A 57,671-nucleotide genomic window follows, 5' to 3' on the forward strand; every position below is an offset into this window, starting at 1 on the left:
AGCAGAGCTTTTGCACTTTGGTTGGTTTGCGGCGCGTTTTGATGATGTATTGAATTATGTGCCAGCTCGATTAGTGATTTACAGTTACGCAGCTTGTGGCTACTGGCATAAAGCGATTCGTAGCTCACGCCGTGAGTCTGCGCGTTGGAAAAGCCCAAACGCTGGCCCTGTTATGGCGGCAGGCGCGGGTGCTTTGGGGATTTTGCTTGGTGGCGAAGCTCAGTATTTTGGTAAAACAGAAACCAGGCCCGTTCTTGGTGATGAAGAGGGCGATGACAATATGAAGCCCGAGCCAAGGCATTTAAACGAGGCGATTTTGCTGGTGGATAAAAGCGTGTATTTATGGGGATTGATAATATGTCTTCTGGTCTAACTCCTACTGAAAAAGAGTCCTCTGGACAAGCGGTTTCGAAACTCAATTCCGCGCCACCAAAGCACGGTGGTGATTTGGCTTATTGGCAGCGTAAAGTCGGCAATCAAGCCTTAAATTGGCTGGATTTATCTTCTGCTTGTAACCGTGAACCTTGGCCCATTCCGACCATAGAGCCGGAACATTGGATGTCTTTACCAGATCAAACCGCTTTGTTGGACGTCGCAGAAAACTATTATGGTCGCCGACCGACGGCGTTAGGTGCGGGTTCGCAGCATATTATTGAATCTTTACCACTTTTGGTGAAAGAGAGTCGCTCTCTGAAAAGTAACATCGTTTTTGTGCCGAGAATCGGTTACCAAGAGCATGCTTTTGCTTGGCAGAAATGGGGCTTTGAATTGGCTTATTATGATTCGATTGCCGCCTTGCTTGATGAAGCATTTGCTGTGGCTGTGATTATTCAACCAAATAATCCAACAGGCGAATGGGCAGAGGCCGACACCTTGTCTGCGGTGATTCAACATGCAGAACAGCAGGGCGCCAGTTTGGTCGTCGATGAGGCTTTTATTGATCCTTGTCCAGAGCGCAGTTTATTGGCGCAGAATGCGTTTGAGTCCTGGCCTGAATCCTTGTTTGTGTTGCGTTCTGTTGGCAAGTTTTTTGGTTTGGCTGGCGCTCGTGTCGGCTTTGTTTTTTGTGCGGATAAGTGGCAAACAATACTGAAAAACTTAATGGGCCCTTGGCCTGTTGCGACACCGAGTTTGCATTTAGTTAGCTTGGCTTTTGCGGATGTGGAATGGCAAGCGCAAGCCATCGATTCCTTGAAACGCCGCCAGACGGCTTTTATTGAGCGAGTGATGCCTAAGTTCAATACGATCTTTGATTCTCAAGACAGCGTGCTGAATCCTCTCTTCATCACTTGGACGTTAGACAGCCATGAATACGCGGAGCAGGTATTCGACATGCTGCATCAAGTCGGCATTCATACTCGACTTGGCGAAGGTTGGATTCGTGTTGCCTTGCCGGCTATGGAGGAAATTCCTGTGCTCGATAAAGCGCTTATTCAATTGTTAAGAGGCGCGGGTGGGCAGAATCAAGGCCCAAATGCTGGAATGACGAGAGGAGAATTGGCATGAAGCATTTAGTGCTTGGTGGTGTTCGCAGCGGCAAAAGTGCTTTTGCTCAAGAGCAAGTGGCCGCATCTGGTAAGCCAGTTTGTTATGTGGCGACTTCCCAAGTATGGGATGACGCCATGGAAAAGCGGGTGCAATTGCATAAAGAAAATCGCCCTGCAGAATGGCGTTTAATTGAAGAACCGCTGGCGCTTGCGGATGTATTAAACTCGCTGAACTTTCCTGATCAAGCCGTCATTGTGGAATGCTTTACCTTGTGGCTGACGAATCTTCTTTGTTTGGAAGACGAAGATCGATTGGCGCGAGAGAAGCAGGCTTTATTGAAAGCAGTAGAAGCATTCCAAGGTGACTTGGTTTTGGTGTCCAGTGAAGTCGGGTTGGGCATTATGCCAATGAACGCTTTGGCAAGGCGATTTGCCGATGAAGCAGGCAGTATGAATCAATCTTTGGCTAAATTGACCAATCGGGTAACTTTTGTTGCGGCAGGCCTACCTATGCCGTTAAAATCGGATTTTTAGAAATGATTTCTTTAAAAATGGCCTCATAAAAACTGATAGTGCGAAAGCGTAGGAACTTCGATGACCCCTTATTCAAAAGATTTCCCTGTATCGTGGGAAGAGTTACACAGAAATGCACGTGCTTTGTCTTGGCGTTTGCTTGAACAAGGTCCATGGAAAGGCATCATTGCAATTACCCGTGGTGGCTTGGTTCCTGCCGCTATTTTATGCCGTGAAATGGACATTCGTCTGATCGATACGATTTGTGTCGTGAGCTACAAAGAAGGTGAAGCAGGCGAAGGTGCCATGAAACAAGGTGACCTGAATGTACTGAAAGGCGTTGAAGGAGATGGCGAAGGTTTTATCTTGATCGATGATCTTGTTGATACTGGACGCACAGCGGAAAAAGTTCGTGAAATGCTGCCAAAAGCACACTTTGCAACGATTTATGCAAAACCTGCAGGTAAGCCTTTAGTGGATACTTTTATCACGGAAGTAAGCCAAGATACTTGGATTCGTTTCCCTTGGGATATGGAATACACTTTTTCTACGCCACTTGCTGATCGCCAAGGTAAGTAGTCTCTTTTCTTGATAGGCTTTTAATGGCTTATATCAAATAAAGTGGAAGAATTTGCAAATTAACACAAATCTCTCATTTTATTTACGTTCTTTTCAGCTAACTTGTCACAAATACTTTTGTAAAATAAACGATTCAAAATGCTTTTTTGAGTCGTTTATTTTTTATTGCTCCTATTTCAAGACACTAAGGATTAAATTATGGTCAAAGTGCTAACCCGAGTTCTCCTTACTGGCATGTTATCGTTTGCGATTGCTGCGCCTGTCTTGGCTGAAGGCTTCGTTGCTCGTGCTCAATTCTCGACAGCGGTTATCGATCGTGAACCCATTGATGATATCGGTAATGTTGTAAAAGTGGAGTACGGTGAAATTCAACGTGTGTACTTCTTTACGGATTTACGAGAAATGTCTGGGCATCAAGTTGTTCATCGCTGGAAGTTAGACGGTGAAGATCAAGCGGATGTGGCGTTTGAGATTGGTGGTGATCGCTGGCGTGTATGGTCAAGCAAACGTCTTATGCCAGGATTTGATGGCACATGGAGTGTCGATGTGGTGTTGGACGGTCAAGTAATTGATAGCCGTTCATTCGATTATGTAGATGAATATTAAAAAATGGTGCATCCTTAAACAATAAGCTTTTTGGTCATTGGTGAAATAGGAATGACCTCGATGTAACGCTATTGATTAAGGATTACTATGCCTCATTTACGTGTTCGTGGACTGTCTTTTGATGAGTTAGAATCAGTTGCTGATATTCTCATTGAAAGCATGGCCGAAATAACTGATACGCCTAATTCTCACTTTACGCTTGAATACCAACCGACGACCTATCTTGTCATGGGCGGTGCTTCACCTGCTTATCCATTTTTCGATATTTTATGGTTTGATCGTGGTGATGAAATAAAGCAAAAAGTGGCTTCTTTGATTGAGGAACTATTTCGACCTTTAGTGGACAGCGGTCAAGATATTACCGTTTTGTTCCATGATATTAAGGGTAAGGATTACTACGAAAACGGTGAACATTTCTAAAAAAACGCCTTCTTAAAAGAAGGCGTTTTTGTTTGTAGAGCAATGAAATATAGGCTTAGCAGTCGAATTATTCGCCGTGATCTTCTCTCACCATCTCAGCCCCTTTTTCCGCCACCATCATAGTGGGAGCATTAATATTGCCTGAGGTGATGTTTGGGAAAATCGATGCGTCGATGACTCTAAGCCCGTCCACCCCGTGTACTTTTAAACGATTATTCACGACCGCACTGTCTGGGTTTGGCCCCATGGCGCATGAGCCACATAAGTGATAAATCGACCCTGCATTCTCACGATAATATTTCATCATGGATTCATCATCATGCACGGCTGTTTTACCCGGAATCACTTCTTCTTCGGTGATTTCTTGCAGCGCTTCAGTGTCCATCAATTTTCGAATTAAACGACTGCCTTGCAACACTTCCTCGAAATCTTCCTCGGTCGATAAGTAATTTGGCTTTATGAGAGCGGCATCTTCAGGGTTATCCGATGCGACTTCAATGCTGCCTCGACTGGTTGGTCGACAAGAGTTAAATGCCACTAAAAAACCAGAGTAGGGATCTGGGTTCATGCTGGCATTTGGATCGTTCGGAATACGATAAGAGATCGGATTGAAATAGAGCTGAATGTTCGCCAAAGGGCTGTCTTCAGAACCTTTCAGAAAGCCACCCGCCTGATTCACACTCAAAGAAAGAGGGCCAGTGCGATTCAATAAATATTGTCCAAGCGCTTTTGCTTGAGACCAATAAGAAGAGAACACATCATTAAGCGTCTTCACATTGGCGCGATAGTAATAGCTGACACACAAGTGGTCTTGGAGGTTTTGGCCGACCGCAGGAAGGTGTTGCTTCACAGCAATGTTGTTTTTCTGCAATAACGCCTGATCACCAATGCCTGAAAGCTGTAACAGCTTAGGTGAATCCACCGCGCCCGCACAGAGAATTATTTCCCGTTTGGCATGGTAGCTTTCTGTCGCGCCTTGATTGCGCGACTTGTGTTTGGCTAATACACCGACAGCCTTATTGTTCTCATCGAGTAAGACTTTTTCGACCATGTGAACGTGCTTCATGGTCAAGTTGGGGCGTTGTAATGCAGGCTTTAAGTAAGCTGTGTTACTGGAATCTCGTTGGCCATTTTTAATATTGGCTTCATAGACGCCTGCACCTTCAAAATGCTCACCATTAAAGTCATCATTCAACGGATAGCCTAATTCTTCTGCCGCTTTTAAGTAGTTCTGGCAAATCGGGTGGGCGTCGTCCTTCATCGGAAAAATGCCCATCATGCCTTTGCTAGAGTGGTACTCTGTATCGCCAGCAGGGTGTTGCTCCAACTTTTTGAAGTAAGGCAACACATCTTGATAAGACCAACCTTCATTGCCAGCCGCTGCCCAATCATTAAAGTCAGCGGCTTGACCACGTACATAAATCATCGCGTTAATCGAACCTGAACCGCCCTGAACTTTACCTCGTGGAGCATAAAGTTTGCGATTGTTCAGTTCCGCTTCTTCTTCGCTGTAATACATGTAGTTATAAGTCGGGTTGTAGTAAGTCTTTGCAAACCCGACAGGAAGCTTAATCCAAGGGGAAACGTCTTTGCCGCCAGCTTCAATCAGCAGCACAGAAAATTTCCCTGATTCGCTGAGTCTATTGGCGATAATGCACCCTGCAGACCCAGCACCGACAACAATAAAATCGTATTCCACTTTTATCTTCCTTACTTCGGTGCTGGTACTTTTTTCCAGTCGTCTGAAGATTGTTCTTTTACATCATAAGGTCTTGGATCCATCGATAGATGAAGTGTCTTACCTTTATATGGAGAACATGCTTTGACGACATCCATGTTTAATTCAACGCCCAATCCAGGCTTTTTAGATGGAATGATGTAACCATCACGCCATTCGATTTTCTCTTTCAGAACTTCAGCATGGAAGCCATCCCAAGTCCCGATACTTTCTTGGATTAGGAAGTTTGGTGTTGCCGTTGCAAGTTGAATACTTGCGGCAGCACCCACTGGGCCATTGTATAAATGGGGAGCGATTTGCGCGTAGTACGCTTCAGCAATACCGGCAATTTTCTTGCCTTCTAAGATACCGCCGACACGTCCTAAGTTCATTTGCAAAATAGACGCTGCGCCATTTTTCAGCACATCATGGAATTCATATTTTGTGGTTAAGCGCTCGCCGGTAGCAACTGGGATGGTTGTTTTAGCGGCAACGCGTCCCATGGCTTCATTTTGTCCCGGTGGCACTGGCTCTTCGAACCACATAGGATCGAATGGCTCAAGGTATTTCGCCAAGCGAATCGCAGAAGCTGGCGCCATTTGACCGTGTGTGCCAAAGAGTAGATCACAGCTATTTCCTACCGCTTCACGAACGCGTTTGCAGAAAGTCGCGGACTTTTCCATTGCTTCCAATGACAGCATGTAACCAGAGTAAACAGAGTAAGGGCCAGCTGGGTCGAATTTGACAGCTGTGAAGCCTTGCTCTTTGGCGATAATCGCCGCTTCAACAGCCAACTCAACATTGTCGTAGTTGTAGCTGCCATCTCTGTCTAGCGGGTAAAGATAAGTGTAGCAACGCAGCTTATCGTGGATTTTTCCGCCAATTAATTCATAAACAGGCTTGTCTGCCGCTTTACCTATGATATCCCAGCAAGCCATTTCTAATCCGCTGACAATGCCCATCATGGTTAGGTCTGGGCGTTGAGTGAAGCCACTTGAGTAAGCTTCACGGAAAAAACGCTCCACATGATGAGGATCATGCCCTTTTAGATAGCGATCGAATACATCGTCTATGGCTTTACTCACCACTTCAGGATGAAAGGTTGCAGCGTAAACTTCACCGATACCTTCTATGCCACAGTCGGTGTGTAAGCGGACAAAGATCCAATACATTCCGCCAACGTGAGGAGGTGGTGTTGCTACAATGTGTGTTTCGCAGGAAGTAACTTTCATGCTAGTATCTTTTTCCTTTTCGTCATGTTTCTGAGTTTAAGAACGGTGAATACGCCAATAAAACCAGTAATTGAGATATAACCAAAGTAAAGGTTATAAACGGTTATGCCTTCATAATGAGCAGCGATGAAGCTGTAAATTTGAGGCAAGAAAATGTCTGGTGTATAGGCGATAAGTGAAATAATACCAATTGCTAATCCTGTTACATGCAATGGGATATGACAGTTATCAAGTATTGACCAGTATAGACCTCGAACAGCGTAGGTCATGACGCCTATGAGAAGCACAATGGCTAATAACCCATAAACGGTATTTAGTTGTGGAAAGAAAATCATCATTATCAGTCCCAGAGCAGATACGCTCATGGCTAGTGCTAATATATTTTCTTTACCAAATTTGTCTCCTAAAAAGCCTGCTCCAATGCCACCGATTGGGCGCATCCAGAGTTTTGCAACCGTAATAAAGCCTGCTGTAACAGCGGTGACTTCATAGCCTTCTTGCATAAAAGCAGAGAAGGAATAAGTGGCCCAAAACAATTGATAACCACATAAAATCACAACCGCCACTAGCCATACTTCTGGTATTGATAACAGCGTTTTAAAGTCACGGATCAAGTTGCCTTTTGTTGTAACTTTTTGCTCATCATCTTGCTTCGCGTCGCTTGCCTTTAGGAATAAAAAGATTAATACACCAACAGCAATACAGAAGTATGAATACATATAAATCACTTTCTTAAGCGCTAATGTATTACTGCTAGCATCCACTTCAATTGTATAAGCAAAGATAGAAATAGCGATGGTAGCCAAAACAGCCTCTACAAGACCTCTACCACCGTCTAACATGCCAAAAAATCGTCCTTGTTCATTTGGCTTAGCTAGAATTTTGACACCTTTAATCATCGATGCCCAAAATGTCAGACCTGCGAATATGCCCCATGACATGAATATGTAAACTAAATACTCTTTCGATGGGATAGAAGCGAACCAAAGCCCTAAAGCGCCTGTTCCCACCATCGAGATAGTAACTAACATACGAGGCGTTAACCTGTCTGCTAACCAGCCACTTGGGAGGTAACAAACAAAATACATCACACCTAGCATGGAATAATAGTTTCCTAAATCTCCTGACGTTATTTGAAAGGCCTCCAAAATAGAAGTTTCAAAGTTCTGTCGCAGATAGAGCAATGGGTAAATTGCGCCAGCTGCTAAAAGAAGTAAAAGAAACTGAAAGTATCGTTTTAATTGATCATTTTTTTCTTCGCGGTTCAAAACCTTAGCTTGAGTGTCTAACATTTTTTTTATCTCTATCAATTGTTGTTTTTATTAAGAGCATTTTTTGGTCTTTAGGTGTGTCTGCTTTGCTCTATCTTGGCAAATGTCAGGCACAGACCGATTAGCAGCACGATCTTTTGTGATTACATCAAAATGAAATCACAAAAGCCGCGCCGCTAAATTTTTTATAACAGTAAATAAATTCGAAAAATTAGTAGTTCAATACAACAAGTCGAGTTTGAGTAAACTCCAACATGCCGTGTTTGCCATCATCTCCACCTAGACCAGAGCGTTTCCAACCAGCGTGGTAACCTTGATAAGGATCAGAAGGTGTGCGGTTGATGTAAACCTCACCTGCTTCGATGTTGTTGGCGACTTTCATAGCAGTACGGTAGTTTTCTGTGTAAACCACAGACGCCAAACCAAATTGGTGGTCGTTTGCTAGTTCCAATGCTTCATCAATGTTGCTGTATTTCAATACAGGTAAAACAGGTCCAAAGATTTCTTCTTGAACGATTTCCATATCTTGGCGGCAATGAGTCAACAATGTAGGTGGGTAGAAGTGGCCTTCGCCTTCTGGGATATATCCACCAAGTTCTAGCTTCGCGCCATCATCAATGGCACGCTCAACCATTTGATGGATATTCAAACGTGCATTTTCATTGATAAGTGGTCCCATGAAAGTTGGGTTGATCGCACGATCACCAAATTGTCTTTCTGTCATTTGAACGCGAAGTAAATCAATGAATTCGTCGTAGATGGACTCATGAACATACACTCGTTCAATCGCAGTACAAAGCTGTCCACAGTTTGTTGTTTTAGATGCAACAATATCTTTTGCTGCTTTTTCTAGATCTGCATCGGCTTCAATAATCGCAGGTGATTTACCGCCCAGTTCTAGAGACGATTTTGCGATGTTTACTTGAGAGTATTCCAAGACTTTTCGACCCGCGCCAACGCTACCCGTTAAGGTAATCATGCCAACTTTAGGGTGAGTACAAACACTTTCCGCTGTGGCGTGATCCATGGTTAGGATATTCACAACACCAGCCGGAATACCTGAATCTTGAATTGCTTTGGCAATTTCAAAAGCAGAACAAGGTGTGTTGTTACTTGGGCGAACCACTACAGCATTGCCTGTAATCAAAGCCGGAGCGATTTTGCGCAATAGCGTATACACAGGGTAGTTAAAAGGAATAAGGCATGCGACAACGCCAATAGGCTCACGTTGTAGCAATAGGTTTTCATTCGGTGTGTCACTCGGGATGATTTCACCTTCAATACGACGCGCCCATTCTGCATGGTAGCGAGTAATATCGGCCGCGTAGATAGCTTCGTTTGTTGCGTCTTCTAAGCTTTTTCCAGATTCGTTTGCCAGTGCTTGTCCGATGGCGTCTTTACGAGCTACTAAGGCGTCGGCCAATTTATGCATGTAACCAGCACGTTCAACACTGGTAAGTTGACGCCAGCCTTTTTGAGCGGCTGCAGCGATATCAACGGCTGCCAATGCATCAGTTGTAGATGCAGCAGAGACTTGTGCAATGGCTTGGCCAGTAACTGGGCTGTATACAGGAATGGTGACGCTGTTGCTGTCAGAATCATTGTAAAAAGCGTTATTTACAAAGTTTTGATCGGTTCGCATTTTAGAATACCTTCACTATGAATGGGTGGATGGTAAGTAATAGGTGGATAGTAAGGTGGCATCTTATGTGAGTCAAAAATAATTCTATATAGAGAATTATTATTTCAAATATGAAAATAGTGATGTATATTTTTGTTTTTAAAGGCTAATTTCTTATTGTTTAGTGAGATTTTGGCTCTTAGTCTTTTCTATTTTAAAGGTCGAAAACTCTGTAATGCCTTATTTTAAAAGGGTTGGCTCTAATGAGTAAAAAATGAAGTTTTGGCTACTTTATAGAATATTTTTTAACAGCCTGTCTGAAGGCGAGAAAAAAGCCGATTTTAATAAGTATTTTTTCGTATATGGAATAATAGCGGAGTGAATATGGCTCAGAATGAAAAATCCAAAGCTCCAGCGGTAGATGGTGCTGTCTTAATTATTGATCTTTTGGCAAGCGCTGGCTTTCCATTAACCTTATCGGAGATCTGCGAGCAAACAGGGCTGCCTTCCGCCAGTTGTCATCGTATTCTTAATGCCTTGTTAGACCATCAAATGGTAGCGTTAAATATGAGCCGTAAAAAGTCGTATTCGATCGGCTCGAAAATCTTTCAAGTGGCTTCCACTATTTACAGTAAGCAGAGCTTGATTCCTTTCTTTTACCCCATCGCAGAAATACTAAAAAATGAGATTCATAAGCCTATTTTTTTGAGTATTCCTGTGGGTGATACCGTAGTTGTTGTCTCTAAGTTAGAGTCCTCTTTGAACAGCGCGTTTAATTTGCATATTGGCCAAACTCTGCCTTTGTATTCGTCGGCATCTGGTAAAGCGATTTTGTCTATGTACAGCGAAACTCAGCAGCAGAATTACTTAAATGGGCAAAAGCGAGTGAACCCTAAGATCGTAGAGGAGTTGCCTAAAATTAAGGAAGACTTAGGCCGAGCAAAGCGATTAGGTTATGCAGTTAGTCAGGGCGAAATAGAGCATCATGTGAGCAGTATTGCTGCGCCTATTTTGAATCTCAGAAATGAGCCTATCGCCGCCATTAGTACAGGAATCAGTGATGAATTTCTGTCGGATCAGAATGCGCGAGATTATTCAAAAAGGCTGATACAAGCCGCTCGTCAATTGTCGTCACGTATCGTTTAAGCTGAGGTGCAAAAACAGAAAAGCCTTAAAAAGCTTCGGACTTTTTAAGGCTTTGTTCAGTTAAATCGTGAAAAGCTTATTGCTGAAATTCGTAGACACTGCCAAGTTTTAGAATTTGAGTTAACTCATCTAAAGCGTTTCGGCTTTCAATAAGCAGCATTGGATCGGCAAGATCTGCTTCTCTCAATTCATCACGGTAATGTTTATCCACCCAAAGATTTAGGCGATCAAACAAAGCATCGTTCATCAATGTGGCAGGGTTGATTGCGTTACGTTCTGCTTCAGTTAAAGCCACTCGCAAACGTAGACATGCAGGCCCACCGCCGTTGCTCATGCTTTGTTTAAGATCAAACACCTTCACTTCATTGATTGGCGATTTACTTGCAACTAAATCGTTTAGATAAGCCCAAACAGCAGGATTGTTCTCACACTCGCCAGGCACAACCAACACCATGTCATTATCGCCACGGCTTAGCAGCTGGCTGTTGAACAGGTAAGAACCTATACAATCTTCCACGGAAACTGCGCTGCTTGGAACTTCGATTAAATGAAACTCAGAAGCTCTTTCACCCCAAGCAGCAAGCAAGTCTTGCTTCATTTTTGCCGTATCAAGAAAGGCTTCTTGGTGATAAAAATGTGCGTTGCGATTACCGACCGCAATCACGTCGTTGTGGAAAACTCCGGCATCGATCACCGCTGGACTTTGCTGTGCATAAACCACTTGGCTTTCAAATAAACCATGCGTTCGAGCCACAGCTTGAGATGCTTCTAGTGTGTGTCTCGCTGGGAATTTTGTCGGGCGAGGTGCCTTTTGATTAAAGGCTTCCATACCGTAAACAAAAAACTCTATGCCTTGTTCGCCGTATTGGTCACAAAAACGCGTGTGGTTTGCCGCACCTTCATCACCAAAGCTCTCAATACTCGGTAAAGCAGGGTGGTGAGCAAAGTGCGCTTCGTCATTGAAAGTCGCTTGTAAAATAGCACCAGTGGTTTCATGTTCAATTGAGCGATGGAACTTACTCGCTAAGTTCGCTGGTGTGAAATGCACTCGACCGTCTTTTGTGTCACCACTTGGCGAAACAGTGGCCGCGTTGGCTGTCCACATGCATGACGCAGAGCTGACCGCCGCTAACAGCTTAGGGGATTGTTTTGCGACTTTCTGTAAAACATCGGCATCGCTGCCTGTGAAGCCAAGTTTGCGCAGCGTTGGCATGTGTGGGCGCTCATGCGGTGCTAGAACACCTTGCACAAAACCCATATCCGCCAAAGCTTTCATTTTAGTTAGGCCTTGCTTCGCTGCAGCTTTCGGGTTGGAAGCGCGAGCCGAGTTATTCAATGAAGCGACATTACCAAAAGAAAGGCCGCTGTAGTTGTGGGTTGGGCCCACCAAGCCGTCAAAATTGGCTTCTGTTGCTTTATTCATAATCGATTCTCTGTTCATTTTTAGTGGCGACTAAAGTTAAAGTGTTAAGCCGTGCCCAAGTTTTTCAGGCATGCTCAAACTGTCGGCTTCGATGCTCGAGACAGGGTACGCACAATAATCGGCAGCGTAATAAGCACTTGCTCTGTGGTTGCCGCTGGCGCCTGTTCCACCAAATGGTGCGCTACTTGCTGCGCCTGTTGTTTGGCGGTTCCAGTTGATAATGCCAGCACGGCTGTGTTGTAAGAACCACTCATATTCCGCTTGATCGTCTGATAGCAAACCTGCAGACAAGCCAAATTGTGTATTGTTGGCAATCGTCATGGCTTGATCTAAAGAGTCGTAACGGATCACAGTGAGTAGAGGACCGAAATATTCCTGATCTGGTAACTCACTCAGCATGTTTGTAGCATCCACAATGCCGGGTGTCACAAAGCCAGTGTTACTGTCGCCGCGAGTCATTTCGAGCAATGGCTCAGCTCCCAACGCAACCAGTTTTTGGTACGCTTGCATTAATCCGTCAGCTGCTTGTGCCGATACGACAGGCCCCATAAAAGGCTGTTCTTCTGCATCGAAACGGTCAATGCGCAATGCTTTCGTTGCTGTAATGAGTGATTCTAAAACAGCGTCTCCAAGTGCTCCTTTTGGTAGAAGTAAGCGACGAGCACAAGTACAACGCTGACCTGCTGAAATGAAGGCCGATTGGATGATTTCATGCACCGCGGCTTTTTGGTCGGCTACTTTTTCAGAAACCAATAGTGGGTTATTTCCGCCCATTTCTAGAGCCAAAACCTTACCTGGGTGTCCGGCAAAATCTTTATGCAGAATATGACCAACTTGTGGGCTACCTGTGAAGAACAAACCATCGATGCCTTGATGATTCGCCAACGCAACGCCAGTTTCTCGCTCACCTTGAACCAAGTTAAGCACACCTGCTGGTAAGCCAGCTTGCTCCCATAATTGGATGATAAGGTCAGAAGTGGCAGGTGCCTGTTCACTTGGTTTGAATACCACTGTGTTACCCGCAATCAATGCAGGCACTATGTGACCATTCGGCAAATGACCTGGGAAGTTATAAGGGCCAAATACGGCAACAACGCCATGAGGACGATGACGTAATCGAGCGGTTGCACCTGGCATAGGCGTGGTTTTCTCGCCTGTACGCTCATGATAAGCCTGCTTGGAAATGGCGACTTTACCCACCATAGCCGCAGCTTCGGTACGTGTTTCCCAGATTGGCTTGCCGGTTTCTCGGCTAATCACTGTGGCAATGGCTTCGCTGTTTTCTTTTACCAATGCGGCAAAGGCATCAATGATGGCAAGACGTTCCTCAAGTGGGCGGTTTGCCCATGTTGGAAACGCATCTCGTGCAGCACAAATCGCTAAATCAACTTGTTGAGCTGTGGCGCTGTTTGCTTGCCATACTTGGCTTGCATCTGCTGGATCAATAGAGCGAAAAGCATTACCTTCGCCTGCGAGCCATTGACCATTAATATAATGTAACTGTTTCATGATAACCCCTTTATGGAAGCCTTGTTCTTTGAGGTTCGACAAAGGCTTTTTTCCGTAGTAGTTGAATGTTAGCGACTTGTGTTTGGAGATAGCTCCACCACACGAACAGCTTCTTCCGCCTTGATTTGAAGTGCGTCAGCTTCTTCTTGAGTTAACTTTATCTCTTCTACAGGCGATGTATTGCGCTTAACCAATATGCATCGAAAGTCTGTTACCTTGGTATTGGAAACCAGATAATGGCTGCCTTCTTCGGATTCAGTGTGTTCACCTATTTCAACGGAACATAAACGACTGTTTCGTACGGCGCGAATGTCTTCCACTCTGGCTTCTAGGCTTGGGCCGCCGTCAAAAATGTCCACGTAGTTTTCATAGCGGAAGCCTTCTTGTTCTAAAAGGCGACGTGCTGGCGCGGTATTGGTGTGAACTTCGCCCAACACATCACGAGCTTCTTTCGGCAATAGATTGACGTATACAGGGTTGTTCGGCATTAATTCAGCGATGAACTGCTTGTTGCCTTGTGTTGTTAATTCGTCTGCTTTGACAAAGTCGATAGAGAAGAAGTGGCGTCCTAAACTTTCCCATAAAGGCGATACGCCGTTTTCATCGCTCACGCCACGCATTTCTGCGAATACTTTTTCCGTGAAGCGCTCAGGAAATTGCGCCATAAACATGAAACGGGCTTTAGACAATAGTTGTCCGTTTTTAGAGTGGCGATAGCCTTCTTCCAAAAACAAGGTGCAAATTTCACTGCAACCAGTGAAGTCATTGTTTAGGATCAGAGTTGGAACCGCGTTATGCACGCCAAGCTCGCGAGAGGCGTGGGTGATTGTGCCTAAGTGGTAACTGTAGAAAGGTTCTTCTAAGCCGACGGTCGCCAATATGCCGCAAGTACCGACAACTTGGCCAGTGGAAGAGTCTTCTAGCACCATTAGATAGTCTTCTTCTGATGGCGATGTCACTTCTTCTTTGGAAAAAGAGCGTACGGCGCCATCGATTTTCTTTTGTAGAATGGCTTCATCTGCGACCAAAGAGGTAAAACCTATGCCGGTTTGTTCTGCAAGTCGGTAAAGCGACTTCAGGTCATTTTGATTAATTGGGCGTATGACCATCATGATTGTATTCCTCTAAAATCCAGTAAATCTGCTGTGATAATTTTTTGTGATCTCTTTCATTGAAGTGGCACCACAAAAGCTCATAAAAATTGTGTTTAAAGCTTCGCCCATTGGATGCGATGACCCGGTGAAACGGCCAAGTGTTCTTGGGTTGCTTCTTCTAAACTTAAGCCTGCTGCTTGGTATTCTGCGCGAGCGGCAGTGGCTCTAAAGCTTTCTAAATGACCTGCTGCGATGATGTGCATTGGGCCTTTAGATGTATCCGTTAAAGTTAACGCCTTACCTGTTTTTTGATTGGCAACGGTTTTTAGGCTTTCTGTTCGTGCTTCAATAGTTGGCCCTGCGTCAAAAATGTCTACATAACCGCGGAACTCAAACCCTTCGTCTAATAATATGTCTGCGCTTTGGCTGGAGTCTTCGTGGATGACGCCAATCGCATCTTGAGCGTTTTCAGGCAGTGTCGGCACATAAATTGGGTAACGCGGCATTAAGTCGGCAATAAAATGTTTATTACTCACCCCTGAAAGATAGTCCGCTTTTTGGAAGTCCATGGAAAAAAGTGCTTTCCAAGAGCGTCCCAAAACGCTGAATAGCCATGTTTGTCACTTTCGCCACGCAACTCAACAAAAATGCGCTTTGTAAAACGCTCAGGATGACGAGCAATAAAGAGCAATCTTGCTTTTGATAACAAGGACATAGCCGTTTGGTTTTGGTGTGCTTTGTCGACTACTAAAGCAATCAGGCGGCTGGTGCCGCTGTAGTCGTGACATAAAAATAGAGCAGGGATTCGGTTGTGAATTTGCAATTGTGGCGATGCATGAACCACTTCATCAATGCGATAGCTGTAAAAAGGAGTATCAATACCGACCATTGCTTCTATGCCACAGCAGCCAACGATTTCATCTGTGCTGGTATCAACCAGAACAAACAAGTAGGATTCATCCCCCGGCTGAACAACGTCCATTTGGAAGGATCGACGAGAAGACGCAATTTTATCGTTCAGTCTGTCTCTGTTTGCAGGGAAGTTGGTAATGCCGATGCCAGCTTGTTGAGCAAGGCGTTCTAGTGCGGGAAGGTCAGCAAAGTCAACTGGACGTACTAGATACATAGGAAAATCCTGAAATCGGTTAATTGGCTAGTTATGTGTTCATTATTGCTGAGTTACAAAAAGGGCGTAAGAGCAAAACTTTCTAATTAGCGACAGTTTTTTCTGAATAATGGCTTATTTTAGTCGATTTTTAAAAAGTATAGAGAGTTAGAAAATGAAGCAAGGCGTTTATCAGCATTATAAAGGTGCGGAATATTGGGTTGAGCGTGTGGTAAAACACAGCGAAACAGAAGAGAGTTTGGTGATTTATCAAGCCTTGTACGGTGATTTTGGCTGGTGGGCAAGACCATTAAGCATGTTTAAAGAATCCGTTGTTATCAACCAAGAGAGTATTCCTCGCTTTGAATGGGTGAGAGCTGAACGCGGTGCTGTTTAGTTAAGACAGAGTCGTTTATAAATGAAAGCCCTGACTGGTGACAGTCAGGGTGATTAAACCAGTGTTAAATTGGCGGATGCATCCACGGGGATTCACGCATAAAGTGGATGATTTGCTCTCTCAGCCAACGATGCGCTAAATCATTATTGAAGCGCTCATGCCATAAAATATGAATAGGAAGACGACCTTTATTCTCATCCAATTCGATCACTTCTTTCGGTACAGGCAAAACCTTTACTTTCGTAATCGCGCCTTGCGGACACATTACCTGCAAAAATAAATCACCAATAGATCGAGATGTCACCAAAGCCATACCTTGTTTTACGGCCTGCATAGTGGCCATCAAACTGTCGGTTTCTAAGGTAGGTTGAAGTTTGTAGCCCTTTTCTCTTAGCTTCTGCTCCGTTCTTGTAAATGAACTTTTGCGGTTATGTCGCCAATGAGGTTTTACCACTTTATGATCGAGCAAGTCTTGTAATGATGCTTCGTCTTGGTGGAACAGTGGGTGAGCTTCGCCTAAAACGATACAACCTTCCATGTGGCCGACCAATTTACTGCGAATGTTTCCTGGTGTGTCGTTGTGTCTAATAATGCCAAGGTCAACGTGACCAGAGATAAACTCTTCAAACTGGGAATCGCCCCATGAGGTGATAGCGAGCCTTACGCCAGGCGCTTCATTCTGTATGGAGGTTAATAGTGGTTCGATAAAGTTCTCTAAATCGCCTTCTTCAACGCGTAGCTTAAAGCGACGATCAAGGCTTTTTAAATCCAAGGTGTTTGGACTCATCAACTCAGAGAGAGAGCTTAAAATAGGCTGTATTAAGTCGTGTAATTCAGAGGCTCGCGCTGTCGGTGTTAAACCATAGGCTTGACGAGTAAAAAGAGAGTCTTTAAATAATTCTCTTAATCTTTGTAAGCTTTTGCTGAGCGCAGGTTGAGTGACGCCAAGTTTCTCTGCGGCTCTCGATACGCTGCCTTCTTCCATGATGGTAGCAAAGGCGACGAGTAACTTAATGTCTAATTTTAAGATGTCGTCTAGTTGCATAAGGTTCCCTATAGAGTGGAATGCTCTGTGTGTTGTAGGTAAGTAAAGAGCTTTGACGCAAATGGGTCAAAGCTCTTTTAATCCCTTCAGTCATGACTGATTTGTCGACGTTTTCAGATCGATTAATCAAATTCATTATGTGGGCGATACTTCACTCGGAACATGAGTGCATAAAACACAGGGACAGCAATCAAGGTCAAAATGGTTGCGAACCCTAGTCCGAATGAAATAACAACGGCCATGCCTTCAAAGAAAGCGTCGAACAATAATGGGATCATACCCAAAATAGTTGTCACCGCCGCCATACAAACAGGGCGTACACGACTCACTGCTGAGTTGAAAATCGCCTCGTATTTTTCTGTGCCTTGTTCAAGTTCATAGTTAATTTGATCGGCCAAAACGATACCGTTTTTCACCGTCATGCCCGATAGGCTCAAGAAGCCTAGCAATGCCATGAAGCTAAACGCCGAGTTCATCACAAGCAAGCCAGTAGAAACACCGATCAAGGCCAAAGGCACACAGAACCAAATGGTAAGTGGCACACGAACCGAGTTGAACAGCAACACGGTAATGATGAACATAAACAAGTAACCCATTGGCAAGGCACTGAAAATATTCGCTTGAGCGTCTGTGCTGCTTTCGTATTCACCACCCCATTCTAGCTTATAACCTGGTGGAAGCTCGATGGCTTCAACATCGCCACGAATACGGCTGAATACAGCCATAGCCGTTTCGTCACCTAGAATATTAGGGTCTGCCATTACGGTAATGGTACGTTTGCGATCAAGACGTTCGATGATTGGGTTTTCCCATGTGGTTTCAAATCCAGACACCAAAGTTGAAAGCGTTACGTATGAGCCAGAAGACGGACTGTAAATTTGCAAGTCACGAATTTGGTCAATCGACAATCTTTCGTTCTCAGGAACCGTTTGCATGATAGGCAATAAATCTGTGCCTTCACGATATAAGCCGATACGAGAGCCTGTGAAGTTGGTCAACAACACATTGTCTAGGTCGGTTTTACTGATTCCCAAACGGCGTGCTTGAGCATCATTGAAAATAGGGCGAAGCACTTTCACTGGCTGACGCCAATTGTCTTTAATGCTTTCTAGGCCGCCGTCTGCTCGGTAAATCTCTTGGATTTGAGCACTAAACTGACGCAACAGTTTAGGATCTGGTCCGCTGATACGAGCTTCAATTTTCGCGCCACTTGAAGGCCCTAATTGAAGGCGCTGTAATTTCACTTCTAGTTCAGGGTAGTCTTCCTTCATTTTGAAATGAAGCTCCTCGAACAACTGTGGAATCACTTCTTTGTTTTTTGTGCGGACAATAAACTGAGCATAACTAGAGTTTGTCTGCTCTGCGTTGTAGGTCAGCATGAAGCGCAATGCGCCTTGCCCCGTTGTGGATGTCACGTATTCAATGCGATCATCTTCCAGCAATTCCTTCTCAATGCTCGACACTTTCGCGTAAGTATCGTCAATGTGCGTGCCTTCTGGCATCTGCACGTCCATGTAAAACATTGGCGTGGTAGAAGGCGGGAAGAAAGCTTGCTTCACAAATTGGAAAGCCCAAGCAGATGTAAACAAACATCCAATCAATACGATGACAGTGAGCCAACGGTAATGCATGGCCTTGTCTAACAACCACTTATAGCCTGTGAACATGAAGCCCTTGTATGGATCGACTTTCTCTTGTTCTTGCTCGCCTTCGTTGTCCGCTTTTGCAATGGATTCTTTGAAGAATAGATCGCAGAAGAAAGGCGTTAGCGTTATGGCTGTAATCCAGCTTAAGAACAGTGAAATGAGCAATACATAAAAGAGTGAACCAACAAATTCACCGACCGAATCAGGAGACAAACCAATCGGCGCGAAAGCGGTAATGGCGATGATGGTTGCACCTAATAAAGGCCACTTTGTTTGTTTAACTACAGAGCTTGCCGCTTGGAGCTTTGTCATACCACGTTGCAAACCGATGAGTATGCCTTCGGTTACCACAATGGCGTTATCGACCAACATCCCGAGGGCAATAATCAAACCACCTAACGAGATTCTTTGCAGGTTGATACTGAAGTAATCCATGACGATAAAGGTGCCAAGAATGGTCAGCAACAAGATAAGACCGATCAAGATACCAGAGCGAATCCCCATGAAAACCAAAAGCACAAGAATAACGATGCCGACAGCTTCAACTAGGTTCAGTAGGAAGTTAGAAACAGAGCGATCCACTTCTTTTGATTGGAAATAAATAGCATCCATTTCCATGCCAACTGGCTGTTGGTATTTAAGTTCTTCAATGCGGTTTTCTAGTTGTTCGCCGATTTTTACTACGTTCACACCAGAAGAGAATGAGATACCCAACAACAGGGATTTCTCACCGTTGAAGTTCACCAAATGTGTTTGAGGATCAGAGTATTCACGTTTGATCGTTGCAACGTCACTTAAGCGAATGAGGTTGCCATCGATCGGTTTACCTATGATGAGGTTTTCTAATTCAGAAATGTCTTTAAATTCGCCAGTTGGGCTAATGCGAACGTACTCGCTGCCCACTTTGACACTGCCAGCATTGGATACACTGTTTTGGTTCGCCAATAGAGTTTGTAATTGGCTAGGCGCAATGCCCATATTGGCTAATTTAGAACGTGAAATCTCAATCGTAACCTGTTCGCTTTGTTCACCGGCAACGCTTACTTTCGCAATGCCATCCACCAAAACAAGCTCACGCTTGATGAAATCAACGTAATTTTCCAAGTCTTTGTATGGGTAGCCGTCACCATGAATGGCCAGCATAACGCCGTATACATCACCGAAGTCGTCGTACACAGTTGGCGTGCTAACACCACTTGGGAAGCCACCAGAAATATCACTGATTTTCTTGCGGACTTCATCCCAAATTTGTTTCAGCTCTTTGGCACGGTATGTGTCTTTAATCGTTAATTGAACTTTTGAGTAACCTGCTTTTGACGTGGAGGTGATTTTATCCACATAAGGTAGGTTTTGAAGCTCGCGCTCAATCGGGTAGGTGACTTCTTCTTCCACCTGTTCTGGTGAAGCGCCTGGGTAGGTTGTGATGATCAAGGCATCCTTGATGGTAAACTCAGGGTCTTCTAATTGTCCTAAACTGGTGAATGCTAAGGCACCACCAATTAGAAGAATCAAGGTGACCATCCAACTGGTAACCTTGCGCTTCATGAAATACGCTGCAATATCCATTATAGACCTCTCTCACGTGTCCAAGGACGAACTTGCATTGACTCAGTGAGAGTGTGAACGCCGGCGGTTACAACGCGATCGTTCTCTTTAAGACCTTCGACGACCTCGATTGAATCACCTTGCAAAACACCGAGCTTCACTGGGCGAGATTCGACTTTATTCGTGTTTTCATTGAAAACCCAAACTGCGCTTTCTGATTTTCCTGTTGTGGTGTTTTCGTGACGCAACACAGCTTCAACAGGCACAGTGTAATGCTTCATTTCGCCTAATAGCTGGTTCAAATCCATATCGACGTTGGCAGTCATGCCTGGTAAAAGCGTGTGTACACCTTTGTCTTTGCGAATTAGGTTTAAGGTTACATCGTACGCCTTGGTGTTTGGATCAGGCGTTGTTTTATGTTCTTTGTAAGAACCAAATAGAAGGTCTTCTGGTGCTACATCAACAACGACTCTTGGCGTGTAATCTGATTGAGTAGAGCGAATGCTCACAACCAAACCTTCTGGTACTTGGAAGCTAACTTCTAACTTGTCTATGTTCTGAATATGCATCAGCTTTTGTGTCGCGCTGACATATTGGAAGTTTTCAGTATCAACAGACGCGATAACACCATCAAATGGCGCGTAAACCTTGGTGTATTTAAGTTGATTTTTTGCTGTTTGAAGCGCGTTATTCGCTTGGTCTAGTGTGGCTTTCGCAGAGTCGTACTGAGAACGCGTTGTCGCATTCTGTTCCAACATGGTTTGAATTCGTTTGAACTGGGATTCCGCTAGACTTTGATTGGCTTGTGCTAATTCAATTTGTAATTGGAAGTCAGTTGGGTCAAGCGTCGCCAACAAATCGCCTTTTTTAACTCGCTGTCCAGACGTTGCATCTAACTTGATAATTTGACCGCCAACGCGGAAAGCCAAGTCTACTTCTTCACTTGCCTGTAACTCAGCAGGGAAGCGACGAATATTGACAGCATCGGTGGATTTTATAGTGAGGAGTTTGACTGGACGAATGATTTCTTTTTCTTCTGTTGCCACATCAGCTTCATCAGATGAACAGCCAGCCAGTAATAACGCTAGGGTTATTGCAGCGCCAGCCATCATATTTATGCGCGTTACGCGATTCATGCATTGCTCCGTAAATTATTTGAAAATAGTAAGATGAAAGTATTTTATATCTCTTGAATACGGATATGAATTTTTAAATATATATTAAAGATATTCCTCTGAAGGAATATCTCTATGGATGAGCGTGGGATTTATTGATGTGGTTTTATCAAAAATTGATGAATTGCCAAGCTATTGAGTCTTTGCAAGTTCCTCTAGGAAGGTTTCTAACACCAGATTCGAGCGTGCACCTTTTCGGGTGATCGAGGAAAATTGCGTTACATAATGACATTGTGTTGGCAAAATGGCGCGCATGCGGCCATCACGAATCCAGCGTTCTGCAACGTGGTCTGGCAAAAAGCCAATATAACGCCCCGTTAGAATAAGAAAGGCGATGCCTTCTCGGTCTGTAGCGGTTGCGCTGGCGGTGAGTGGTTGATGTTGTGTTTTGATTTCTGGCGTTTGTGCATAAGCTGGCAACACCGCATCAAAATCTTTAAGTTTTGCTTTCGATAATTGTTTGTCATCCACAGTGAAAAGTGGGTGAGTGTCACTGCAATAAAGTTTGGATTCTTCTTGATAAAGATGACTGTAGTCTAGTCCACTGAGGATTTTCAAATCAGGCACTATGCCGATGTGCAATGTGCCATCCAAAACACCTCTTTCCACGTCGTTTGGTGGAATCATCCGAATGTTCACAGTGACCTGAGGGCCTTTGTCTTTAAGTCCAGCCAAGGCTTTGGTAATTCGTGTGTGGGGCAAAGTCACTAAGTTGTCTGTGATACCTATGTTTAATTCGCCTTTCAAATGCTGATGTAACGCATTGATGTGAGTGCGAAAATCTTCAATGGACGATAAAAGCTGCAAAGTATGTTCATAAACTTGGCTGCCTTCGTTCGTCAGAGAAAATCCTGATCTTCCTCGCTGGCAAAGGCGGAACCCTAATCGTGTTTCCAAATCAGAAATGGCAATGCTAATGGCAGCTCGGCTAATGTTGAGTTCTACTTCGGCGGCGGAGAAACCACCAGACTCAACGACGGTTTTAAAGATTCTTAAAATCCTGAGGTCGGCGTCACTGACTTGGCTATTAAACTTTTTCATGGCGTTGCCTTTTGCGGTTTGAGTTACATCATTTGGATGATATTTAGTTAACTAAAAGATTAACTAAGAGTTAATAAAATAGACTTTTTATAATCTATTACTCTGGCATAGTGGAGTCAATACAGACGGCTTTTCTCTTTAAAGAAAAGCATTAAGAGAAATGTTTTAGTTTAAAAACTTTGGAGTTTTTCATGGAAATTATCGGACATTTGATTGGCGGTAAGTCGTCACAAGAGGCGGCACGCACTCAAGATGTGTTTAATCCAGCGACAGGTTTGGTATCTAAAAAAGTCGCTATTGCTTCGAAAGAAACAGTAGAGGAAGCCATTGCGGTTGCTCAGGCGGCTTATCCTGAATGGCGAAATACTCCACCATTGAAGCGCGCTCGTGTGATGTTTAATTACAAAGCCTTATTAGAAAAACACGCAGATAAAATTTGCGAGTTGATTGGCGCTGAACATGGAAAAATCTGCCATGACGCAGCAGGCGAATTGCAGCGTGGTATTGAAAACGTTGAATATGCTTGCGGCGCACCAGAATTATTAAAAGGGGAATTCAGTAAAAACGTCGGCCCAAATATAGATTCTTGGAGTGAGTTTCAACCGTTAGGTGTGGTGGCGGGTATTACGCCATTTAACTTCCCTGCTATGGTGCCTTTATGGATGTTTCCAATGGCGATTGTCTGCGGTAACACTTTTGTTCTAAAGCCATCGGAACGCGACCCAAGTACCGCGTTGTTTATCGCTGAGCTTTTACACGAAGCTGGATTGCCACCGGGTGTTTTTAATGTGGTAAACGGCGACAAAGAAGCAGTCGATACTTTATTAGAAGACACTCGCGTGAAAGCGGTGAGTTTTGTTGGTTCTACGCCTATTGCAGAATACATCTACAGCAAGGCCAGTGCGAATGGCAAACGTTGTCAGGCATTAGGCGGTGCGAAGAACCACGCGATTGTCATGCCTGATGCAGACATGGATAACGTCGTTAGTCAGTTGCTAGGTGCGGCGTTTGGCTCTTCTGGCGAGCGTTGCATGGCGCTTTCTGTCGCGGTGGCGGTTGGCAAAGAAGCAGGGGATATTTTGATCAATAAAATGTCCGAAGCTATGAAGCCACTGAAAGTGGGTGAATGCTCAGATAAAACCAACGATTTTGGCCCAGTTATTACGAAAGAGCATAAGGACAAAGTTGTTGGTTTCATTGATAGCGCAGAAGCTCAAGGTGCGACTATCGTTGTGGATGGTCGTAATCCAAATGTCGCTGGTTATGAAAATGGCTTCTTTGTTGGTGCGACGTTAATTGACGGCGTAACCAAGGAAATGGACAGCTATCAGCAGGAAATTTTTGGTCCTGTTTTGCAAGTGGTTCGTGTTGATACGATGGAGGAGGCCATGGCGCTGATCAATGACCATGAATATGGCAACGGAACCTGTATCTTTACGCGAGACGGTGAAGCGGCGCGTTATTTCTCTGATCACATTGAAGTCGGCATGGTTGGTATTAATGTGCCACTGCCTGTTCCTGTTGCGTACCACAGTTTTGGTGGTTGGAAGCGTTCACTGTTTGGTGATCTGCATGCTTATGGTCCAGATGCGGTACGTTTTTACACTAAACGCAAAACTATTACTCAGCGTTGGCCTTCGGCTGGCGTGCGAGAAGGTAAGAGCTTCTCTTTCCCATCATAGATCCCGTGCATTTCTATGCCTTAATTTAGGCAATCATATTAGAAGTGTCTTTCAGGCTGTTTATCTTTTGATAAGCAGCCTTTTTTTATTTGCTGCTTGGTACTTTGATAGCCAAGCGTTTTTATTCATGAGTTTGTAATTGGTAGGGAATAGGTTTTATTTGTACGTGTTTTGATCTAATCTGACGCAATGTTGTTATATTTTTTCACTTTTTGGAGCAACGTCTAGGTCATGAATCTCCGTTTGTTTGTAGCTAAGTTGTTCATCATGTTACTCACAGTGTCATTGGTTGGTTGTGCTGCATCTTCTCATCGAGAAGGTATTGAACCGGGTGGGGAATTAAGTGTTGAAGTGACGGACGATGTTGCTTATCTATCGGGTGTTTTAGACAGCGACCTTGTTGATCGATTAAGTGATCTTATCAAAGAAAACCCTAATGTGACGGATTTAGTCTTGGTGGATATTCGCGGTTCTTTTGATCAGCAAGCAACAATGGAAGGGGCGCGTTTGATTCGACGTTTAGGTTTGAACACACAGATTGCACCAACGGGTTTTGTGCTTTCTGGTGGTGTTGATCTATTCTTAGGAGGTGTTGAAAGGCTGATTGGTGCTGGCGCGGGTGTTGGCGTTCACGCTTGGTCTGATGGGACAAAAGTTAAAGCCGCTAATTTAGATCCAATGGATCCAGTCCATGCAGCTTATGTGAATTTTTACCTAGAAATGGGTGTGCCGGAGCGGTTTTATTGGTTCTCGCTTGAGGCTGCGCCCGAAGACAGAGTGTACTTTTTGTCTCCTGAAGAAATGTACGATTATCAACTAGTGACGCAGTAAAGGTAAATGGAGGGGCAGATGGAACAAATCGAAATGTTTGTGATAGAAAGCCCCTGCAAAGGTGTTTGCGAGAACAGTGCTAAAGGTTTTTGCAAAGGATGCTTGCGTAGCCGAGACGAGCGCTTTCATTGGTTTTCCTTATCGAATGAAGATCGACACCATATCTTAGACTTATGCAAACAACGCCGTGCTCGTTTATTGAAGGCGCGCCAAGAACGCTTAGAAGCGAATCTTGATAAGGCGCTGCCTTACGGTATGGAAGAAGAGAGCGTTAGCCCACTTTTTCCCTTTCTAGTTAATTCTCAAAAATAGCGTCTAACGCTTCTGATAAACGCTCGACACCAATAACTTTCATTCCTTCGATTGGTTTCTTAGGGCAGTTACTTTTAGGCACGACCGCTCGTGTAAAGCCATGTTTAGCGGCTTCGCTGATACGTTCTTGTCCTGATGGTACGGGGCGAATTTCCCCAGACAAACCTACTTCCCCGAGTACGACTAAATCGTGCGGTAAGACTCTGTCCCTGAAACTGGAAACTACCGCCGAAATAGCGGCGAGGTCAGCACTGGTTTCCAGTACTTTTACGCCGCCAACAACGTTCAAATATACGTCTTGATCTGCTGTATGCAGGCCGCCATGTTTGTGAAGTACAGCGAGCAACATGGCGAGTCTGTTGTGGTCAAAACCTACGGTAACTCGTCGAGGATTACCAAAGGCAGAGTCATCCACCAAGGCTTGTAACTCTACAAGCAGAGGGCGAGTACCTTCCCAAACCACCATGACTAGGCTGCCAGCCGCGGGTTGATTGCTTCGATTTAAGAAAATAGAGCTTGGGTTTTTGACTTCTTTTAGTCCGCTTTCCAGCATGGCAAAAACGCCCAATTCATTGATCGCACCAAAACGGTTTTTCATACCACGAAGTGTTCGAAAGCGAGAGTCTTCAGAGCCTTCTAAGAGAACTGAGCAATCCACCATGTGCTCAAGGACTTTTGGTCCAGCTAACGTCCCATCTTTTGTCACATGGCCAACAAGCAAGACTGCTGTTTGAGTTTGCTTGGCGAAGCGGGTTAATACAGCGGCGCTTTCTCGAACTTGTGAAACGCTACCAGGCGCTGATTCAATACCATCCAAATGCATAACCTGAATGGAGTCGATTACCATGACTTTTGGCTTCAACTGTTGAGCTGTGTTTAAAATGCTTTCTACATTGGTTTCTGAAAGCATTTTTAAATTTTGTGTTGGCAAACCAAGGCGGTGAGCGCGCATAGCAACCTGTTGTAGCGATTCCTCACCTGTGACATACAAGGCGCTCTGTTGTTGAGCTAACCAGCACATGGTTTGCAGTAATAATGTACTTTTACCTGCTCCGGGGCTGCCGCCAATCAAAACAACGCCACCAGGAACGAGACCGCCACCGAGCACCCGATCAAACTCACTGGCACCTGAGCTAAAACGTGGTACGTCAGATAAGTCCACATCCGATAGGCTTTGAATACCTGTTGTTGCTCCAGCATAACCTTGATAGCGAGGGTCTTGAGCTGCCGACACTCGCGCCGAAGTTTTCGTCGACGTTAGGCGAATTTCAGATAGGGAATTCCAGGCTTTGCAGGCTTGGCACTGACCTTGCCATTTTGCGTAGTCAGCACCGCATTCATTGCATACAAAGGCTGTTTTTGCTTTAGCCATGAAAATACTCTTTATTCAAAAGAAGAAGCAAAGCGCTTCTTCTTATCGGTTTGTGTTGTTGATTATTTTTTCCAGTTAACCGAATACAAGTCAAGACGTCGATCTTTCAGGTTGTTGACTGAGCCTTCACTGCGAGTAAATTTCAACTTATCCAAGTCTAAGTCAGAGAACATGATCATCTCGGTGTTAGGCGTAGTTTCTGCCATGACCGCATCGTGTGGATATGAGAAATCAGAAGGTGAAAATACAGAGCTTTGAGAGTACTGAATGTCCAAGTTTTCCACCTGAGGCAAGTTGCCACAACTACCACAGATAACCACATAACATTCGTTTTCAATAGCGCGTGCTTGAGCGCAGTTTCGCACTCGTAGATAGCCATTTTTTGTGTCGGTCCAAAAAGGTACGAAAAGAATGTCCATGTCTTGCTCTGCAAGCAGTCGCCCAAGTTCAGGGAATTCTACGTCATAGCAAATTAGAATGCCGACACGTCCAGCGTCCGTATCAAAGACTTTCAGCTTATCGCCACCTTGAATCACCCAGTCGCGGCGTTCGTGTGGTGTGATATGGACTTTTTTCTGCTCTTCTACTGTGCCATCACGGCGGCATAAATAGCTGATGTTATAAACCACTTCGTCTTCGATGATTGGCATAGAGCCTGTGATGACGTTGATGTTATAACTTACTGCTAATTGTGATATCTCGTTTTTGAAACGCTCAGTGAAGCTGGCTAGAAAGCGAATCGCTTCCGTTTGGTTGCTTTGGTCTGGGCTTAAGCCGATTAACGGAGCATTAAAAAATTCAGGGAAAACGGCAAAGTCACTTTTGTAGTTTGAAACTGCATCAATGAAGTATTCCACCTGCTTTAAAAGCTCATCTGCGCTTTCTACTTCACGCATTTGCCACTGAACCGCACCAATGCGTACTTGTGTCTTACGTGATTGGATTACAGTGGTTTCTGGTTCGAAGAAAATGTTTTTCCATTCCAGTAGCGTTGCATAACCTTGGGACTTTTCGTCTTCCGGTAAATAGCGTTTGAGTAATCGTGTGACCTGAAAATCATTCGACAATTGGAAAGACAAAATAGGGTCGTAGATTTTCTTCTCGCGAACGGATTCTAAGTATTCTGCTGGCGATAAATTGTGCGCATGTTCGTGATAATTCGGTATGCGTCCACCCGCTAGGATGGCACGGAAGTTATGCTGGCGACAAAGCTCCTTGCGAGCTTCGTATAAACGTCTACCTAAACGATAACCTCGATATTCCGGCGCAATAAGAACATCTAAACCATACATGGCGTCGCCTTGAGGGTCGTTTAAAATGTTTTCTTTTTGATCGACCAAATCATCATAAGTATGAGGGTTACTAAAGCGTTGATAATTGGCTTGTACAGATAAAGCGATACCGACAATTTTACCGTGATCTTCCAGGCAAATTTGCCCTTCAGGAAAGTCTTTTATTAATTGATGAATTGTGTGTTTTGGCCAAGACCCACCAATATCATGGTAAACCTTATCCATGAGTAGTTTTACTTGCTCATAATCGTTGTTGGTTAGATTACGAATTTTTAAATGTAAGTCTTCTAGCATGATGGCCTCGATTGTATTGGCTGATGCGTGTTTTGTAGATGCATCAGACTGTATTTGTATAACAAGATAATAACGCTTCTTTATGTCATGAGGGCGTTATATTTGTTTTAAAGCACCAAAAAGATTGTCGTTAGAAAAAGAAAACCCCCGCCGAGGCGAGGGTTTTATTAAGAAAGAACTAAATGCTTTCTGGAAGAATTACTTTTTGAATTCTGGGTATGCTTCCATACCACACTCAGAAAGGTCAACACCTTCGTATTCTTCTTCTTCGCTAACACGAACACCCATGATTGCTTTGATGATCAACCAAGTTACTAGGCTCGCTACGAATACCCAAACGAAGATAGTTACTGCACCAGCGATTTGACCGCCGAAAGTAGCACCGTCGTTTGTTAGAGGAACAGCTAATAGACCCCAAAGACCAACAACACCGTGAACAGAGATCGCGCCCACTGGATCGTCAAGCTTCAGCTTGTCTAGAGTAAGGATAGAAACTACAACAATCAGACCACCAACTAGACCAATCAAAGTTGCGCCTAGAGCAGAAGGAGTTGAAGGCTCTGCAGTGATAGCAACCAAACCAGCTAGCGCGCCGTTTAGAAGCATAGTCAAATCTGCTTTACCGAATAGGATGCGAGCAAGAATTAGTGCGCCAATTGCACCACCAGCTGCTGCAGCGTTAGTGTTTAGGAACACCATAGCAACAGAGTTAGCGCTTGCGATATCGCCAAGTTTCAATACAGAACCACCGTTGAAACCGAACCAACCCAACCAAAGGATAAGCGTACCCAAAGTTGCAAGAGGTAGGTTTGCGCCAGGGATTGCACGTACTTCACCGTTAGGACCGTATTTACCTTTACGAGCACCCAGGATGATTACACCAGCCAATGCTGCTGCAGCACCTGCCATGTGAACGATACCAGAACCTGCAAAGTCAGAGAAACCAAGGTCGCCAAGGCTAAACATACCGAATACAGAACCGCCGCCCCAAGTCCAGTTACCTTCCATTGGGTAGATGAAACCAGTCATAACAACAGCGAATGCTAGGAAAGCCCATAGCTTCATGCGCTCAGCAACTGCACCAGATACAATAGACATTGCTGTTGCAACGAATACTACTTGGAAGAAGAAGTCAGAAGCGCCTGAGTATATAGAACCGCCTTCAAAACCGCCATCACGAGCAGCGAAGTCAGCTAGAGTTGAGTCTACATCAACGTCTTGAATACCAGTTAGGAACCACTCGCCACCGTACATGATCGAGTAACCGCAAACTAGGTACATGATGCAAGAAATGGCAAACAAAGCCACGTTCTTGGTTAAGATTTCAGTGGTGTTTTTAGCGCGTACTAAACCCGCTTCTAACATGGCAAATCCGGCTGCCATCCACATAACTAGTGCGCCACACACCAAAAAGTAAAAAGTGTCCATGGCATATTGTAAGTGAAAAATTTGATCTTGCATGTTTCGCCCCCCTAAAGGCTTGTAAGATTCGAAGCTATAATTAAACTGCTTCTACACCAGTCTCGCCGGTACGAATACGAACCGCTTGCTCAAGGTTAACGATAAAGATTTTACCGTCGCCAATTTTGCCTGTGTTTGCAGCGCCACTAATTGCTTCTACAACTTGGTCTGTCATGTCGTCAGCAATAGCAAGTTCGATTTTTACTTTAGGTAGAAAATCAACTACGTATTCAGCGCCACGGTATAGTTCTGTGTGGCCCTTTTGACGTCCGAAACCTTTTACTTCTGTAACCGTGATACCTTGAACACCGATTTCAGAAAGAGCTTCTCGAACATCATCCAGTTTAAATGGCTTGATGATGGCTGTTATAAGCTTCATACCCACTGTCTCCTTTAATTAAGTCAGTATTATTGTCGTAACGCAGGTAAGCTCTTTATTCAATATGCGTGCCATATACTGAAGTGCCTTAGTGCCAAAGGGTTTGTAAGGATTTTGTCTGCTTTTGGAAATTAAAAAGGCGAGGGTGTGTTTATAAATGGTGCGTTTATTTTCAAATGTTTTATTTTTGGTGCATTAACTTGGTGCGGGTGTCCTTGTATCAAATAAACTCTCTTGGCTTTATCTCCTTTGTTCTGATTAAGAAAAAATCCTTTAGATACCAGAAGATAAGCAATCCCTGTGTTGTGTTAACAGTAAAGGGTCGACGACTGGTTGAAATTTGCACAAAAAAGAGGCGATTCATTCTTGTGCTAGATTGATGAGCATTTAACTTAGAGCGTGAAAAAGTGGTTTAGAAAACATAGATTGCTTGTTTGTACCTTTTAACGACCTCTATACTATGCTTTAAAACACTGACTTGATGCCTTTTGTGAGGCGTTCAAAAATACGAAGAGTAATATGACATGATAGATCAATTTATTAAGCAACTTGGTACAGGCTTAGAGCAAGCCGCAGAGACGTTAGGAAAATTGCCGAAAGAAGAAATCCAGTCGCAGTTGCATGAAGTTGCTCGTAATACACTGACTAAAATGGATCTGGTGACGCGCGAAGAGTTTGAAGTGCAAGAGGCTATGTTAGCGAAATATCGAACAAAGCTTGCAGCTTTAGAAGCGCGCCTGACTGAACTAGAGGCTGGAACGAAAAGTTAAAAACAGGAATTAAACGATGCTGATGTCATTGTTTATTTCCAGCCTTGCTTCCAATCCACAGTGGAAGTCAGTGATTGCCAAGGTAATGTGTATGAGTTTTTGTTGATGACAGCTTCAAGAGTACATTCGATAACAGTACCTTCTTCATCACGCATTAACTCAGTCACAATAAAGTGCTTCTCTTTATGGGTAGGCGAGACAGAAGTCCGTTTTGAGAGCAGTAATTTATTAGGATTAATCTGAGTTTTTGACATAGAGTGATCTCATTACATTAATGATAGAAGAGAGAGTTAAGCTCTCACCTCTATAAATACGTTAAAAAAGACAAGCCGGATTGCTTGTGCCTATTAAAACTAACTAAGATCAAGGAGTGATCATGAGTTTAGCGACGATTTACAGCCGCGCACGAGTTGGTGTGGCTTCCCCTTTGGTAACAGTTGAAACGCATATTTCAAACGGTTTACCTTCCCTCAATATTGTGGGCTTGCCTGAAGCAGCAGTTCGAGAAGCAAAGGATCGTGTTCGCAGCGCCATTATCAACAGTCATTTCGAATTTCCTACCCGAAGAGTCACCATTAATCTCGCGCCTGCAGATTTGCCCAAAGAAGGTGGGCGTTATGATTTGGCTATTGCGATTAGTGTGTTGGCGGCCTCTGGTCAATTAGGCGAAGTGAGTTTAGGTGATACTGAGTTTATTGGTGAATTGGCCTTGTCTGGTGATATTCGAGGCGTTCCGGGCTTGTTGCCTTCTGCGATTGCGTGTCATGAGGCCAACCGTCAACTGATTCTGCCAGAAGATAATCAAGACGAAGCAGCCTTGGTAGAAGGAAACGCGGTTTATGCAAAACACCTCACACAAGTGACCGCACATTTATTAAAAATGAATCCATTGCCCCATTGTGAATCCAAACCTGTGGCGTCTTTGCCTTTGAATCATAAAGATATGCGCGATGTAAAAGGGCAATACCAAGCGCGACGGGCTTTAGAAGTCGCAGCGGCAGGCGGTCATAACCTGTTGTTTATTGGCCCAGCTGGCACAGGGAAAACCATGCTGGCGTCTCGCTTACCAAGCATTATGCCTGCAATGACAGAGCAAGAGGCGTTATCTGTGGCATCGGTTCAGTCAGTCGCAGGGCGAAAAATGGGGCTAGATTGGTATTGGTCAGAGCGACCATTTCGATCGCCGCACCATTCTTGTTCGGCAGCGGCTTTGGTCGGTGGCGGTTCGATACCTAAACCGGGAGAAGCGTCTTTATCTCACAATGGCGTTTTATTTCTAGACGAATTACCAGAATTTGATCGTAAGGTATTAGAGGTTTTAAGAGAACCACTTGAAAATGGTGAAGTGCATATCTCTCGAGCCCGTGGTCAGGTCACTTTTCCAGCTCGGTTTCAATTAGTCGCCGCAATGAATGCGAGCAATGAAGCTTATACGGGCGGCCAAGACTATTATCAGTCGAGTGCGAGCCAAAAGTATCTGAAAAAATTGTCCGCACCTTTTTTGGATCGTATTGATTTGCATGTAGAAGTGCCGCCTTTGCCTTCGAATATTTTAGTGAATGCTCAAGAAGAAGGCGAATGTAGCGCCAGTGTCCGTGAACGTGTTGAGAAAGCTGTTGCCAGACAAAGAGCACGGCAAGGTGTTCAAAATGCTTTGCTCAGTGGTCGTCAGTTGGAACAGATCTGTGCATTGAGTGAAGAAGACAAACACTTTATGCAGCAAGCCTTAGAAACCTTGAAGCTTTCCGCAAGAGCTTATCATCGGGTGTTAAAAGTGGCCTTAACCTTGGCCGATTTAAACGATTCGCCAGTAACAAGAGCTCACCTTATGGAGTCTTTGAGTTATCGAAAAATGGAGAAAACGCTCGCGAACGCCGTGTCTTCTTAGTTGCTTTGAACTTGAGTCGCTTTAACTCTTTGACATTTAATTTTCTATTGAGTGTGTTTTTGACGCTATCAAGTTTAGATGTCTGATATATTTACACAAAATAGATAAGATAAAGAGGCGTTTGGTTAGGGAATGAATAGACGATTTTGGTCTGGCTTGCGTGTTATTAAACTTAGCATCGTAATTGTTTTGCTATCTTCATTAAGCAATGTCTTTGCGGCCACTCGTGGTTATGATTTAAGGCTAGGCGCTTACATATCAAACTTGGATTATTCTGAAGATAATGGCGCTTCTAATAATGGAAATATGACCGGACTTGTTGCTCGGTATGCTTCTTATGAACCTTTCTCTGCCATTTTATTAGATCTTACCTATGTTGGCGGTACGGTAGATTATGAAGGTGCAGGTAAAATTAGTGATATTAGAAGCGACCTTTATGATGCAAGAAGCATGTTCGGTTTTTCATTTTATCTCAATAATCAATATCGCTTAACTCCGTACGTGGGAATTGGCCTGCGTTATTCTATTGCTGATTCTCGCTCGGATATTTCTACAACATCGGTCGTTGGATATAAAAGTGAGCAGATTTATGTTTATAACCCTATTGGCATTGAAATTATTGAAGTAAAAGAGATTGCTGATGCAACTTGGGTGACCGGCTGGCGCTTGGAATATGACAGTGTTTTCTGGGGGCAAAATCGATCGCGTCTCGGTTCTGCAGACGCTTATGAGGCTGTGAAAGTTTCTCAAAGTGGTCATGGCTATCGATTTTATATGAGCTTTCATCGACTTTTTGGAGAAGATGGTAGTGGAATAATGATCGAGCCTTTTTACAAATATTGGCATTTATCGGACAGTGATAATGATGAATATCCCAGCTTTTCTTTTGACCATGAATCAAGCGAATGGGGAGTCTCGCTGCTTTTGTCTTTTTAACACTTCTTAAAGGATAAATAAAAACTGTTTCAAATAGTTTCATTTCGTTACAATTCTTCGCCCATTTTTTAAATCGATATTGCAGCGGTTGTTTTTCTTCAATGTGAGTTGTGAGAAAGCTGTAAATAAAGACCGTTGAATGGGTTTTCTGGTTTCTTCGAATAATAATGAAATGCTTACTTAGCGCCTTATTTGGTGTGAATCAGTTTGCATAAATGGAGTTTCATCTTATGGTTATCCAGCTTTTTCCTCTTTGGGCGATACTGCTTTCCGCCCTAGCTTTTTTTCAACCCGATTTATTCGTTGGGCTGAAAACTCAAATTGTCCCTCTGCTTATGATTATTATGCTAGCGATGGGATTAACATTAAGTCCAAAAGACTTTAAGCAAGTATTGAAAAGCAGAAAAGCCGTTGCTGTCGGCGTTTTATTGCAGTTTTTGGTGATGCCAATTGCGGCGTTCGCTGTGGCTATGGTTTTTGGCTTTGATACCGAATTAACTGTCGGTATGTTGTTGGTTGGTAGTGTGGCAGGCGGAACCTCGTCGAATGTTATGTGCTATTTAGCGAAAGGTGACACGGCGCTATCTATTTCTATGACGGCTATTTCCACTCTATTGGGTGTGGTGTTAACGCCTTTCCTTGTTTCTTTAATGATTGGAACCAGTGTTGATGTACCGGTTTCTTCTATGTTGATCAGCCTCTTTAAAATTGTTTTGTTGCCTGTGGCAGCGGGTGTAGTGATTAACACGCTTTTCTCGAAAGTTATTCGCAAAGCAGAAGTGGCTTTACCTTATATTTCCATGTTCGCCATTGTGTTGATCATTGCTATTGTTGTGGCATTGAGCTCTTCTAAGTTGGTGGAAGTGGGTCTTGTGGTCGCTGCCGCCGTTATTCTTCACAATACGATTGGTTTGATTCTTGGTTATTGGGTGACGTATTTACTCGGGTTTGATTCTCGAGTTTGCCGAACCATCGCATTTGAAGTCGGTTTGCAAAACTCTGGCTTGGCAGCGGCGCTAGCTGTGAAATTCTTCACGCCTTTGTCTGCTTTGCCTGGCACACTTTTCAGCGTATGGCACAACATTTCTGGGTCGTTGTTGGCAAGTTATTGGAGCCGAAGAGCAGTAGAAAACGCAGCGGATAAAGATTCGTCTAATTAAAAATAGATTGTCTTGTTCTCAAAAAGGGATGCGATTTTGTATCCCTTTTTTTGTGGCTGAGTACTTTTTCTGTCGTGCGGCTGAAGTTGATCTCAGGTACACTTGAGGTTGTTTTTCAATTCCCTTTTTTTAGCCAGAGTCTTGTCATGAGTGAGTCGCTTCCATCCATATCTCAACGTCTTCGAAGTTTGAACGAACGTCAACTAGACGCGGTGAAACAAATTGATGGACCGTTACTAGTGTTGGCGGGCGCAGGTTCGGGAAAAACCAGCGTAATCACCACTAAAATTGCTTATCTCATTCAAACCTGTGGTTTCAAAGCTAATAGTATTATTGCCGTCACTTTCACCAATAAAGCGGCGCGAGAAATGAAAGAACGGGTGGTGAGTATTTTGTCTAAGCCCGAAAGTAGAGGCTTGAGCATTTCCACCTTCCATAATTTGGGGCTGCGTATTTTACGCAAAGAATACCGCCGAGCAGGTTTAAAAGAAGGCTTCACTTTATTCGACTCGCAAGACTCTTTTAGCTTAGTTAAAGAGATTCTCGACAAAGAATTCAATGGTCAAACAGACTCTGCGGCTTATTGTCAAAATACAATTTCCAACTGGAAAAATGACCTTACCACGCCACAAGAAGCCATGACCAATGCCGACACAGAAGAGTTTTTATTGGCGGCTCAAGTCTATGCGCAATATCAGCGTTATTTGCGAGCGTACAACGCGGTGGACTTCGACGATTTGATTCTGTTGCCTGTGAGCTTGTTAATGTCTGACGACGAATTACGAGAACGTTGGCAGAAGAAAGTACGCTATTTACTGGTGGACGAGTGTCAGGATACCAATGCCAGCCAATATGAATTGATTCGTTTGTTGGCAGGTTATCGCCGTTGTTTTACCTTGGTAGGAGACGATGACCAATCCATTTACGCTTGGCGTGGTGCTCGCCCTGAAAACTTAGAACGCTTATCCACAGATTACCCGAACTTAAAACTTGTGAAGCTTGAGCAAAACTACCGCTCAACAAAAACCATCTTGAAAGCCGCGAATACCTTGATCGCCAATAATCCGCACATCTACGATAAAGCCCTGTGGAGTGACCTTGGTGTAGGTGATCCTATTCGCGTCATGGTGACTCGCAATGAGGATTCTGAAGCGGAGCGCGTGGCGGCTGAAATACAAACACGCCACTTGCGCCATGATATTCCTTATCGTGATTTTGCTGTGTTATATCGAGGAAATCATCAGGCGCGCTTGTTGGAAATTAAGCTTCAAGCCTATCGTATTCCTTATAAAATGAATGGCGGCACGTCATTTTTCTCTCGCGCTGAAATCAAAGATTTAATGGGCTATTTGCGCCTTCTTGTAAACCCAGCAGACGACAATGCTTTCTTGCGAGTAGTGAACTTGCCACGCCGTGAAATCGGCCCAGCGACCTTGGAAAAAGTCGGTAACCTTGCCACAGAACGCGGCGTGAGTTTATTTGAAGCCTGTAGCTATAAAGAGATCGAAGAAAGCGTGACTGGACGATCATTAAAAAGCTTACAAGATTTTGAAAGATGGATGTCTACATTGCGACGACGCTTAGAAGGTGCTTCGCCTGTTCCCGTTATTGAGCAAATGATCCATGACATGGATTATTACGGCTGGATTCAAGAACAAACATCATCGACCAAAGCGGCTGATCGTCGTATTGAAAACGTGCGTTTCCTCTTGGATTCTATTCAGCGCATGATGGAATCTGCTTGGGAAGAAGACGAAACAGCAGGTTTAGATCAAGCCATTAGTAAGTTGCTCTTGATCGATATGCTGGAGCGTCAAGAAGAAGAGGAAGACGAAGACAAGGTTCAGCTACTGACGCTTCATGCTTCAAAAGGATTGGAATACCCGCATGTTTTTTTAATTGGTTGTGAAGAAGAGCTTTTGCCGCATCGTAACAGCATAGAAAACGACGACATTGAAGAAGAGCGTCGTCTTGCTTATGTTGGTATTACTCGTGCGAAGAAAACCTTGTGCATCACGCTGGCTGCGAAACGTCGACAATACGGTGAGGAAATAGACTGTTTACCAAGTCGATTCCTAGATGAATTACCAGAAGAAGATTTGGTGTGGGAAGGTCGTGGTGATGAATCAGAAACCGTGAAGAAAGAGCGCGGCCAAGCATCATTATCTGCTCTAAAAGCCATGTTAAACGACTAACCAAAGTTCGTTTTGGCCTTTGTTAACTTTGGCTATTATCTATCATGTATTGAATGGTGTTTTGCATTTCAGCATCACTGCAATCAAAACATAACCCTTTTGGTGGCATTGCGTTAATACCTTTTGTCGCATTCATCAATAATGTATCCATGCCTTTTTCAATATGAGGCAACCAATCGGCTTGGCTGCCAAACTTCGGCGCATTTGCCACACCGCTAGCATGACAAGTAATGCAATAAGTATTGTATATTTGATCTGCTGGGCGCTCAGCTTGAGCGGTCAAACTCACTAGAGAAGTTATGGCTAGGCAAGCTGAGAAAACGATACGGCAGATACAAAAAAATATATTCACAAGGAAGCCTTAAGGAAAACGTTTGAGTCATTATAACAGTCAATGTACTTATACGTGGACTGTTTAGCGATGGATTGGAAAGCATACAAAAGTCACTTTATCATTCCGAATTGCTATTAGTACTGGAATCCTAAACAATTTCCTTTAGAATACGCACTCCATTTCTTGCTGGCTTAGTTGTTCATCGACAGAACAAAACCATCTTAGCCACAGACATGCGCCCGTAGCTCAGCTGGATAGAGCGTCGCCCTCCGGAGGCGAAGGCCGGAGGTTCGAATCCTCTCGGGCGTGCCATTTGGCGTTACTCATTGGTAAACTTAATAATTTTTATTGAGTTTAAATGCTATTCACTTCTTGGCAAGTGTTAGTCATATCGCTATAATGCGGATCGTTTTTCGGGCCTGTAGCTCAGTTGGTTAGAGCATCCGACTCATAATCGGCAGGTCCCCCGTTCAAGTCGGGGCAGGCCCACCATATAAAATAAGCCTCGATAAGTTAGTGAAAACTGACTTGTCGGGGCTTTTTTATTTCTCACTATAAGATCAATCTAAGTGTTGAATATTTTAGTGTGCTGACACTGCCCTGTGGCAATCTTTAAACTGTTTACCAGCTTGTTTTTTTGATTACTCCTGCCTTAAGTGATTTTCAGTATTTAGGTATGGTTTTGTATAAAAAACCTTACAGTGAATCTCTTTCCTATCTCTTCTTGTCCTGTACTATAATATTTTATTGATAAAGGGATTTTACCTCTCACTAGGAACATTTATGTTTTTTAAAGCTAATTTTAAAGTTCTTGTTTTACTAGTTCTTTTGACGTTTTCTGCGCTTGCTTTGCATCGTTTTGGCTTTTTAGACATGTCTTTATCTCTTCTAGAAAACCGCAGTTCAGACTTATTCAGATCCGTATCTACAAGTGGCGTTACAGGAGACCTTACAAAAAAAGGTGATCGTACCGTCTTAAAATGTCACCTTGAGTCAACAGAAGGGTTTAATTTGTGTGGTTTGTCTGTTGATTTAAGAGATGGATTGGGAAGAGGGATTGATATTGGGCACTATGATGAGCTGGATTTAGAGCTATTGTATAGTGGACCTTTTGCCGACCCTAAAATCAAAGTCTCTTTTAGGAATTTCCATTCTAATTACTCTTCTTTGAAAGATCCTATTTCCATGAAATTTAACACTATTATCTTTTCTGCTGAAAAGTATTCTGGTGTTCTGACTGTTCCGTTGGATGCGTTTAGAGTAGAGAATTGGTGGATAGATCAATACGATATTGATTTTAAAGACAGTCAAACTGACTTTTCAAACATCTTTTACTTAGAACTTTTAAGCCACAATATGCCAGTTAGTGGTGACTATAAAATCACCCTCGATAAAGTTGTTTTAAGAGGGGAAATAATTTCTGAGAATAATTTGCTTAAGCTGATTTTTTCAACTTGGTTATTGGTTGGAATCATATTTTTAATTAGACAGCATAGTAAGTTAAATGAGATCTCAAAACGCGACATGCTAACAGGCCTTTATAACAGACGAGGTATACAAGAGAGACTGAGTACCATATCGGCAGATCATGCAGTCTATATGTTCTATATAGACATCAATGATTTCAAAAGCATTAACGATACTTACGGTCATGATGTTGGTGATAAATTGCTAATCTGTTTTAGTCGAATGATTGAAGTAAAGCTCGAAAAGCACCAAAACCGCAGTTATTTTTCTCGTTTCTCTGGCGATGAATTTGTGATCATTTTTGATGACTTGAAAAGAGAAGATATGCTGGCATTGGCTTATGCCATCACTCTTAATTTTGAAAAGCCAGTCAATATTGACTCTTATAGTATCCCGCTTTCTATCAGCTTAGGCATTGCAAAGTCGTCAAATGACTATAACAACTTTGACTCTCTGCTGGCGCATGCCGGTGCGGCAATGTACCACGTTAAAAATAACAGCTTACTTTCTTTCCAAGAGTTTGACGAAGCCTTCTCTGAAAATGTTTATTATAAAAAACGTGTGTCAGAGTATATTAAGGAAGCTTTAAAACAAGACAAATTCTTTCTTAATTACATGCCTATTTATGAGGCTGAATCATTAAAAATTGTGGCTTTCGAGGTTCTGCTACGAACAAATTTCAATGAGATGAAAGGTATTGGGCCACACATATTTATTCCTATTGCGGAAGAGTATAACTTAATCAGAGAGTTGGATTTATGGGTGTTGGAGAATACCTTCAGAGGCATCAGAGATGATTACGAGTTCTTATCGGATAAAGCTCTGACATTTTGTATCAATATGTCTTGCGATGAGTTGAATAACCCTCTATTTATCAGTTCCTTAAGAGACCTTTTAGAAAAATATGATATACCTCCTGAATGGATTGAGTTGGAGTTGACCGAGACAAGCTTTGTTGAAATCGGACAAGAGGGGATTAATGTATTAGAAAGTATACGTGCCCTCGGTGTGAAGCTTGTTTTAGACGACTTTGGTACGGGCTATATTTCTTTTAATCAACTGGTGAATTACCCAGTAAATGGATTGAAAATTGATAAATCCTTTGTTGATTTGTTGGAAACAGAAAGTGTGTCTTCTGGAAGAATTATCCAAGCTATTCTTTCGATTGCAGAGTCTTATCAGCTTGACACCGTTGCTGAAGGTGTTGAAACAGCAGAGCAGTTTGTTTATTTACGGGAGTTAGGTTGTCAGCATATGCAAGGTTATTTATTGAGTAAGCCTGTTCCTTGGTTAATCGCTAAAGATCAATTAATTAATCCTGAAACGGAAAAGCTAAAAAACCTTACATCGTCTTTAAATCTAACCAATAAATTTAAAAGCCTTATGTCACTATTGAATATAAACAATTAGCAGTAAAACAGTGCTTTAGATGCGATGACATTGAAGGCTTATGGCCTTTATAAAAAAGCCCTTAGTGATTTTTCACTAAGGGCTTTTATGTATCTAACGACTTATAACTTAGTTTTGATCTTGAGCCGGTCGGCGATTTTTTCGAGCAGGCGCAAGAGGCTTGCTGCGCAAGCCTTGACCAGGTGTCACGTCGGCTTTTGGTGCTGTTGGACGACGATTACCGGATTTGGGCGCATTGCCTTTTTTTGGGCTGTTTGTATTTCTTGCTCCGCCATTTTGATCACGAGGTGCTTTTGGTTTTTTCGGCTTCTTAGGCTTTATAGGACGTGTATCCAATGTTGTGTCTGGCAGCATGTGCGTTGGCATGAAGTCATCGTCATAACGACGCTCAATTAGTTTCTGAGTTAAACGCTCAATCGCACGCAATTGATCTAGTTCGTCAGCTGCAACCAATGAAATCGCTTTACCTGTTGCGCCAGCACGGCCTGTACGACCAATACGGTGGACATAATCTTCTGCCACATCAGGAAGGTCGAAGTTGACTACGTGAGGTAACTGTTCAATGTCTAGGCCACGGGCAGCAATGTCTGTCGCGACAAGAATTCGAATGCGCCCATCTTTAAAGTCCGCCAATGCGCGAGTACGTGCTCCTTGGCTTTTGTTGCCATGGATGGCGCTGGCGCGAATGCCTGCTTCTTCCAGTAATTTGGTGATTTTATTCGCACCGTGTTTCGTGCGAGAGAAAACCAATGCTTGATCCCATTTACCGTCTTTGATGAGTTTAATCAGTAGTTCGGTTTTACGCTTTTTATCAACAGGATGTAACCATTGCTCTACAGAAACGGCAGTGGCATTACGTGGCGTGACAGAGATTTCTACCGGATTATTCACTAGGCCTTTTGCCAGTTGGCGAATTTCAGGAGAGAAAGTTGCAGAGAATAATAGGTTCTGACGTTTCTTAGGCAAAATCGCCAAGATCTTTTTAATATCGTGGATAAAACCCATATCCAGCATGCGGTCGGCTTCATCTAATACAAGCACTTCTAGCTTATCGAAGCGAACAGCTTTTTGGTTGTATAAATCCATCATTCGGCCAGGCGTTGCGATTAATATATCTGCGCCACGGCGAAGAGCCATCATTTGAGGGTTAATTTTAACGCCGCCAAAAACTACGGTAGATTTGAGAGACAGGTGTTGGCCGTAATTTTTTACACTTTCTGCAACTTGAGCTGCCAACTCACGGGTTGGCGTCAGTACTAATGCACGTACTTGGTTATTTTGAGCGTTTTCTCCATGACTCAAACGTTCCAGTAATGGCAGTGTGAATCCTGCTGTTTTGCCTGTACCTGTTTGAGCTGCAGCCATGACATCTTTGCCTTCAAGAATGGCGGGTATTGCCTGTTCTTGGATTGCCGATGGCTTGGTGTAGCCTTGGTCTTCAATGGCTTTTAAAATAGAGGCAGAAAGCCCAAGTTTGTTGAAACTCATAGATGTTCTCGTGTTTTATCAAAGGCGGGGGAGAACTGATAACCAGCTCTCCCATAATTGCGCGAAGCTTAACCTATATCTGCTGTACATGCTATTAAGCTAAAGTCTTTTTACATCGACAGAAACCGCCAGCTGCTGAGATCCACCACCTTCAAAAATGACACCTTGAAGTGGAGTGACATCCGAATAATCTCGTCCCCACGCCGTTACAATGTGTTGATCACTTGGCATTAGATCGTTGGTTGGATCAAATTCGACCCAGCCAATATTAGGAATAAAGATAGCAAACCAAGCGTGGGAAGCATCGACGCCAACCAGTTTTTCTTGTCCCGGTGGTGGCAAGGTTTCTAAATAGCCACTCATGTATCTTGCTGGAAGACCGACAGAGCGTAAACAGCCTATCGCCAAATGAGCGAAATCCTGACAAACCCCGCTACGCTGTTTCAGAACTTGTTCTAATGGAGTCGCAACCGTGGTGGTGTTTGGGTCAAATTTGAATTCAGTAAAGATCTTGTGAGTAAAATTAAGCGCGGCTTCTAGAACAGGTTTATCATCACTAAAAGTGCTTTCAGCGTACGCTTTCAATTCATTTGAGCTGCGTATTTGAGGAGAGTCTAATAGATACTCTTTTGCCATGCGTAATTCTGGTGTGTCTGGCGCATTTAAAAGATTACGCAATTCACCACAAGTCATCGCGTGGAGCGTTTGTTTCTTATAAGTGTCTGTCGGAACGATTTCAAAATCAGTTGAAACATCGATGACGAGTTTCTTATGCGCCTCTTGGATTGAAAAATAAAAGGTCTGGTTGCCGAAGTAATCTTCTCCTTCGCTTTTATAAATCGGTGGTGGATTAATCTGAATCTTTTGATTAATACAGCGCTGATTACGAGTGTCTCTCGGCAGTAGATGCGCCATGTTATAGCATAGGCTGACAGGTGCGCCGTAGGTATATTCCGTTATGTGTCGGACACGATATCTCATAAATTATTTTCCCCAATGGCTTTCATCAGAGGTTGAGGTCCCGCTGTGTGGTCAAAGTATTTATCGCTGATTAAAACAGTGAATTGCTCTAACTGTTCGAGTAATTCAGTCATCAATTCTTCAAGAGCATGACGGCTTTGCGTTGCCTCGTCGATTGTTGCCAGTTCTTCCAAGTCAGCCAATTGAATGTCATTCAGACATTTTATGATGATTTTATTTTCTGGGCTGAGTCCGGCTGTTGTTGTCTTATTTCTTGGTAACTCTTTGATGTAACGGCGTAATTGCTCCACTTGATAAAGCAGAGAACGAGGGTTGGTGCCGTCGATCATTAATAAATCTAAGCCATAAGCGACGCGCGCTCGGTTGCGATAGCGACGGCGGAAAGAAATTAAGGCCTCAACGCTTAATAAAACAGACTCCAGAATTTGTTGCTGAGGTACATCAGGTAAAGGCTTGGTGAGTGCTGAACGAAGCAAGGTGGCCGTTTGCAAAGCTCGCTCAGTACGACGACCAATTTCTTGGAATGTCCAGTCTAGCCCGCGCAACATACTTTCGTGGTTAAGGCCCGATAGAGCCAGTAACGATGTGACTAAGCTATCAAGAGACTCTTCTGGCGCGGAAGGCAAACCATTAGTGTAAGCCCGATCCAATTCATGAATATGGTCACGTAACTCGTTGATAATAATACGAGTATCGGCAGAGAGCATCTCTTTTGCTTGTTCACTACAACTGAGCATTGCTTGCAAGTTTGCCTTGATGGAACCGGCTCTGCTGGCGTCAGTAATAAGCGAAACCAGCTCTTCTTCTGGGTTGGCTAATAAAGCTTCATCGGCTTCTACAAAACCTGGTAAACAGCCAGTTTGGATTGATGCCATTTCAAGCAATGTGCGCTTACTTTCTTCTGGTAAAGGGTCTACGCCGTTCATTTGTTTGAATATGGTGCGAAGTAAGCGCATGCCAATTTCGGCACGCTCAGCGTAGCGGCCCATCCAAAATAGATTTTCCACAACTCGGCTTGGCAAGTTCGCTTGTAAAGCTTCGTCTTGTAGAAGAATTTGTTCGCTGTTGTTTTTCGTTGGCTGCTCTGGCTCCGCAGCTAGAATCCAAGTGTCTTTGCTTTTTGAGTGAGTGATATTGGAAACAATCGCTTCTTTGTCCGATTCGCCTGCGCGTGATAAACCACCAGGCATAACGGTGTAATCTTTTGAGTTCGCCACAGTAAAAGCACGAAGCAAACTTGGTCGAGCTTGCATTTTTCCGTCTAACCAGACTGGCGTCATTGACCCTGGAATATAGCTTTGTGCGACATAAAGGTGAGGCTGTTTTTTAATTTTCTCAATAGCGCTTTGTTTTTGTTCAGCGGTCAGTGTGTGGCCGTAAATACTGCAGCTATTATGTTGTCGACTTGCTGGTTTAATAATTAGATTGCTAATGTTTTCAATAACATAAGCCAAATCAGCTTTGTCGCCACACCACCAAGAGGCAACCGATGGCAGCGTTAGTTGTTCGCCCATTAAGAATTCACTAATAGCAGGTAAAAATTTGACCAGAGCTGGCGCTTCTAAAATGCCACTGCCTAATGGATTTGCAAGCACAACATTACCTGCACGAACCACTTCTAATAAACCTGGCACGCCTAAAAATGAATCTACTTTCAGTTCGGCTTGGTCACAATAGGAGTCTTCCACGCGACGTAAAATCACATCGACTCGTGCTAAGCCATTGAGCGATTTCATCCAAACTGCGCCGTTTCGCACGGTTAAGTCACTGCCTTGAACTAAAGGAAAACCCAAATAGTTAGATAAATAAGCTTGTTCGAAATAGGTGCTGCTAAAAGCGCCGGGCGTCAGCATGACGATACGTGGTGTGTCTGTCCATTCACAGGCCAGAGTGGAAAGCATGTTTTTGAAGGACTGGAAGAAGCTGGCTAAGCGTCGAACTTGGCTGTCACGGAAGCTGTTCGGAATCACACGAGAGACAACAGTGCGATTTTCTAAGGCATAGCCTGCGCCGCTTGGAGCTTGTGTTCGGTCACCAATCACTTGAAATTGTCCAGACGAATCACGAACTAAATCCACTGCATGTAAGAGCAATTGGTGAGCGCCAGGTACGGTAACACCGTGGCATTGACGTAAAAATCCAGGGTGACTGAAAATAATTTCAGAAGGAATAATACCGTTTCTTAATAGTTCTTGTGGACCATAAAGGTCTTTTAAAATGAGATCAAAAAGGGTCGATCTTTGCGCTAGACCTTGTTCAATCGCTAGCCATTCATCGGTTGGAATAATATTCGGGATAAGATCCAATGACCAAACGCTGGGAGTAAGAGGGTCACTGTTTAAGTTATATGTTGCACCGTCTTCGCGAAGAATTCGTTGGGCGCGTCTTTGTCTGTCGAGCATTTCTTCATTGGTAAGATTGCTCATACCTCGTAACATTGGCTCCCAATGTTTACGAGGCTGGCGGTCGCTCATGAAGGCTTCATCATAAGCATTAAGTGGAGAGTCATAGGCGGAAGATAACGTCGGCTTTTCATCTATCACCGACGTTATAAAGTTACCTGTTTGAAGTTGCATAATGTTCTTGAGCCTAAAAATTAAATATTAGAGAACATTATACTGCTTCCTTAGGTCTAATGTATGCGGATATTCATTCATTGGTTCTTCCGCAGGTGGCGACATTGGTCGAGGCGCCTCTTCATTAGGATAAAAAGCGCGCAAAGCACTAAATGCTGGCGGTGGTGACAAAGCGCCTTGAGTGAAGCCATGATCCCAGAAACGATTCACACGTCGTGCTTCGGCTTCATTGCTGTTCACTGGAACATTGTCGTAAGTCCGGCCACCAGGGTGAGACACATGATAAGTGCAACCGCCTACTGATAAGCCATTCCATGTATCAATAAGGTCAAATACCAAAGGAGTGTCCATACCAAGAGTTGGGTGTAAAGCAGAAGGCGGCGCCCATGCTTTATAGCGAACTGCACCAACATACTCACCTTTACGACCAGTTGAGCGAATGGGTACTCTGCGGCCGTTACAACTTAAGACATATCGGCTGTCTGTTAAGCCAGACAGTTTGACTTGTAATCGCTCGACAGAAGAGTCCACATAACGGGCTGTACCTGATCCGGTGACTTCTTCACCAAGAACGTGCCAAGGCTCGATTGCCCAGCGTAATTCGATCTCCATGTCGTCGATTTTCTTACGGCCATAATGAGGGAAACGGAACTCTTCAAAAGGCGCAAGCCATTCCAATTTGAATGGGAAGCCATGATGTTGTAAATCTTCGACCACTTCTTTCACGTCTTGCCAAACAAAGTGCGGCATCATGAATTTGTCATGCAGGCTGGTTCCCCAGCGAACAAGTGGCTTTTTGTATGGTTTCTTCCAGAAGCGAGCAACCAAGCAACGTAGTAACAGCATTTGCACCAAAGACATATGAGGATGTGGCGGCATTTCAAAACCACGAAACTCCAATAAGCCTTGTCGGCCGCTTGCACTGCCTGCCGCATAAAGTTTATCGATACAAAACTCTGAACGGTGCGTGTTACCTGTAATATCGACTAATAAATTGCGCATCAGTCGATCGGCTAACCAAGGTTCATCCACTAAGCCTTCTGGCATGTTTTGGAAGGCGATTTCCATTTCATACAGAGCTTCGTCTCGGCCTTCATCTGGGCGAGGTGCTTGGCTAGTAGGGCCAATGAACATGCCAGAGAATAGGTACGACAAACCAGGGTGATGCTGCCAGAATGTCACTAAGCTTTGCAATAATTCTGGGCGACGTAATAGTGGGCTGTCCGCAGGAGTACGACCACCTAATGTGACGTGATTACCGCCACCGGTGCCTGTGTGACGACCATCTAGCATGAATTTTTCTGCGCCGAGGCGAGACAAGTAGGCTTGATGGTAGAGGGTTTCCGTATTGTGAACCAATTCCTTCCAGCTTGATGCAGGATGAATGTTCACTTCAATAACACCTGGATCTGGAGTGATTAGGAACTTTTGCAAACGTGGATCTTTCGGTGGTTCATAACCTTCAATCACGATCGGAAGTTCTAATTCCTTCGCCACTTGCTCCATGTATTCTAGCAAAGACACAAAGTGTTCTAAGTGTGTCATAGGTGGCATAAAGATATGCAAACGACCATCGCGAGGTTCGATACACAAAGAGGTTCGAATAACATTTTTAAGCACTTTTTCTTGCTTAGTAGATGTTTTCGGAGTCACTTTCGCTGCATTTGGTTTGGCTGAATTGCTGAGTGAAGGTGATTCTTTTTTATTCGCCAACGGCTGTCGCGGATCAAAAGGGTCTCTATCTGGAATTCTGTCTTCTTCCGCTACAGCGGGCAAAGAATTAAGTGGTAAGCGATAACCCATTGGGCTGTCGCCAGGGATGAGAGTAATCACATCACTTCGCATTGGCCAAAGTGAGCTATCCCAACTGTTTGTGATGGTATTAAACTCCAACGGCAACAAATAACCTGTGGTTTGGCTTAATCCACGGTTCAACAATTTCGCCAAGCGGCGGCGTTCTAAGTCGTCTTTTAGATCCGCTTTGGTTGGGTCTGCATCCGCAGGCAAAGACTGCTCTAACCATAAATAGTACAAGGTATCTTCGTAAGTGCTCTGAAGGTACTTTTTGTCTAGGTTAAGCTGCTCACACAAGGCTGTACCAAAGGCTTCTGCGTCTTTGATGGTGTGTTTATAATTAGTATCAACACGAGCCAGATATTTTGGATCATTCCAAAGAGCAACACCGTCCGTTCGCCAGAAACATCCTAGCGCCCAGCGAGGAATTTCCTCACCTGGATACCATTTACCTTGTCCATAATGAAGCAGGCCATTTGCGCCAAATTCTTGTTTCATTTTCAGAAGCAAGTCTTTCGCAAGTTTGAGCTTATCTGCGCCCAACGCACCTGTATTCCATTGTTCGGAATCCATGTCGTCAATGGAGACGAAAGTCGGCTCGCCACCCATAGTCAGACGAACATCGCCTTTTTCAAGCTCTTCATCAACAGCGAACCCAAGTGCTTTGATGGTTTCCCATTCACCTTCTGCATAAGGTTTTGTAACGCGAGGGTCTTCGTGTATGCGAGTAACTGTGTTGCTGTAGCTGAATTCACATTCACATTCATCGATGAAGCCTGTGATTGGCGCCGCGGAGGCTGGTTCAGGAGTACAAGCTAAAGGAATGTGACCTTCACCTGCGAACAAGCCAGAAGTTGGGTCTAACCCAACCCAGCCTGCGCCAGGTAAGAAAACTTCACACCAAGCGTGTAAGTCAGTGAAATCCTCTTCTGGTCCAGAAGGGCCGTCGAGGGCTTTCACATCGGCTGTCAGTTGCACCAAATAACCCGATGCAAAACGAGCAGCGAAACCAAGGCTACGAAGAATTTGAACCAATAACCAAGACGTGTCGCGGCAAGATCCTTTTTTCAGTGTCAGTGTTTCTTCACAAGTTTGGACACCTGGCTCTAAACGAATTCCGTAACCTATGTCGCTCGCTAATCGACTATTGATGGCAACTAAAAAGTCATTTACGGGTGTGTTTTTGCGGTCAACGGTTGATAGCCATTTGTCCAATAATGGGCAAGACTCTGTGACTTTTAAATAAGGCTCTAATTCTTTCTTAAGGGCTTTATCGTACGCAAAAGGGAATTCTTCTGCGTAGCTTTCCACAAAGAAGTCAAATGGGTTGATCACCGTCATGTCGGCGATTACTTCTACGATGAATTCAAGCTTATTGGTCTTTTCAGGAAACACTAAGCGTGTTTGAAAGTTTCCAAAAGGGTCTTGTTGCACATTGATAAAGTGCTTTTCCGGTAAAACTTTTAAAGAATAATCGTGAATTTTGGTACGAGAATGTGCCGCAGGTCGTAGTCTTAAAACATGAGGGGCGACATTAATAAAGCGGTCAAACTCGTAAGTGGTTTTGTGCTGTATTGCGACTCTAATGGTCATGCAGCGTCTCCCTGCCTAAATTGAAACCAGTTTTCTGTGATTTTATGGTTAATTTCAATAATGGCAATTTGTAATTCGTTAAGGTGGTTGTGAAAGTCTTCGTTTAGATCTTCCGAACTTGAAAGTGGGTATTTAAATTCAAAAATTTTATTTGCTTGAGCAACTATTAGTGCGGAACGAGGCAGTTTTTTTGCCGCTTCACTGATTTGGCCGAAGCAATAATCCAAGCTTCGTGGAAAGCATGGGTCGTTCATCAAAAAGGTTGTGGCTTTTGCGCCGTTGATTGAGGTTCTGACTGTGCGACGGTAATCAAAGTAAGCACTTTGAGATTTGAGGACTTTCGACCAAGTTACTTGGCCAAGTTGAATTCTGGCTTCTTGGTCTGATTGCAGCATTAAGGAAACGGCAGCATCTAGAATACGAGTTCCCATATCTGCGCGTTCCAAATAGCGCCCCATGATCAAGAAATGCCAGCCAGAATCTCGGCTCATCGCGCCAGCAAAAAGGCCAATGATTTTTTGACAACCTTCAATGATGGTGTTCAAGAAAAGGTGGCGCTCTGAACGGTTAATGCCTTGTTTAATATTTTTCTGAGCGTATAAGTCTAGTTCGTTAATTAACTCCCAGGTTTCTTTAGGCACCACGTCGCGAGTGGTTCGGATGTTCTCGCGCACCATTTTGAGAGAAGATAAAATAGAACTTGGATTGGTGTCATCAGCGAGCAAAAATTTCACGACATTGCGCTCGTCTTTTACCTTGTAGCGCTGTTCAAAGGTGTCTTCGCCACTGAGAATTTCAATCAGGTTGTACCAAGACATATTGATGTCGTTTGGTAGGTCGAACAGTAAGTCATCATAAACGCTGACTAAACGGGCGGTGTTTTCAACGCGCTCTAAGTATCTTGCGCTCCAATATAAACGCTCTGCAACTCTAGATAACATAATTATTCCCCCTTAGTGTCAACGATCCAAGTGTCTTTACTACCACCACCTTGTGACGAATTAACGACCAAGGAACCTTTTTTCATTGCGACGCGAGTCAAGCCACCCGTTGTGACATAAGAGTCTTTGGCTTGCAAAATGAACGGACGCAAATCCAAATGGCGAGGTTCTAATGTTCCTTTGGAGATTAGCGTGGGAGACGTTGATAGTTTGAGCGTTGGCTGAGCTATGTAATTTCTTGGATGCTTGGTGATCAAATCTGCAAATAATGCTTGCTCTTTTTTCGTTGAGTGTGGGCCAACTAGCATGCCGTAACCACCAGATTCATTCGCAGGTTTTACTACTAATTTATCCAGATTTTCCAACACATAAGCACGTTGTTCTGGATCATCGCACAGGAAGGTTTCAACGTTTTTCAGAATTGGTTCTTCGTTTAGATAGTAACGAATAATCTCTGGAACATAAGCATAGACAACCTTGTCATCGGCTACGCCCGCACCGGGTGCATTGGCAAGAGCCACATTGCCTTTACGCCATGCGCGCATGAGCCCAGCGACACCCAAAACAGATTCTGGATCGAAGGCTTCAGGGTCAATGAAGAGGTCGTCGATACGACGGTAAATTACATCGACACGTTCTGGGCCATCAATGGTTTTCATGTAAACACAGTCATCGCTGTCGACAAATAAGTCGCTACCTTCCACCAATTCTGCCCCCATTTGCTGAGCAAGAAAGGCGTGTTCGAAATAGGCTGAGTTATATATGCCGGGTGTTAAAACCACGATTTCTGGATTCTCAATGTCTCTAGGGGACAAAGACACCAAGGTATCAAATAATTGAGAGGTGTATGAGTCGACCGGTAGTATGGATTCGTTCTCGAATAATTCCGGTAATACACGTTTAGTGATGGCACGGTTTTCTAGCATGTAAGATACACCAGATGGGACGCGTAGGTTGTCTTCTAAAACAAAGAAATCACCATTTTCATCGCGAACTAAATCAGTGCCACAAATATGCGCCCAAACACCGTAAGCAGGTGATACGCCGACACATTCTGGTCTGAAGTTTTTGGAGTCTTTGATGATGTGTTCTGGGATGATGCCGTCTTTGATGACGTTTTGGTCGTGGTAGAGATCGTCGATGAAGAGGTTGAGTGCTTTGAGACGTTGTTTTAGTCCCGCTTCTGCTATTTTCCAGTCTGATGCTTTTATGGTTCGGGGGACAATATCAAAGGGCCATGCTCTATCAATGTTGCCTTCTTCTGTGTATACCGTGAAGCTAATGCCCATTTCTTGTATGGTGGCTTCGGCTGTTGTTCGCCTCTTTTCTAGTTCTTCTTCAGATAAGCTGTCTAAATAGCCTAAAAGTTGTTTTGCTGGTGATCTTGGTGTTCCATCTTTATCAATTAATTCATCAAAAAAATCTGATGATTGGTATTGGCTTGTTAGTGTTTCCATGTATACCTCGTTCTCTACATTATCCTGGAGGCGTGTGCTTTAATTTTGCACATGTCGGTGTACTTTTTTTGTGCGCCCGCCCCATCTTTGGGAGACGTCTTTGCTGTACAAGGTTAGACCAAGGATGGTCAAAGTATCGCTTTTATTCAATTAACATAATGACGATGCATTATTAACAATATTCAAAGCAAGGATCGCGCCATACTGTTTGTCTGTATAATGGCGAAAAATGGTTTTTCGTTTCATGATCTAGGTCTGTTTTACAGCGAAGTAAATTCATTATCATGGTGCGTTTGTTCAGTTGATGCTGTTATCGCGTACTAAGAGAGGAAAGATAAGTGAGCCAAGTTAGTCGCATTATAATCGTCGGTGCTGGAATCGGTGGCTTAAGCGCTGCATTAGCGTTTGCGAAGCAGAATGTTCAGGTCACGGTTTTGGAACAGGCTGAGTGCTTTGGCGAGGTGGGAGCTGGATTACAGATAAGCCCAAATGCGTTAAAAGTATTGCGACACTTGGGGTTGGAAACCGAATTGAGTCAATATGCCTTTACGCCACAGCATGCTTCAATGCGTGACTATAAAACGGGTGATTACTATCTAAAAGTTTCTTTAGCAGATCAGGCCATTCATCGTTATGGTGCGCCTTATTGGCATTTGCATAGAGCAGACTTACATCGTGTGTTGGTAAATGGTTGTAAGGCAGCAGGTGTTGAGTTCATCTTGAGTGCCAATATGACTCATTACGCTGAGACAGCAGAAAAGAGCGTTCAGGCTACTTTAGATGATGGTCGTACGTTGGCTGCGGATTTATTGGTAGGCGCAGACGGGATTCACTCCACCGTACGAGAACAAATGTTAGGTCATGAAAAAGCGACTTTCATGGGGCAAGTCGCGTGGCGCGGGATTGTTCCGGTCAGTAAATTAAAGGTGAAAGTCCAGCCTGATGCGTGTGTTTGGGTTGGTCCTAATCGCCACTTCGTTAGCTATTATTTGCGTGGTGGTGAATATGTGAATTTTGTCGCGGTAGAAGAGCGTGATGATTGGACTTCTGAATCATGGCGCGAAGAGGGAAATGTCGCAGAGCTTAGGCAAAGTTTTTCTGATTGGCATCCTGAAGTGACAGAGATCTTGTCTGCAGCAAGCAATAGCTTTTTATGGGCATTAAATGGTCGAGATGAGCTGCCTACTTGGCATCAAGGGCGCGTTGTATTACTCGGAGATGCTTGCCACCCCATGTTGCCTTTTATGGCGCAAGGGGCTGCTATGGCAATTGAAGATGCTTACGTTCTGGCGAAATGTGTTGCAGACCACAGGCTTTCTGATGCATTGATCGAGTATGAGAAAATCCGTAAACCACGAGCGACTAAGATTCAAAAAATGTCCAAAGCCAATGCGGGCTTGTATCACATGCACGGTGGACTTGTTGGGAAAATGAAACTTAAGGCGTTAAAAGCCGCTTCTCAATTTGCACCAGACCTCATTCAGTCAAAGTTAGATCCCGTTTATGGTTATGATGTTAATCAGTTATAAAAAAACATGTTTATTACTATTTGATCTAATTTTTCTTTTAAAATAATCTGGAAACCTCAAACTTTACGGCTTCTAAATTTCCTTTTGCCTTCTATCAAATTTCTGCTCCTGTTGTGATTTTGCCAGCCATTGCTTTGGCTATTCTGTTGGGCAAAGGCAATTTAAATCAGAGTATTGAAACCTTCATATCTTGAATGTGAGAAGCTGAGTGGGCTTTTTATTCGCTTTCTTTTTCTTTCCTGTTTTTATTTCTCTTCTTATTGTTAAACTCACCGGCTTTTACCTCAGAGCGTTATTGATTACTAAGGAATTAGAGTGAGACAAGATTCTGGTTTTAAAGCTGAATGGATATTGGTTTTAGTGACGGTTTTGGCTGCTTTTGGATGGATTTTTTCCAAAGAGGCGTTAGCAGGATTGCCACCTTTGTTTTTTATGGGTGCTCGTTTTCTGATAGCGGGTTTTGTTCTGTTTCTTGTTGGGCAGAAATACTTTCGTGTTATTCAGTGGGGAGACGTCAAGCAAGCGATTATGATCGGTGCTGTGATGGGCGTTGCAATGATGAGCTGGATAACAGGTTTGGATAAAGGAACGAACCTTGGCGTTGGGGCTTTTATTACCTGTCTTGGCGTAGTGTTTGTGCCGATTATCGGTCGTTTAGTATTTGGTGTTCGTCCCCCTTTGAGTATTTGGGTTGCTTTACCAGTGGCTGTTGTTGGGTTGGCGTTTTTAGCGCTAAGCAATGGTTTGAGTTTTGAAGTGGCGCATTTGTATTTCCTTGGAACGGCAATTGGTATCGCTTTTCAATTAAATTTACTGTCACGCTTTCTCGTTCGTATGCATGTTTTGGTGCTGACCAGTATTCAATTAAGTGCAGCGGGCGTTCTGTTGCTTTGCGTATCATTTTTGACAGAGAGCCTACCTCAGAGTGTTGAGCTAGAAGTTGTTGGATGGTTTTTCGCCAGTACATTAATTGCAACAAGTTTGCGTTATTTATTACAGACTTATGGTTTGAGTTTGACACCCGTAAGTCACGGCGCCGTCATTATGAATTTGGAACCTGTTTGGGCTGCGATTTTTGCTGTGCTTTGGTTTGATGAAGTAATGACATTCGGTCAGGTATTCGGGTGCTTTTTAATATTTGTTGCCATGTTGGTAAGCCGTTGGTCACAAATAAAAGGGATATTTAAGAAACATTAATGCCTTATATTAAAAAGAGTGTATTTCTCCTGAGTTAATTAAAGTCTGTTTATATTGCGAGATTATTTGTGGTTGAATAATGGAATAAAAAGGGAAGTTTGGCGTTTTGTTATTCAGTGGCATTAATCATGCAAAAAACTTAAATCATATTAAATGCAGTCAAGTGGTCGATTTACATTCATTTACACGTTTCATCCTACATTATGGGTATGACTATACATTATAGTTATGCCAACGATTTTTTAATTTAAAAGGAACTCAAATCAATGCTCACAAAATCAAAATACGCTTCGGGTTTTCTACTGTTAGCGCTTTTAGCGGGGTGTCAAGAAGAAGTAAAGACAGCTCCTGCGGCTCAGGCAGCTCCAAAGGTTGAAGTTGGGGTTGTAGTGATTGAACCACAACGTGTTGAGTTGAAAGCTGAACTACCAGGCAGAACAACAGCAAGTTTAACCGCTGAAATTCGCCCTCAAGTAGGCGGTTTGGTTAAGCAGAGATTGTTTGATGAAGGTCAGCAAGTGAGTGCTGGCGATGTCCTTTATTTAATTGATGATTCCACTTATGTGTCTTCTTATAAGCAAGCGCAAGCGGACTTAGAGTCTGCGAACGCGACTTTGGTTTCTGCAAAGCAAACAGACGAACGTTATGCGCAGTTGCGTAAGCAAAATAACGTTTCTCAGTCTGACAGTGATGATGCTCATGTTGCTTACCTTGAAGCAGTTGCGAGCCAAAAGAAAGCAGAAGCAGCACTTGAGAGCGCTAAGATCAACTTAGAGCACACTAAGATTACCTCTCCAATTGATGGTCGCATCGGGATTTCTGAAGTGACGGTGGGGGCTTTGGTAACTGCGAGCCAGACAACGGCTCTGACAACCGTTCGTTCACTTGACCCTATTTATGTGGATTTATCACAAAGTAGTTTGGATCAGTTGAAGCAGCGTTCTTTGTTGCACACTGAAAGCCAGTTTGAAATCGGTAGCGATAAAGTGTCGCTTACTTTAGAAGATGGCACGACTTACATGTACGACGGCGAGCTGAAAGCTCGTGAAGTGAGCGTTGATGAGTCTACAGGTAGTGTTACGTTGCGAGCTGAGTTTCCAAATCCAGACAATCTATTGTTACCTGGTATGTTTGTACGTGGTGAAATCCATGAAGCGACAGACAGCAATGGTTTATTGATCCCACAAAAAGGTGTGTCTAGAGACGTTAAAGGAAAACCTTATGCCTACGTTGTGAACTCAAGTAATGTCGTAGAAAAGCACATGCTGGAAATTAACCGAGCAATTGATAATCAATGGCTTGTGACTTCTGGTGTGAGTGCTAACGATAAAGTCATTGTTCAAGGCAGTACGAAGGTGAGAACAGGCAGTGAAGTGAATCCTGTTGAAGTAATATTTGATTCGGCAACTGGCTCGTTCTCAGATAAAACTGACGCTACAGCGTCTGCAAACTAAGGAGTGTTGCAATGCTAGCTCAGTTTTTTATTAATCGACCCGTTTTTGCGTGGGTTATTTCCATCGCCATCATGCTGGCCGGTTTAGGTTCGATAACGACCTTGCCGATTTCTCAGTATCCTGATGTTGCGCCGCCTTCGGTGAGTATTTCTGCTAACTATACTGGTGCTTCGGCAGAGACGGTTGAAAACAGTGTGACGCAAATTTTAGAACAACAGCTAACCGGCTTAGATGGCTTGTTGTACTTTTCTTCTTCCAGTACATCGGCGGGTAGCTCAAGCATTACTGTGACCTTTGAACAAGGTACGGATGCGGATATTGCTCAAGTACAGGTGCAGAATAAAATCCAGCAAGTGACATCTAGCTTGCCAGAGTCCGTGCAGAACAGCGGTGTAACTGTGACTAAGTCGAATTCCGACTTTCTTTTGGTGGCGGCTATTTACGACGAAACCGACACGGATTCTGCTTACGATATTTCTGACTTTTTAACATCAAGCATTGAAGACGCTGTCGCCCGTGTAGACGGTGTTGGTAGCATACGTGTCTTTGGTTCTGAATATTCCATGAGAGTCTGGATGGACCCTCTGAAGCTTGCTTCATACAACTTGATGCCATCGGATATCTCTTCAGCTATCAGTTCTCAGAATACTCAAGTAGCTGCAGGTAGTATTGGTTCTTATCCTGTTATCAATGGCCAAGAGTTGAACGCTACTGTGACAGCGCAATCCAAGCTGCAAACAGTGGAAGAGTTTGAAAACATCATATTGGCATATGACGACAGTGGTGCGACAGTGCGCTTGAGTGATGTAGCAAAGGTTGAGATTGGCAGTGAGTCTTATGACAACATTGGTCGCTTAAATGGCCATCCTGCTTCTGGCCTTGCTGTGATGCTGTCTTCAGGGGCGAATGCTTTGTCTACTTCGGAAGGCGTTAAAGCTGTTCTTTCACAGATGCAAGCTGATTTTCCAGATGGTTATAAATTAGCTTATCCAGTAGATAACACTTCGTTCATTAAAATCTCCATTGAAGAGGTGGTAAAAACATTATTTGAAGCCATCGCTTTGGTGGTCATTGTTATGTTTATTTTCCTTCAAAACTGGCGCGCGACCTTGATTCCTGCAATCGCTGTTCCTGTGGTTTTGTTAGGTGTTTTTGGTGTTTTAGATGTATTCGGTTTCTCGATTAATACCTTAACCATGTTTGGTATTGTATTGTCCATTGGCCTGCTGGTGGACGATGCCATCGTTGTGGTGGAAAACGTCGAGCGGGTAATGGCGGAAGAAAATCTGTCTCCCAAAGAAGCAACGAAAAAATCCATGAAGGAAATTACCAGTGCCTTGATTGGTATTGCGGTCGTTTTGTCTGCGGTATTTTTACCTATGGCTTTCTTTAGTGGTTCTGCCGGTGTGATTTATCGCCAATTCTCTGTGACTATTGTTGCGGCAATGACACTTTCAGTCATTGTTGCGCTGACATTAACGCCAGCTTTGTGTGCGACTTTATTAAAGCCGAATCACGAAGCGTCTAAGAAAGGTTTGTCTGGTTGGTTTAACCGAAACTTCGACCGTGCAACGGATTCTTACTCGAATCGTGTTTCTCGCTTGATTAGACAACCAATCCGTTGGTTTCTTGGGTACGGGATTATTGTTGGGGCATTAAGTTATTTGATGACGAACTTGCCAACAGGCTTCCTGCCTACGGAAGACCAAGGTCGAGTGATTGTGATGGTGTCTCTGCCTGAAGGTGCGTCTCTTGCTCGTACGAACGAAGTTATGAGAAAAGTAGAAGATCATTTCTTAGTGGCAGAAAAAGATAACGTAAGTAACTTGTTTACAGTGTCTGGTTTTAACTTTATGGGTACTGGACAAAATGCTGGTTTGGCGTTTGTGGCCTTAAAAGATTGGGATCTTCGAACCGAGCCTCAACAAAGTGCTGGCGCCATTGTTGGCCGCTCTTATGGTGCTTTTGCTAGTATCCGAGATGCTCAGATTTTCTCTTTGATTCCACCTTCTATTCGCGGATTAGGTCAAACTAATGGCTTCACATTCCAGTTGTTAGCTTCTGGTAATACCGATCGTGAAACCTTAAAAGAAATGCGTGATCAGTTGTTGGTTGATGCCCGCACGAGTCCTTTATTGTCTGGTGTACGTTTGGGTAGTATCACTGAAGCACCACAGCTTCACATAGACATTGACCAAGAAAAAGCGTCTGCTTTGGGCTTATCTATGTCTGACATAACGTCTACTTTGAGCAGTGCTTGGGCGAGTAGTTATGTGAATGACTTTATTGATCGTGGTCGCGTTAAG

General features: G+C 43.7%; 44 protein-coding genes, 2 tRNA genes and 1 pseudogene (2 of these 47 only partly in view). 23 read left to right on the top strand and 24 right to left on the bottom strand.

The genetic code is table 11. The features are described from left to right. The 6 genes from cbiB to AC0L46_RS11090 form a co-directional block, all read left to right on the top strand. A protein-coding gene (gene cbiB / locus AC0L46_RS11065) for an adenosylcobinamide-phosphate synthase CbiB (protein ID WP_473503616.1) crosses the window boundary here: on the top strand, window positions 1-373 show its final stretch. The gene continues 623 nt to the left of window position 1, outside the view; the window shows 373 of its 996 coding nt (coding positions 624-996); its start codon lies off the left edge, out of view; it ends in the stop codon at window positions 371-373. Continuing rightward, window positions 343-1,506: an aminotransferase class I/II-fold pyridoxal phosphate-dependent enzyme gene (locus tag AC0L46_RS11070; protein ID WP_473503618.1), complete on the top strand. Its 1,164-nt coding sequence runs from the start codon at window positions 343-345 to the stop codon at window positions 1,504-1,506. Before cbiB ends, AC0L46_RS11070 begins: the two co-directional genes overlap by 31 nt. Beyond that, window positions 1,503-2,021 carry a bifunctional adenosylcobinamide kinase/adenosylcobinamide-phosphate guanylyltransferase gene (gene cobU, locus AC0L46_RS11075; protein WP_473503620.1) on the top strand — a complete coding sequence of 173 codons (519 nt, stop codon included), beginning with the start codon at window positions 1,503-1,505 and terminating at the stop codon, window positions 2,019-2,021. The genes AC0L46_RS11070 and cobU overlap by 4 nt, the downstream gene beginning before the upstream one ends. Before the next feature lie 60 nt (window positions 2,022-2,081). Beyond that, window positions 2,082-2,579, top strand: a complete 498-nt coding sequence (gpt, locus tag AC0L46_RS11080; protein WP_347982783.1) for a xanthine phosphoribosyltransferase — start codon at window positions 2,082-2,084, stop codon at window positions 2,577-2,579. A gap of 198 nt (window positions 2,580-2,777) precedes the next feature. Then, the gene (locus AC0L46_RS11085) at window positions 2,778-3,185 is read left to right on the top strand and encodes a DUF2914 domain-containing protein (RefSeq protein ID WP_473503622.1); all 408 of its coding nucleotides are present in this window, start codon (window positions 2,778-2,780) and stop codon (window positions 3,183-3,185) included. An 87-nt stretch (window positions 3,186-3,272) separates the two neighbouring features. Then, a complete protein-coding gene (locus tag AC0L46_RS11090) occupies window positions 3,273-3,605 on the top strand; it encodes a DUF1904 family protein (RefSeq protein ID WP_317004919.1) in 333 nt (110 codons plus the stop codon). 67 nt (window positions 3,606-3,672) lie between these two features. On the opposite strand, the gene AC0L46_RS11095 is transcribed toward AC0L46_RS11090, so the two are convergent. The 4 genes from AC0L46_RS11095 to aldA form a co-directional block, all read right to left on the bottom strand. Continuing rightward, on the bottom strand, window positions 3,673-5,304 hold the full coding sequence (locus AC0L46_RS11095) for a GMC family oxidoreductase (protein ID WP_473503624.1): 1,632 nt from the start codon (window positions 5,302-5,304) through the stop codon (window positions 3,673-3,675). 11 nt (window positions 5,305-5,315) lie between these two features. Then, complete coding sequence (locus AC0L46_RS11100) at window positions 5,316-6,554, bottom strand: mandelate racemase/muconate lactonizing enzyme family protein (protein WP_414680651.1); 1,239 nt, start codon at window positions 6,552-6,554, stop codon at window positions 5,316-5,318. Continuing rightward, the gene (locus AC0L46_RS11105) at window positions 6,551-7,846 is read right to left on the bottom strand and encodes an MFS transporter (RefSeq protein WP_473503626.1); all 1,296 of its coding nucleotides are present in this window, start codon (window positions 7,844-7,846) and stop codon (window positions 6,551-6,553) included. Before AC0L46_RS11105 ends, AC0L46_RS11100 begins: the two co-directional genes overlap by 4 nt. 190 nt (window positions 7,847-8,036) lie before the next feature. Then, entirely contained in the window at window positions 8,037-9,467 is a 1,431-nt protein-coding gene (aldA, locus tag AC0L46_RS11110) for an aldehyde dehydrogenase (RefSeq protein WP_473503628.1), read from the bottom strand. A gap of 363 nt (window positions 9,468-9,830) precedes the next feature. Here aldA and AC0L46_RS11115 point away from each other — a divergent pair, with 363 nt between their 5' ends. Beyond that, window positions 9,831-10,592 carry an IclR family transcriptional regulator gene (locus AC0L46_RS11115; RefSeq protein WP_317004915.1) on the top strand — a complete coding sequence of 254 codons (762 nt, stop codon included), beginning with the start codon at window positions 9,831-9,833 and terminating at the stop codon, window positions 10,590-10,592. A 76-nt stretch (window positions 10,593-10,668) separates the two neighbouring features. Here AC0L46_RS11115 and astB read toward each other — a convergent pair whose 3' ends face one another. The 4 genes and pseudogenes from astB to AC0L46_RS11135 form a co-directional block, all read right to left on the bottom strand. Then, window positions 10,669-12,015: an N-succinylarginine dihydrolase gene (astB, locus tag AC0L46_RS11120; protein WP_473503630.1), complete on the bottom strand. Its 1,347-nt coding sequence runs from the start codon at window positions 12,013-12,015 to the stop codon at window positions 10,669-10,671. Between the two features lie 36 nt (window positions 12,016-12,051). Beyond that, on the bottom strand, window positions 12,052-13,524 hold the full coding sequence (gene astD / locus AC0L46_RS11125) for a succinylglutamate-semialdehyde dehydrogenase (protein WP_473503632.1): 1,473 nt from the start codon (window positions 13,522-13,524) through the stop codon (window positions 12,052-12,054). Between the two features lie 68 nt (window positions 13,525-13,592). Continuing rightward, window positions 13,593-14,636 carry an arginine N-succinyltransferase gene (gene astA, locus AC0L46_RS11130; RefSeq protein WP_473503634.1) on the bottom strand — a complete coding sequence of 348 codons (1,044 nt, stop codon included), beginning with the start codon at window positions 14,634-14,636 and terminating at the stop codon, window positions 13,593-13,595. Between the two features lie 95 nt (window positions 14,637-14,731). Next, window positions 14,732-15,744 (bottom strand): annotated as a pseudogene (locus AC0L46_RS11135) (arginine N-succinyltransferase). Window positions 15,745-15,898: 154 nt separating this feature from the next. Here AC0L46_RS11135 and AC0L46_RS11140 point away from each other — a divergent pair. Next, complete coding sequence (locus AC0L46_RS11140; protein WP_473503636.1) at window positions 15,899-16,120, top strand: DUF1653 domain-containing protein; 222 nt, start codon at window positions 15,899-15,901, stop codon at window positions 16,118-16,120. Window positions 16,121-16,184: 64 nt separating this feature from the next. Here the strand turns inward: AC0L46_RS11140 and AC0L46_RS11145 are convergent, their stop codons facing one another. The 4 genes from AC0L46_RS11145 to AC0L46_RS11160 form a co-directional block, all read right to left on the bottom strand. After that, a complete protein-coding gene (locus AC0L46_RS11145; RefSeq protein WP_414680643.1) occupies window positions 16,185-17,165 on the bottom strand; it encodes a LysR family transcriptional regulator in 981 nt (326 codons plus the stop codon). A 122-nt stretch (window positions 17,166-17,287) separates the two neighbouring features. After that, window positions 17,288-20,377, bottom strand: coding sequence for an efflux RND transporter permease subunit (locus AC0L46_RS11150; RefSeq protein WP_473503639.1), 3,090 nt, complete (start codon window positions 20,375-20,377; stop codon window positions 17,288-17,290). After that, window positions 20,377-21,492 carry an efflux RND transporter periplasmic adaptor subunit gene (locus tag AC0L46_RS11155; protein ID WP_473503641.1) on the bottom strand — a complete coding sequence of 372 codons (1,116 nt, stop codon included), beginning with the start codon at window positions 21,490-21,492 and terminating at the stop codon, window positions 20,377-20,379. Before AC0L46_RS11155 ends, AC0L46_RS11150 begins: the two co-directional genes overlap by 1 nt. A 171-nt stretch (window positions 21,493-21,663) precedes the next feature. After that, window positions 21,664-22,572 (bottom strand): LysR family transcriptional regulator, encoded by a 909-nt coding sequence (locus tag AC0L46_RS11160; RefSeq protein ID WP_473503643.1) that lies wholly within the window; start codon window positions 22,570-22,572, stop codon window positions 21,664-21,666. A 191-nt stretch (window positions 22,573-22,763) separates the two neighbouring features. Here AC0L46_RS11160 and AC0L46_RS11165 point away from each other — a divergent pair, with 191 nt between their 5' ends. The 3 genes from AC0L46_RS11165 to AC0L46_RS11175 all read left to right on the top strand — a co-directional run bounded on the left by AC0L46_RS11165 (window position 22,764) and on the right by AC0L46_RS11175 (window position 25,397). Continuing rightward, entirely contained in the window at window positions 22,764-24,254 is a 1,491-nt protein-coding gene (locus tag AC0L46_RS11165; RefSeq protein ID WP_473503645.1) for a CoA-acylating methylmalonate-semialdehyde dehydrogenase, read from the top strand. A gap of 231 nt (window positions 24,255-24,485) precedes the next feature. Then, entirely contained in the window at window positions 24,486-25,085 is a 600-nt protein-coding gene (locus AC0L46_RS11170) for a COG3904 family protein (RefSeq protein ID WP_414680638.1), read from the top strand. An 18-nt stretch (window positions 25,086-25,103) separates the two neighbouring features. Next, a complete protein-coding gene (locus tag AC0L46_RS11175) occupies window positions 25,104-25,397 on the top strand; it encodes a DUF1289 domain-containing protein (RefSeq protein WP_317004895.1) in 294 nt (97 codons plus the stop codon). On the opposite strand, the gene radA is transcribed toward AC0L46_RS11175, so the two are convergent. From radA to glnK, 4 genes are all read right to left on the bottom strand, one after another. Next, the gene (gene radA, locus AC0L46_RS11180; protein WP_473503647.1) at window positions 25,381-26,769 is read right to left on the bottom strand and encodes a DNA repair protein RadA; all 1,389 of its coding nucleotides are present in this window, start codon (window positions 26,767-26,769) and stop codon (window positions 25,381-25,383) included. The two genes, AC0L46_RS11175 and radA, sit on opposite strands and share 17 nt — an antisense overlap. Window positions 26,770-26,831: 62 nt before the next feature. Beyond that, entirely contained in the window at window positions 26,832-28,355 is a 1,524-nt protein-coding gene (locus AC0L46_RS11185) for a GNAT family N-acetyltransferase (RefSeq protein WP_473503649.1), read from the bottom strand. A gap of 198 nt (window positions 28,356-28,553) precedes the next feature. Next, window positions 28,554-29,816 (bottom strand): ammonium transporter, encoded by a 1,263-nt coding sequence (locus tag AC0L46_RS11190; protein ID WP_414680634.1) that lies wholly within the window; start codon window positions 29,814-29,816, stop codon window positions 28,554-28,556. Window positions 29,817-29,856: 40 nt separating this feature from the next. Beyond that, window positions 29,857-30,195, bottom strand: a complete 339-nt coding sequence (gene glnK, locus AC0L46_RS11195) for a P-II family nitrogen regulator (protein ID WP_013795072.1) — start codon at window positions 30,193-30,195, stop codon at window positions 29,857-29,859. Window positions 30,196-30,719: 524 nt separating this feature from the next. Between glnK and AC0L46_RS11200 the strand changes: the two genes are divergently transcribed. Next, on the top strand, window positions 30,720-30,965 hold the full coding sequence (locus tag AC0L46_RS11200) for an accessory factor UbiK family protein (RefSeq protein WP_317004892.1): 246 nt from the start codon (window positions 30,720-30,722) through the stop codon (window positions 30,963-30,965). A gap of 32 nt (window positions 30,966-30,997) precedes the next feature. On the opposite strand, the gene AC0L46_RS11205 is transcribed toward AC0L46_RS11200, so the two are convergent. Beyond that, window positions 30,998-31,219 carry a TIGR02450 family Trp-rich protein gene (locus AC0L46_RS11205; protein WP_473503651.1) on the bottom strand — a complete coding sequence of 74 codons (222 nt, stop codon included), beginning with the start codon at window positions 31,217-31,219 and terminating at the stop codon, window positions 30,998-31,000. 122 nt (window positions 31,220-31,341) lie between these two features. Between AC0L46_RS11205 and AC0L46_RS11210 the strand changes: the two genes are divergently transcribed. The 4 genes from AC0L46_RS11210 (at window position 31,342) to rep (ending at window position 37,144) form a co-directional block, all read left to right on the top strand. Beyond that, window positions 31,342-32,853: a YifB family Mg chelatase-like AAA ATPase gene (locus tag AC0L46_RS11210; RefSeq protein ID WP_473503653.1), complete on the top strand. Its 1,512-nt coding sequence runs from the start codon at window positions 31,342-31,344 to the stop codon at window positions 32,851-32,853. Window positions 32,854-32,985: 132 nt separating this feature from the next. Further along, window positions 32,986-33,789, top strand: a complete 804-nt coding sequence (locus AC0L46_RS11215) for a hypothetical protein (protein ID WP_473503655.1) — start codon at window positions 32,986-32,988, stop codon at window positions 33,787-33,789. Window positions 33,790-34,019: 230 nt separating this feature from the next. Beyond that, entirely contained in the window at window positions 34,020-34,949 is a 930-nt protein-coding gene (locus AC0L46_RS11220) for a bile acid:sodium symporter family protein (RefSeq protein WP_473503657.1), read from the top strand. Between the two features lie 146 nt (window positions 34,950-35,095). After that, window positions 35,096-37,144 carry a DNA helicase Rep gene (rep, locus tag AC0L46_RS11225; protein ID WP_473503659.1) on the top strand — a complete coding sequence of 683 codons (2,049 nt, stop codon included), beginning with the start codon at window positions 35,096-35,098 and terminating at the stop codon, window positions 37,142-37,144. Between the two features lie 22 nt (window positions 37,145-37,166). Here the strand turns inward: rep and AC0L46_RS11230 are convergent, their stop codons facing one another. Beyond that, window positions 37,167-37,496 carry a c-type cytochrome gene (locus AC0L46_RS11230; protein ID WP_473503661.1) on the bottom strand — a complete coding sequence of 110 codons (330 nt, stop codon included), beginning with the start codon at window positions 37,494-37,496 and terminating at the stop codon, window positions 37,167-37,169. Window positions 37,497-37,713: 217 nt separating this feature from the next. On the opposite strand from AC0L46_RS11230, the gene AC0L46_RS11235 reads away from it, so the two are divergent. The 3 genes from AC0L46_RS11235 to AC0L46_RS11245 all read left to right on the top strand — a co-directional run bounded on the left by AC0L46_RS11235 (window position 37,714) and on the right by AC0L46_RS11245 (window position 40,355). Further along, window positions 37,714-37,790, top strand: a tRNA-Arg gene (locus AC0L46_RS11235). A 103-nt stretch (window positions 37,791-37,893) separates the two neighbouring features. After that, window positions 37,894-37,970 (top strand) — tRNA-Ile (locus AC0L46_RS11240). A 291-nt stretch (window positions 37,971-38,261) separates the two neighbouring features. Continuing rightward, complete coding sequence (locus AC0L46_RS11245; protein WP_473503663.1) at window positions 38,262-40,355, top strand: putative bifunctional diguanylate cyclase/phosphodiesterase; 2,094 nt, start codon at window positions 38,262-38,264, stop codon at window positions 40,353-40,355. 108 nt (window positions 40,356-40,463) lie between these two features. On the opposite strand, the gene AC0L46_RS11250 is transcribed toward AC0L46_RS11245, so the two are convergent. The 6 genes from AC0L46_RS11250 to AC0L46_RS11275 form a co-directional block, all read right to left on the bottom strand. Continuing rightward, a complete protein-coding gene (locus AC0L46_RS11250; protein ID WP_473503665.1) occupies window positions 40,464-41,843 on the bottom strand; it encodes a DEAD/DEAH box helicase in 1,380 nt (459 codons plus the stop codon). Between the two features lie 99 nt (window positions 41,844-41,942). Then, a complete protein-coding gene (locus tag AC0L46_RS11255) occupies window positions 41,943-42,824 on the bottom strand; it encodes a transglutaminase family protein (RefSeq protein WP_473503667.1) in 882 nt (293 codons plus the stop codon). Further along, window positions 42,821-45,400, bottom strand: a complete 2,580-nt coding sequence (locus AC0L46_RS11260) for a circularly permuted type 2 ATP-grasp protein (RefSeq protein ID WP_473503669.1) — start codon at window positions 45,398-45,400, stop codon at window positions 42,821-42,823. Before AC0L46_RS11260 ends, AC0L46_RS11255 begins: the two co-directional genes overlap by 4 nt. A 27-nt stretch (window positions 45,401-45,427) precedes the next feature. Further along, window positions 45,428-48,787 carry a transglutaminase family protein gene (locus AC0L46_RS11265; RefSeq protein WP_473503671.1) on the bottom strand — a complete coding sequence of 1,120 codons (3,360 nt, stop codon included), beginning with the start codon at window positions 48,785-48,787 and terminating at the stop codon, window positions 45,428-45,430. After that, window positions 48,784-49,728 (bottom strand): alpha-E domain-containing protein, encoded by a 945-nt coding sequence (locus tag AC0L46_RS11270; RefSeq protein WP_473503673.1) that lies wholly within the window; start codon window positions 49,726-49,728, stop codon window positions 48,784-48,786. Before AC0L46_RS11270 ends, AC0L46_RS11265 begins: the two co-directional genes overlap by 4 nt. Window positions 49,729-49,730: 2 nt before the next feature. After that, on the bottom strand, window positions 49,731-51,185 hold the full coding sequence (locus tag AC0L46_RS11275) for a circularly permuted type 2 ATP-grasp protein (RefSeq protein ID WP_414680622.1): 1,455 nt from the start codon (window positions 51,183-51,185) through the stop codon (window positions 49,731-49,733). Between the two features lie 338 nt (window positions 51,186-51,523). Here AC0L46_RS11275 and AC0L46_RS11280 point away from each other — a divergent pair, with 338 nt between their 5' ends. The 4 genes from AC0L46_RS11280 to AC0L46_RS11295 all read left to right on the top strand — a co-directional run. Further along, window positions 51,524-52,714 (top strand): FAD-dependent monooxygenase, encoded by a 1,191-nt coding sequence (locus tag AC0L46_RS11280; RefSeq protein ID WP_473503675.1) that lies wholly within the window; start codon window positions 51,524-51,526, stop codon window positions 52,712-52,714. A 315-nt stretch (window positions 52,715-53,029) separates the two neighbouring features. Next, window positions 53,030-53,911, top strand: a complete 882-nt coding sequence (locus AC0L46_RS11285; protein ID WP_473503677.1) for a DMT family transporter — start codon at window positions 53,030-53,032, stop codon at window positions 53,909-53,911. A gap of 266 nt (window positions 53,912-54,177) precedes the next feature. Beyond that, a complete protein-coding gene (locus AC0L46_RS11290) occupies window positions 54,178-55,365 on the top strand; it encodes an efflux RND transporter periplasmic adaptor subunit (RefSeq protein ID WP_473503679.1) in 1,188 nt (395 codons plus the stop codon). Between the two features lie 11 nt (window positions 55,366-55,376). After that, window positions 55,377-57,671, top strand: the 5' portion of a protein-coding gene (locus AC0L46_RS11295) for an efflux RND transporter permease subunit (protein ID WP_473503681.1). Its footprint extends 843 nt past the window's final position; 2,295 of the gene's 3,138 nt are visible here — the first part of the coding sequence; the start codon lies at window positions 55,377-55,379; its stop codon lies off the right edge, out of view.

The organism is Marinomonas sp. 15G6-16, assembly GCF_055809555.1.

What these genes read in the sequence shown, in the direction of transcription:
- AC0L46_RS11070 (WP_473503618.1), top strand. Translation starts at nt 343, where the DNA reads ATGGGGATTGATAATATGTCTTCTGGTCTAACTCCTACTGAAAAAGAG.
- cobU (WP_473503620.1), top strand. Translation starts at nt 1,503, where the DNA reads ATGAAGCATTTAGTGCTTGGTGGTGTTCGCAGCGGCAAAAGTGCTTTT.
- gpt (WP_347982783.1), top strand. Translation starts at nt 2,082, where the DNA reads ATGACCCCTTATTCAAAAGATTTCCCTGTATCGTGGGAAGAGTTACAC.
- AC0L46_RS11085 (WP_473503622.1), top strand. Translation starts at nt 2,778, where the DNA reads ATGGTCAAAGTGCTAACCCGAGTTCTCCTTACTGGCATGTTATCGTTT.
- AC0L46_RS11090 (WP_317004919.1), top strand. Translation starts at nt 3,273, where the DNA reads ATGCCTCATTTACGTGTTCGTGGACTGTCTTTTGATGAGTTAGAATCA.
- AC0L46_RS11100 (WP_414680651.1), bottom strand. Translation starts at nt 6,554, where the DNA reads ATGAAAGTTACTTCCTGCGAAACACACATTGTAGCAACACCACCTCCT.
- AC0L46_RS11105 (WP_473503626.1), bottom strand. Translation starts at nt 7,846, where the DNA reads ATGTTAGACACTCAAGCTAAGGTTTTGAACCGCGAAGAAAAAAATGAT.
- aldA (WP_473503628.1), bottom strand. Translation starts at nt 9,467, where the DNA reads ATGCGAACCGATCAAAACTTTGTAAATAACGCTTTTTACAATGATTCT.
- AC0L46_RS11115 (WP_317004915.1), top strand. Translation starts at nt 9,831, where the DNA reads ATGGCTCAGAATGAAAAATCCAAAGCTCCAGCGGTAGATGGTGCTGTC.
- astB (WP_473503630.1), bottom strand. Translation starts at nt 12,015, where the DNA reads ATGAATAAAGCAACAGAAGCCAATTTTGACGGCTTGGTGGGCCCAACC.
- astD (WP_473503632.1), bottom strand. Translation starts at nt 13,524, where the DNA reads ATGAAACAGTTACATTATATTAATGGTCAATGGCTCGCAGGCGAAGGT.
- astA (WP_473503634.1), bottom strand. Translation starts at nt 14,636, where the DNA reads ATGATGGTCATACGCCCAATTAATCAAAATGACCTGAAGTCGCTTTAC.
- AC0L46_RS11140 (WP_473503636.1), top strand. Translation starts at nt 15,899, where the DNA reads ATGAAGCAAGGCGTTTATCAGCATTATAAAGGTGCGGAATATTGGGTT.
- AC0L46_RS11145 (WP_414680643.1), bottom strand. Translation starts at nt 17,165, where the DNA reads ATGCAACTAGACGACATCTTAAAATTAGACATTAAGTTACTCGTCGCC.
- AC0L46_RS11150 (WP_473503639.1), bottom strand. Translation starts at nt 20,377, where the DNA reads ATGGATATTGCAGCGTATTTCATGAAGCGCAAGGTTACCAGTTGGATG.
- AC0L46_RS11155 (WP_473503641.1), bottom strand. Translation starts at nt 21,492, where the DNA reads ATGAATCGCGTAACGCGCATAAATATGATGGCTGGCGCTGCAATAACC.
- AC0L46_RS11160 (WP_473503643.1), bottom strand. Translation starts at nt 22,572, where the DNA reads ATGAAAAAGTTTAATAGCCAAGTCAGTGACGCCGACCTCAGGATTTTA.
- AC0L46_RS11165 (WP_473503645.1), top strand. Translation starts at nt 22,764, where the DNA reads ATGGAAATTATCGGACATTTGATTGGCGGTAAGTCGTCACAAGAGGCG.
- AC0L46_RS11170 (WP_414680638.1), top strand. Translation starts at nt 24,486, where the DNA reads ATGAATCTCCGTTTGTTTGTAGCTAAGTTGTTCATCATGTTACTCACA.
- AC0L46_RS11175 (WP_317004895.1), top strand. Translation starts at nt 25,104, where the DNA reads ATGGAACAAATCGAAATGTTTGTGATAGAAAGCCCCTGCAAAGGTGTT.
- radA (WP_473503647.1), bottom strand. Translation starts at nt 26,769, where the DNA reads ATGGCTAAAGCAAAAACAGCCTTTGTATGCAATGAATGCGGTGCTGAC.
- AC0L46_RS11185 (WP_473503649.1), bottom strand. Translation starts at nt 28,355, where the DNA reads ATGCTAGAAGACTTACATTTAAAAATTCGTAATCTAACCAACAACGAT.
- AC0L46_RS11190 (WP_414680634.1), bottom strand. Translation starts at nt 29,816, where the DNA reads ATGCAAGATCAAATTTTTCACTTACAATATGCCATGGACACTTTTTAC.
- glnK (WP_013795072.1), bottom strand. Translation starts at nt 30,195, where the DNA reads ATGAAGCTTATAACAGCCATCATCAAGCCATTTAAACTGGATGATGTT.
- AC0L46_RS11200 (WP_317004892.1), top strand. Translation starts at nt 30,720, where the DNA reads ATGATAGATCAATTTATTAAGCAACTTGGTACAGGCTTAGAGCAAGCC.
- AC0L46_RS11205 (WP_473503651.1), bottom strand. Translation starts at nt 31,219, where the DNA reads ATGTCAAAAACTCAGATTAATCCTAATAAATTACTGCTCTCAAAACGG.
- AC0L46_RS11210 (WP_473503653.1), top strand. Translation starts at nt 31,342, where the DNA reads ATGAGTTTAGCGACGATTTACAGCCGCGCACGAGTTGGTGTGGCTTCC.
- AC0L46_RS11215 (WP_473503655.1), top strand. Translation starts at nt 32,986, where the DNA reads ATGAATAGACGATTTTGGTCTGGCTTGCGTGTTATTAAACTTAGCATC.
- AC0L46_RS11220 (WP_473503657.1), top strand. Translation starts at nt 34,020, where the DNA reads ATGGTTATCCAGCTTTTTCCTCTTTGGGCGATACTGCTTTCCGCCCTA.
- rep (WP_473503659.1), top strand. Translation starts at nt 35,096, where the DNA reads ATGAGTGAGTCGCTTCCATCCATATCTCAACGTCTTCGAAGTTTGAAC.
- AC0L46_RS11245 (WP_473503663.1), top strand. Translation starts at nt 38,262, where the DNA reads ATGTTTTTTAAAGCTAATTTTAAAGTTCTTGTTTTACTAGTTCTTTTG.
- AC0L46_RS11250 (WP_473503665.1), bottom strand. Translation starts at nt 41,843, where the DNA reads ATGAGTTTCAACAAACTTGGGCTTTCTGCCTCTATTTTAAAAGCCATT.
- AC0L46_RS11255 (WP_473503667.1), bottom strand. Translation starts at nt 42,824, where the DNA reads ATGAGATATCGTGTCCGACACATAACGGAATATACCTACGGCGCACCT.
- AC0L46_RS11260 (WP_473503669.1), bottom strand. Translation starts at nt 45,400, where the DNA reads ATGCAACTTCAAACAGGTAACTTTATAACGTCGGTGATAGATGAAAAG.
- AC0L46_RS11265 (WP_473503671.1), bottom strand. Translation starts at nt 48,787, where the DNA reads ATGACCATTAGAGTCGCAATACAGCACAAAACCACTTACGAGTTTGAC.
- AC0L46_RS11270 (WP_473503673.1), bottom strand. Translation starts at nt 49,728, where the DNA reads ATGTTATCTAGAGTTGCAGAGCGTTTATATTGGAGCGCAAGATACTTA.
- AC0L46_RS11275 (WP_414680622.1), bottom strand. Translation starts at nt 51,185, where the DNA reads ATGGAAACACTAACAAGCCAATACCAATCATCAGATTTTTTTGATGAA.
- AC0L46_RS11290 (WP_473503679.1), top strand. Translation starts at nt 54,178, where the DNA reads ATGCTCACAAAATCAAAATACGCTTCGGGTTTTCTACTGTTAGCGCTT.